Raw genomic sequence first — 57671 nt, 5'->3', positions numbered from 1 at the left:
ACGGCGGCTCGCTCGTCGTCGGCACCACCGACCGCGTGACGTCGATCGATCCCGCGGGCTCGTACGACAACGGATCGTTCATGGTGATGAACCAGGTCTATCCGTTCCTCCTGAACTACGCGCCGGGCAGCGACGAACTCGAACCGGACGCCGCCGAGCGTTGCGAGTTCACGTCGGATGTCGTGTACCGCTGCACACTCCGCGACGGCGTCACCTTCGAGAACGGCAACCCGCTCGACGCCGAGACCGTCAAGTACTCGTTCGATCGGGTCGTCGCGATCGACGACCCCAACGGCCCGGCGTCGCTGCTCGCCAATCTCGCCTCCGTGGCGGCCCCGGACGCCACGACCGTCGAGTTCACGCTGAAGGCGCCGAACGATCAGACCTTCCCGCAGGTGCTGGCGAGCCCGGCAGGCCCGATCGTCGACAAGGAGGTGTTCCCCGCCGACGCGGTGCTCGACGACAACGCGGTCGTGGACGGGGCGCCGTTCGCGGGTCCGTACACGATCGGAAGCCACGAGAAGAACCAGCTGATCTCGTTCTCCGGGCGCGACGGCTACGACGGCATTCTCGGTGAACCGCAGTCGAACTCGGTCTCGCTCCGGTACTACGCGAGCTCGGACAATCTCAAGCTCGACATCCAGAACAAGGCGATCGACGTCGCGTGGCGCGCGCTCACACCGACGGACGTGGAGTCGCTCGAACAGGTCGACGGCATCGAGGTCCATCACGGTCCCGGCGGCGAACTGCGCTACATGGTGTTCAACCTGAACACGATGCCGGGTGACACACCCGAGCAGAAGCTCGCCGTGCGCAAGGCGATCGCGTCGCTCGTGGACCGAAACGCGCTCTCGGAGGGGGTCTACAAGGGCACCTACAGCCCCGCGTACTCGAACATCCCGAGCGGCGTCGACGGTTCCGTCCCGGCGTTCGAGGAGGTCTACGGCGGCGCCCCGAATCCCGAAGCCGCAGCACAGTTCCTGCAGGAGGCCGGCGTCGCGACACCGGTTCCTCTCAACCTTCAGTACAGCCCGGACCACTACGGGCCGAGTTCGTCGGAGGAGTACGCCGCTGTCGAGGCGCAGCTCGAGGCGACCGGGCTCTTCGCCGTCGACCTGCAGTCGACGGAGTGGACGACCTACAGCGACGAGCGCACGTCCGACGTCTATCCGGCCTACCAGCTCGGGTGGTACCCGGACTTCCCGGACGCCGACAACTACCTGACGCCGTTCTTCATGCCGGACAACTTCCTGGGCAACCACTTCGAGAATCCCGAGATCACCGAACTGATCGACCGTCAGCGCAGTGAGACCGATCCCGCGACTCGTGACGAGATCATCGCGGAGATCCAGCAGAAGATGGCGTCCGGCCACATCTCGACGCTGCCGCTGCTCGAAGGGCAGCAGGTCGCGATCGCGACGTCGGAGGTGAGCGGCGTGGAGACGACGCTCGACGCGTCGTTCAAGTTCCGGTTCACCCCGATCTCGAAGGGCTGAGGATGAGCACCGCCACGGACGTGCTCGTCGACTCCGATGGGGGTGGCGGCGGGCGGGGTGCGCAGAGCAGATACAGTGCCCTCGCCCGCTACCTCGGTGTGCGCCTGCTGCTCATCGTGCCCACCGCCTGGATTCTCGTCACCGTCGTGTTCTTCCTCATGCGGGTGGTCGGTGATCCGATCACCGCGGCACTCGGCGGCAGGCTCCCGCCCGACCAGCTCGCCGAGCGCAGAGCCCAGGCGGGCTACGACCGGCCGTTGCTCGTGCAGTACTGGGAGTACCTGACCGGGCTGCTGCGCGGTGATTTCGGTCGCGGCGCCACCGACAACCGGGATATCGCGGACGTCGTCCTCACGAGCGGTGCTGCGACACTGGAACTCTCGTTCTGGGCGTTGCTCGTCGCGTTCGTGGTGGGCGTACCACTCGGCATCTACGCTGCGACCCACCGCGACCGTGCGTCCGACGTCGGGCTGCGGCTCCTCGCGATCCTGTTCTACGCCGCGCCGGTGTTCTTCGTCGGCATGCTGCTCAAGCTCGTCTTCGCAGTGCAGCTGGGCTGGCTGCCCGTCGCGGGCCGGGCGTCGATCGACACCCAGCTCGCGTTGCAGAACGTCTCGCCGAAGACGAACATCCTGGTGATCGACGCGATCCTCTACGGCGACACCGGATATCTTCTCGACGTCCTGTCACACGCCGTGCTTCCCGCGCTCGCACTCGGCCTGCTCACCGCGGGCGTGTTCCTGCGGCTCGTGCGGGTCAACCTGCTCCAGTCGTTGCAGGCCGGCTACGTCGACGCAGCGAAGGCGCGAGGTGTTCCGGACCGCGTCGTCACGTGGCGGCATGCGTTGCGCAACTCCATGATTCCCGTCGTCACCGTCGTCGGGCTGCAGATTGCGATGCTGCTCGGCGGGGCGATCCTCACGGAGACGACCTTCGAGTGGCAGGGACTCGGCTTCGAGCTCTCCCGCTATCTGCAGGCCCGTGACTTCGTCGCGGTCCAGGGCATCGTGACGGCGATCGCGCTCGTCGTCGCCGTCGTCAGTTTCGTGACCGACGCGATCGTCGCGATCGTCGATCCCCGAGTGAGGTTCTGATGGCAGTCGAAACCGCTCTTCCCGACGCGGGCGCACTCTCGTCGGGGCCGTCGCGGCGGCCGGCGCCGCTGCGCGCCCTCGCGGCGACGTCCGGTCTGCAGCGCTGGACCCTCGTCGCCGGACTGATCCTCATCGGTGGGTTCGTCCTCGTCGCGCTGCTCGCTCCGGTGCTCGCGCCCTACGGTTTCTCGCAGACGTCGGCCGGTGGAGTCGAGTTCGCGCGGCAGGCGGCGCCCAGCGCGGATCACCTGCTGGGCACCTCGGTACGCGGCGAGGACGTGCTCTCCCGCGTGCTCTACGGAGCCAGGACGGCGCTGCTCGTCATCACGATCTCGCTCGTGGTGTCGCTCGCGATCGGGCTTCCGCTGGGCCTGATCTCGGGATACGTCGGCCGCTGGCCCGACCGGGTTCTCGTGCTCGTGATGGACGCGCTGTACGGGTTCCCGACGCTGCTGCTCGCGATCGTCGTGTCGATCGTCGTCGCGGGTGGGCAGTCGTCGAGCTTCGGTGGTGTGCTGTCGGCGGCGATCGCGATCACCGCGATCTTCGTGCCGCAGTACTTCCGCGTCGTCCGCAATGCGACGCTCGCGGTGAAGACGGAACCGTACGTCGACGCCGCGCGGGTGTCGGGCGCGTCGACGGGCCGGATTCTGCGGCGGCACATCTTCTCCAACGTGACGTCGTCGCTTCCGGTGATCGTGACGCTCAACGGGGCCGAGGCGATCCTCACCCTCGCGGGGCTGGGGTTCCTCGGCTTCGGCATCGAACCGACGTCGGCGGCCGAGTGGGGCTACGACCTCAACAAGGCGCTGCCCGACATCTCCAACGGCATCTGGTGGACGTCGGTGTTCCCGGGGCTCGCGATCGTGCTCGTCGTGCTCGGGATGACGCTCGTCGGAGAGTCGTTGAGCGAGAGCATGAATCCGTTGTTGCGCACGCGCCGTCGAACGAAGAGGGAATCATGACGACGACAACTCCCGAGACCGATGCGGCAGCGGCGAACGCGCTCGACGTCGAATCGCTGACCGTCTCGTTCGACACCGACGCCGGGCCGCTCGACGCCGTACGGGGAGTGACGATCCGGGTGCGACCCGGCGAGGTGCTCGCCGTCGTCGGCGAATCCGGGTCCGGCAAATCGGTGACGGCGCGCACCGCGATCGGCCTGCTCCCGCCGACGGCCCACGTGAGCGGGCGCGTCGTACTCGGTGGAACCGACGTCTCGCACCTGTCGGACAAGCAGTGGACGGCGCTGCGCGGCAAGGACGTCGCGATGGTGTTCCAGGAGCCCGGCGCGGCGCTCGATCCGCTGTGCACCGTCGGCTCGCAGCTCGTCGAGGCGCTCCGCGCGCACCCGGCCGCGGGCGGGCGCCGCCGCACCAGGGCGGAGGCGCGCGAGCGTGCCGTCGAACTCCTCGACGCCGTGGGGATCCCGGAACCCGAGCGCAGGTGGAAGTTCTATCCGCACGAGCTGTCGGGCGGGCAGAAGCAGCGGGTGATGATCGCGATCGCGATCGCGAACGATCCCGAGGTGATCCTCGCCGACGAGCCGACGACGGCCCTCGACGTGACGGTGCAGGCCGAGATCCTGCGGCTGCTGCTCGATCTCCGCGACCGCCTGGGCTGCGCGATCGTGCTCGTCACGCACAACATGGGTGTCGTCCGGGACGTCGCCGATCGGGTCGTGGTGATGCGCGACGGCGTCGTCGTGGAGGAGGCACCCGTCGACGAGCTGTTCCGTTCCCCGGCAGCGGAGTACACGCGGGCGCTGCTCGACGCGGTGCCGGCGCTCGCGCCCGCCGAGTCGTTGCGGCCCGTCGACAGAACGGGGCCGCCGGTGCTCGACGTCGATCGTCTCGTCGTCGAGTTCCCGGGTGCCGGGCGTCACCGGTTCCGGGCGGTCGACGACGTCTCGTTCCGGGTGCATCGCGGCGAGACGATCGGGCTCGTCGGCGAGTCGGGTTCGGGGAAGTCGACGATCGGGCGCTGCGTCGCAGCGCTGCAGCGGCCGACGTCGGGCACGGTGACGATCGACGGCGAGGACCTGTTCGCACTGTCGCGGCGGCAGTTGCGGGACGTGCGGCGCCGGATCGGCTTCGTCTTCCAGGATCCGGCGACGGCGCTGAACCCGAGGCTCACCGTCGGGGACTGCGTCGCCGAGCCGCTCGTCGTCCACGGCAGTACCCGCGGCGCAGCGGTGCGCCGGTCGGTCGAGGACGTCCTCGACTCGGTGCACCTGCCGAAGGGCGTCGTGGACCGATATCCGCACGAGTTGTCCGGAGGTCAGCGCCAGCGTGCGAATCTCGCGCGGGCGCTCGTCCTCGGGCCCGAACTGCTCGTCGCCGACGAGCCGACGAGTGCGCTCGACGTGTCGGTGCAGGCTGCCGTCCTCGATCTGTTCGAGGAACTGCAGCGGCGCCATGCGTTCGCGTGCCTGTTCATCAGTCACGATCTCGCCGTGATCGACCGGCTGTCGCACCGCGTCGTGGTGCTCGGGTCGGGCGGTGTGGTCGAGGAGGGGACGCCGTGGCAGATCCTCCGCGAACCCGAGCAGGAGTACACGCGGACGCTCGTCGCGTCGATCCCGGGACAGCGCGAACTGTGAGCCGGTGCGAGCCGTGGGTCAGTGCGCGTGTGCGTGGCCGTGGCCGGTGGTCACGCGCCCCGCACTGCGTCGGCGGCTGCGGCCGAAGATGCGGCACAGCACGTAGATCGCGAACGAGATCGCCGTGACGAAGCTCGAGACCGGGACGCCGGGGGCGAGCGAGAGCAGGATGCCGCCGACCGCGGCGATCTCCGCGAACACGACCGCGAGGATCGTCGTGGTGAGCGGATTGGCCGTCACGTAGCTCGCCGCCGCCGCGGGCGTGATGAGCAGCGCCATCACGAGCAGTGCGCCGACGACCTGGACGCCGAGCGCGGCGGTGACGCCGAGGACGACCGCGAACACGATCGACAGCGCGCGCACCGGGACGCCGCGTGCGCGGGCCACCTCGGCGTCGGTGCTCGCGAAGAGCAGCGGCCGGTAGATGACGGCGAGGACGAGCACGACGAACACCGCGCACACGGTGAGCAGCGCGAGGCCCTGCCCGCCCGGCGCGACGATCTGCCCGATGAGCAGCGAGAAACTCGTGCCGGTGCGGCCGTCGTAGGACCAGATGAACAGCACCGACAGGCCGAGACCGAACGACATGATCACGCCGATCACCGAGTCGCGGTCGCGTGCTTTCGCGCCGAGCAGGCCGAAGAGCACGGCAGCGACGACCGAGCCGATGATCGCGCCCGTCCCGACCCCGATTCCCACGAGCAGCGCGGCGGACGCGCCCGTGAGCGAGAGTTCGCTCGTGCCGTGCACGGCGAACGACATCTGCCGGCTGATGATGAGCGGGCCGATGATGCCCGCGAGCAATCCCAGGATCGCACCCGCGACGAGCGCCTGCTGCACGAAGTCGTACCGCAGCAGATCTCCGGTGATGGAGAACTCGAACATGCGCGACATCGCGTCGGTGAAGCGGTCGCTCATCAGTGATCTCCGTCGTGGTGGTGGACTCCTTCGCCGGGACGCAGCCCGCCCGCGCTTCCGAGCGCGTCGATCGCGTCGCCGGTGCCGACGACGACGAGGCGGCCGCGCACGTGCAGCACCTCGACGTCCGTCCCGTACAGCTCCGAGAGCACCTCGGACGTCATGACCTCCGTCGGTGTGCCGATGCGGAACTGCCCGTCCACGAGATAGAGGACGCGATCGACGAGCGGGAGGATCGGGTTGATCTCGTGCGTCACGAACAGCACGGCGGTGTCGTGTTCGTGACGCCTGCGGTCGATGAGCGAGGAGACGAGATCCTGGTTCGCGAGGTCGAGGCTCAGCAGCGGTTCGTCGCACAGCAGCACCGACGGATCGCCGACGAGTGCCTGCGCGATGCGCAGCCGTTGCTGCTCACCGCCCGACATCAGGCCGACGGGGGCGTCGGCGAACGCCTCGGCGCCGACCTTGCGGATCGCGTCGTCGACGATCTGCATCCGGCGGCGACGGCGCAGCAGTCCGGTACCCCACATGTGGCCGTCGACACCGAGGCCGACGAGATCGCGCCCGCGCAGCGGCAGGCCCTCGTCCATCGACTTCTGCTGCGGGACGTAGCCGACGTTCCGATTCGCCCGCTGGGCAGGGATTCCCGCGATCTCGGCGCTTCCCGACACGAGATCGAGCTCGCCGAGGAGCACCCGCAGCAGCGACGTCTTGCCCGAGCCGTTCGGCCCGAGGATCGCGACGAACTCGCCGGGCGCGATCGACAGGTCGAGGCCCTGCCACAGCACGCGATCACCGAACGAGAGTTCGGCTCCCCTCAGCTCCACTGCGGCGGAGCGACTCTCGGGGTCGGGTGCGGACGGATTCGGTGGCATGGGTGGTGCGGACTCCAGGAGAGCGGGGACTGATCGGGGGCGGCCGATCAGCGGGTGGCGGCGACTCAGCGATCGAGCGCGGTGGCGAGCGACTGGGCCGCCTCGGTCTGCCACCGAATGTAGTCCACGCCCTCGGGCAGGGTCTCCGTAACCTCGACGACCGGAACGCCCGCCTGCTCGGCGACGGCACGGAGGTCCTGCGTCACGCGGTCCTCGGTCTGGATGTTGTAGACCAGCGCTTCGACGGAGCCGTCGCCGATGAGCCCGCGTGCCGCGGCGATCGACGTCGGCGACGGGTCGGTGCCGTTCTCGATGGCGTTCTGGAACTCCTCGGGTGTCGCGTCGGTGAGCTGCGCGCCCTCGATGAGGTACTGCGCGATCGGCTCGGTCTGTGCGACGCGGGCACCGGGGTGGTTCTGTGCGATCTCGCCGGTGATGTCGGTGACGGCGGCCATCCCGCTCTCGAACGACATCGCGTTCCGCTCGTAGGCTTCCGCGTTGGCGGGGTCGAGGGCCGCGAGGTTGTCGGCGACGGCGTGCGCGACGGCGATCGCGGTCGCGGGGTCGTACCAGACGTGCTCGTTGACGGCGCCGTGGCTGTGACCGTGATCGTGATCGTGATCGTCGGTGCCGTGATCGTGATCGTCGGTGCCGTGATCGTGCGATTCGCCGGCGTGCGCGCCGTCCTCGAAGAGGTCGAATGCGGCGACGCTGCGCTGATCGGTGTCGCCCGCGACGACGTCGTCGACGAAGTGGTCGTAGCCGCCGCCGTTGTAGACGACGAGCGACGCGTCGATCAGTGCCGCGGCGTCGGCCGGGCTCGCCTCGTACGAGTGCGGGTCGGCGCTCGGGTCCTCGATGATGGACTCGACCTGGACGAAGTCTCCCGCGACGGCCTGTGCGACGCTGCCCCACACGTTCGTCGAGGCCACGACGGTCAGCTCGTCGTCACCGGTCGGCGACGAGCCGCAGGCCGTGAGGGCTGCGGCACCGAGCACGAGGCCGGTCGCGGCGGCAGCGGTTCGGAGAATCGGCGTCACGCGCACGGGGTACGTCCTGTCTTATCGCAATTGGGAACCATTACCATAAGACTGTAGCGGATATCGGTGGAACGAGACCAATCGCCGACGCTCCCCGATTCGCGCTCACGCTGACCCTGGTGAGGGAGCGCGACCACGAATCGGGGAGCGTCGGGGTTCGGACGGCGTCGTTCAGGCGAGGAGCTGTGCGCACCGCAGCAGGCCGATGTGGCTGTACGCCTGCGGGTGATTGCCCAGCGACCGCTCGGCGACGGGGTCGTACTCCTCGCTGAGCAGGCCGGTCGGGCCCGCTGCCGAGACGAGTTGCGCGAACAGTGCTTCCGCCTGCGAGCGCGCGCCGACGAGCAGGTACGCCTCGACGAGCCATGCAGCACACAGGTGGAAGCCGCCCTCCGTGCCGGGGAGGCCGTCGTCGTGGTGATAGCGGTAGACCGTCGAACCGCTGCGCAGTTCCGCTTCGGTCGCGAGGACGGTGAGCCGGAACCGTTCGTCCTGCGGATCGATCAGGCCCGACAGCCCGATGTGCAGGGTCGCGGCGTCGAGGTCGGTGCCGTCGTACGCGGCGGTGTACGAACGGACGTCGTCGTTCCAGCCCTTCTCCAGCACCTCCGCGGCGATCTCGTCGCGCAGCGCCTTCCAGTTCGTGCCTGCGGGCCGTCCGAAGTGCTGGGCGAGCGTGAGCGCCCGATCGACCGTCACCCAGCCCATGACCTTCGAGTACACGTGGTGACGCGGGTTGTCGCGGATCTCCCAGATACCGTGGTCGGGCTCGAACCACCGGCGCTCGACGGCCTCGACCATCGCCTGCACGAGTTCCCAGTCGCGATCGGCGAGCGCGACGCCGGGCCGGAGCCCCTTCTTCTCGCGCGCGTGTGCGAGGTGCGAGACGAGTTCGACGATCGGGCCGAAGACGTCGAGCTGCACCTGCTGGTTGGCGGCGTTGCCCACGCGCACCGGCCGCGACCCGGCGTACCCGGGCAGCGAGTCGATCACGGCCTCGGGCGGCAGCGCCGTGCCCCACAGCGTGTAGAGCGGATGGAGGCGTTCGGGGCCGGGCAGGCTCTCGAGCACCGTGTGCACCCAGTCGAGGTAGTCCTCGGCCTCGCCGAGCGAGCCGAGCGAGACCAGCGCCGACGCCGTGAGCGCGGCGTCGCGAAGCCAGCAGTAGCGGTAGTCCCAGTTTCGGACACCGCCGATCTCCTCGGGCAGCGACGTCGTGGCCGCCGCCATGATCGACCCGGAATCCGCGTGCACGAGGCCGCGCAGCGTGAGTGCCGAGCGCTTCATGAGATCGGGCTTCACGCCGGGCAGTTCGAGGTCGCCGACCCAGTCGCGCCAGTACGACTCGGCGAGCGCGCGGCGCTCGTTCTCCGTCATCACCGACGGCCCGATGTCCTCTGTGCCGCATCGTAGTTCGAGCACCACGTCGCCTGCCGACGGATCGATCGTCGCGTGTGCCGTCTCCTGATTGCCGTCCGTCGTGACGTGCCACTCGACGCCGGGGGAGCGCAGCACGTACGGATCGTTCGTGCCGTGCACGCGCAGGCCGTCGGGCACGATCTCGAACGAGACCTGCGACTGGCCGAACTCGGGGCGCGGCGCGAACGTCACGACGGCGGGCACGCGGCCGCTGACGACGCGCGTGAAGTCGGTGCGTCCCGGTCCCACGTCGTGCGGCAGGTAGTCGGTGACGGACAGGCTCGCCCAGCGCGTCTGCACCGTCATCGTGCCGTCGACGTAGCGCTGGCTGAGCGGCAGGCCGTGCCGTTGCGGGCCGACCGTGAAGTGACCGGCCGCCGTGCCGCCGAGCAGGTGCGCGAACACCGCGGCCGAATCGGGTTCCGGGTGACACAGCCACGTGAGCGTGGCGTCGGGCGTCACGAGCGCCACGGTGCGGGGGTTCGCGAGCATCGAGAGCCGCTCGATCGGCGACGCGTCGGCACCCGAGAGCCACGTGCGGCGTTCGTCGAGCAGGAACGCGAGCGTCGTCGCGACCTGCTCGGGGCTCTCGATCCGGTACTCGGCGAGGGTGTCGCCGTCGCCGACCTTGATGCCGACGTCGGGGCCCTGCAACCGGCGGAACGCCTTCTCGTCGGTCACGTCGTCGCCGATGAACACGGCCGCCGATGCACCCTCCTGATGACGGAGGATGTCGAGTGCCTGTCCCTTGTCGGTCGCGATGACCGCGAACTCGATGACGGCCTTGCCCTCGGTGACCTGGACACCGGGCCACGACGGCAGTTCGGCGCGGGCCTCGTTCAGCGCGTACTGGGCGGCGGCGGGTTCGGCGTTGCGGACGTGCAGGGCGACGCTCGCGGGCTTGGCCTCGACGGCGGTGCCGGCGTGACGCGCCGCGATCTCCTCGAGCGTGCGCGTGATCTGTTCGAGCCGGTCGCGGGCCTCGGCGTCGATCGCGTGGATGAACCCGGCGTCGAACTCCGACCCGTGGCTGCCGACGAGTTGCACCTCGGCCGGCAGGCGCGAGAGCACCGCGAGGTCCTTGAGCGCGCGGCCCGACACGACGGCGGCCGCCGTGCCGGGGAGATTCGCGATCGAGCGCAGCGCCCGTACGGCCTCCGGCAGCGGAAACGCCTTCTCGGGATCGGAGACGATGGGCGCCATCGTGCCGTCGTAGTCCGACGCCACGAGCAGGCGTGGCGTGCGGGCGACGGTGACGAGTGCTCGCCGGAGCGGGGCGGGGAGGTCTTGTGCGCTCACATGTCGAATCTAGGCGATCACAGGTGCCGGAGTGAACGGCAGCGGCGGACTGCGCACCTGCAACTCCTGGTCACCGGGAGGAGTGGGTCCCGTCACATCCGCGGCGCGACAGGGTGTGAGTCGACAGCGCCTCGCCGAAGTGCGCACATGCGCGGCGTCGGTCGGCGACGATCGAGTGGAGGGCAAGGAGAGCCGATGGAGCACGCTTTCGACGGGCAGGTGGCACTCGTGACGGGCGGTGCACGAGGGCAGGGGCGCGCGCATGCGCTCGCATTCGCGGAGCGGGGGGCCGACGTCGTGCTGTGCGACCGGCTCGACGGCTCACCCCACGTCGACTATCCGCTCGCGACCGAGGAGGACCTCGCCGAGACGGTGCGGATGGTCGAGGCGACCGGGCGCCGCGTCCTGGCCCTGCGCGCCGACACGGCAGACCGAGGGGCGATGGAGCACGTCGTCACGAGCGCGGAGGCGGAGTTCGGCCGCATCGACATCGCCGTCGCCAACGCGGGCGTCTCGATCCCGTCGCCCGTCCAGTCGATGTCGAGCGGACGGTGGGACGAGGCGATCGGCACGAACCTGACGGGCGTGTTCAACACGATCGCGACCGTCGCCCCCGGGATGATCGCGCGCGGGTACGGGCGCATCGTCACGGTGTCGTCGATGCTGGGCCGCAGCGGTGGTCCCAACATGGCCGCGTACGCGGCGTCGAAATGGGGCGTCATCGGGCTCACCAAGAGTTCGGCGCTCGACCTCGCCGATCACGGCATCACCGTCAACGCCGTCGCGCCCGGCAACATCTCGACGCCGATGATCCACAACCACGCGCTGTACTCGCACCTGCGTCCCGACCTCGACAATCCGACTCCCGAGGACGTCGCCCCCGTCTTCGAGTCGTTGCACGCACAGCCCGTCCCGTGGCTCGAACCGTTCGAGGTCAGCCGCGTCGTGCTCTTCCTCGCGAGCCGAGACAGCGCCCACATCTCGGGCATCGTCGTTCCGATCGACGCCGGAACGGCGGCACGCGTGACCGGCTGAGGGTCACCGCGGGCGCGGGCGGGGCGGCTCGGGGGAGTTGGCGAGTACGGCGAGAGCGACGCGATCGCGGCACCCGAGTTTCGCCAGAAGGCTGCTGACGTGGGACTTCACGGTGGTCTCCGCGATGAAGAGTCGATGCGCGATCTCAGGGTTCGTCAGGCCCTCGCCCACGAGCACCAGGACGTCGCGTTCGCGCGGCGTCACGTCGGTGCGGATCGTGCTCGGGGCTCGTGGGGCGGACCGCAGTGCCTCGGCCACGTGTCCTGCGGCTTCGGCTGCCAGGACGGTTCGGCCCGCATGCACCGTGCGTACCGCGTCGAGGAACTCGGCGGTATCGGCGTCCTTGAGGAGGAATCCGTGTGCACCGTTGCGGAGCGCCTCGATCACGTAGTCGGCGACATCGAACGTCGTCAGCATGAGGATGCGCGGGGCGTCGGGCATACCGGCGACGATGCGGGCGGCGTCGAGCCCGCTCGTACCGGGCATCTTCACGTCCAGCAGGAGTACGTCGAGCTGTCGCGTGGTGGCCAGGTCGATCGCGTCGTCGCCGTCGTGTCCGGTGGCAACCGCTCTCATGTCCGGGGCGGTGTCGACGAGTGCCGCGAATGCCGAGACGAGGAGCGGCTGGTCGTCGACGATTCCGACTCTGATCACCGAACTCTCCCCGCCCGGTTCACGTCGAGGGGCAGCTGGACCTGCAGCCGGAAGACGTGGGCGTCGAGGCCCGCACCGAGGTGCCCGCCCACGGCCTCGACGCGTCGTCGGAGGGTCGAGAGCCCCGTGCCGGGCGGTCGGAGCCGCTCGGCCTCGACGTCCGAGGGCTTGTTTCGGATCACCAACTCCAGGTTGCCGGAGTGGCGCGACAGTTCCACGTCGACGTGGCCGGAGGCGTCGCCGTGGCGTAGCGCATTGGTGAGACCTTCTCGAAGACACCGAACGATCACGTGTCTCGTATCGGCGTTCACTTCGGCGTCCCAGGTCGACAGCGCTGCGGGATCGGGCACCGATGTTCGCAGATCGACACCGGCTGTCCGTGATGCCGCCAGCAGACCGGGAATCTCGCGAAGTCCCTCGTGTGTCGCATCGGACGGGGCACTCGTCGCTCCCACCAGGAATCGCAGGTCGCGTATCGATGCTTTCGCGATCGACCTGATCGTGCGGAGTGAATCGGTGGTCTCGGTGCTCGCATCGGCATCGGCATCGGCATCGGCATGGGCCAGCCGGGCGTTCGCGTGGGCATGGATGACGGTGAGGCCGTGGCCGAGGATGTCGTGCAGCTCCGACGCGAGCCGGTCGCGCTCGTCCGCTCGCGCGAGGGCGGCCCTTGATTCGATCTCCTTCCGGCGGAAGGCTCGCTCCTTCCGTCGCCACCGCGCCCGGAGATGGACGATCAGGAGAACGGCGAGGTGAGCGCTGTACGCCCACAGCGGTGCAGCGGAGTTCTGCACGATCGGGCTGGCAGCGCTTCCGATCGCCGCTGCGATCAGCGCGACGAGCCCGGCGGTCGTAGCCGGAGCTCGGTAGGTGATCGCGCTCAGCGCCAACGGCGCGGCGACGAGCAGCGGCGACACGCTCACCGGGGTGGGGCCGACCAGACCGACCGCGGCCATCGCACCGCACAGCAGCGCCGTGACGGAAGCGGCAGAAATCGGAAAGGCCGAGCGGAACAGGAGACAGCAGACCAGGCCGGTATTCGACAGTGCCAGAGCAAGATCCGAGGCACCGGCGCCGGGAGACGAGGCCGCGACCCAGTAGAGCGCGGCAACGGCGGATCCCGCTGCTGCGAGCACTCGATCGACGCCGTGCGTCCGTGCGAACACGGACGTCGCCGTCCGGCCGACCGTCGGCCCGGGCCCGGTGGGTTGCCGAGGGTGTTTCGTCGTCGAGTCGCTCGACAGCATTCGCGACAGTCCCCCGGGCACGGACGGATTCTTGCCGGGAGCGCCACGACCGCACCAGGTCGGTTGTGCCCTGGATCTTCCGCCATGGGGCCCGGCGGAAGGTCATCTCCTACGACAGGAGGAGACGACCGGTTCGTTCCGTCGGCGGATGTGCCGCCGCGGCGTCGAATGCGAGCGTGTTCGCATGATCGTCGAGATGACGCAGGTGTGGCGACGGCGAGGCCGTCGGCAGGTGTTGCGCGGAGTGGATCTGCAGGTGAAGCCCGGGTCGGTGACCGGACTGCTCGGCCCGAACGGAGCCGGGAAGTCCACGACCCTGCGAGTGCTCCTGGGACTGTTGCCGCCGCAGTCCGGGAGCGTACGGCTCTTCGGCGAGCCGTGGACGCGGTCGTCGCTCGCGAGGGTCGGTGCGTCGGTCGACGGCCCGAGCTTCTACGGCCACCTCAGCGCGCGAAGGAATCTCGCCGTTCATGCATCGCTGATCGGAGTGGACGGCGGTGCCGTCGACCGTGCTCTGACGATCGCAGGACTGACCGACGTCCAGCATCGTCGCGCTCGCACGTTCTCGACGGGCATGCGTAGCCGCCTGGCGACCGCGATCGCGTTGCTCGGCGATCCCGAACTCGTCATCCTCGACGAACCGCAGAACGGGCTCGATCCCGAAGGTGTCAGGGAGATCCGCGAACTCGTACGCAGGCTGAGAAGCTCGGGGAAGGCCGTGCTCTTCTCCTCCCACGTTCTCGGCGAGGTCGCCGCCGTCGCCGACGACGTCACGTGCATCGTTGCGGGACGGACGGCGTATTCGGGGTCCCTGTCCGGTTTCGCACCCGACGGTGATCTCGAAGCGGCGTACTTCGCGGTGACGACGGCGGCGCAGGGATGATCGTGCGAAGCGATGCGGTGCCGTCGGCTGCTCGGGGCAGCGGTCGTGTGCGTGGATCCGCCGTCCTCGCCGGGCTCCGGGTCTGGGTGCCGTCACCGATCCTGCTGGCCGTGCCGGTCGTATGCCTCGTGTCGCTGGCGTCCGTGGTTCTGCTGGTGGCGTCGGGTCCGGCGACCTGGGAACGTGTTCTCGCACATCAGAACATGTGGATCGTCGCCGTCGGTCCGGGATTCGTCGGAGCCGTGGCGGCATACATCGCGGTCACGGAACGACGTGCCGGTCCTGCCGTGAACGTGCGATCCGTCGCTCCTTGGCGCAGAACCCTCGCCGGTTCGTGCGTTCTGGGTTGGTGGATGCTCGTCTTCTGTTCGACGCATGTCGGGACCGCCTTTCTCGCCTACGCGGTGATCGGTGAACGGACGGCGGGTCTCGGCGAGGCGTTCCGGGACACGGCGACGCTGGCGTGGGTCTGTGTGCTCGGGGGAACGGCCTTCGTCGTTCTCGTGCGACTGGTCGGCGAGGCAACGGGATTCGGTGGCGCGCTCGTCGCCACCCTGCTCCTCGTCGTCGCAGGGGCGACGACGGCCGAGACCCGTCTCTGGCCGTTCGTCCCGTCGGCGTGGCAGATCCGGCCCACCCTGAGTCTGATCGGAACACATGCGAACGGTGAAGCGCTGAACGGGGTCGTGATCTCCGGTTCGGTTGTAGCCGTGGCACTCTCGCTGATCAGCGGTACCGCGCTCGTCCTCGCGCGAGCCGGAGTGTCGGCCCGGTCGGACAGCAGAATGCGGCGGATGCCGAGCGGCGGGCGAGTAGTCGAGACCTCACTCGGCGCTGCCGCTTCCGGGGGGCCGACCGCGCGGCCGCGACGCGGATCCCTCGGGATTCTCGATCGCATGCCGGCTGCTGCGCTCCGCGGATCCGGGCTCCTCGTCCTGACGGCGCTGGCGATCGTGACGGTCGGCTGGCTGCGCCGGTACCTGGAGCCCGGCGAGACCGCGACGGTCTTCGCGCTTCTCGTTCTTCCGCTCGGGTGCTCCGTTCTGCCCCTGATCGCGGTGTCGCGGTGGCGACGCGGTGCTCGCGGGATCGCGATCCGTCCTGTCTCCGTTCGGAAACATGCTCGTCGGCTGATCGCGGCGGAGAGTCTCGTTCTCACGTCTGCTGTGGCCGGTTCGGTGTTCGTCATCGGGCCCGGGTTCGTCGTGGGGCTTCGGATCGGTGTGGTGTTCGTGGTCTTCGGGATGATGCTGCTGGCGTTCGGTACGTTCCTGACCTCGTCCGTCGGACTTCTCCCGACCTTGCTGGTCGCGGTCGCCGGCACGATCGCCGGTGTGCTCGTCGGCGGCAACGACGGGCTTCGGTCGGCGTTCGGGATGTACGTCCCGTGGGCCTGGGCGGGAAACCTGGACACGGGTGCCCTGATCGTCACGATCCCGGTCGCCCTGACTGCTGCCGCAGTCTTCACCGCGCTGTCCGTGCGGTCTCTCGCATCGAGCACCTCGGCGATGAAGTAGTGCTGCGATGAAGTAGTGCTGCGTTCCGATGACTTCTGTCGGTGCCCGGGGTCACACTTGACGAGTTGTGGTCGAGGGAATGGGTACACCGGCAGGAGATCGGTATGGACGGCACGATCACAGGCGACACGATCACAGACGGCACGAGCACGGACGACGCGATCGTCATCGAAGGTCTGGTCAAACGGTACGGCGACCTCGATGCGCTTGCCGGCATCGATCTGCGGGTTCCGAGCGGCACCGTCATGGCGCTGCTCGGCCCCAACGGTGCGGGCAAGACGACGGCCGTCCGGGTCCTGACGACGCTGATCACTCCCACCGAGGGCAGTGCGCGCGTTCTCGGGCTCGACGTCGTCGCGGAGGCCGACGACCTGCGCGCACGCATCGGTGCGTCCGGCCAGTACGCGGCGGTCGACGAGTACCTGACGGGCTTCGAGAACCTCGAGATGGTCGGACGGCTCTATCACCTGGGTACGCGCGCCGCACGCAGTCGAGCGCGCGAACTGCTCGATCGGTTCGACCTCGCGGAGGCCGGCGACCGGCCCGTCAAGGGCTATTCGGGCGGGATGCGGCGCCGGCTCGATCTCGCGGGCGCACTCGTCGCCGAGCCCGAGGTGCTCTTCCTCGACGAACCGACGACGGGCCTCGATCCCCGCGCACGCCTCTCGCTGTGGGACGTCATCGACGACCTCGTCTCGCGCGGGACGACGCTCCTGCTCACGACGCAGTACATGGACGAGGCGGAACGGCTCGCCGACGACGTCGCCGTGATCGACCGCGGCCGCGTCATCGCGCGCGGAACCGCCGACGCACTCAAGGAGCGCATCGGCGGCGAACGGATCGAGCTCAGCGTCGAGAACGGCACCGACCTGGACCGGATCCGCTCCGTCCTCGGCGACGTGTCGGCCGGCGACATCGACGTCAACGTCAAGGCACGCAGAGTGACGTTTCCGGTGGACGCAGGCGCCGACTCGCTCGTCGACGCACTGACCAGGCTCTCGCGGGCCGACATCGAGGTGTTCGACGTCGGGCTGCGCCGTCCGACGATGGACGAGGTCTTCCTGACCCTCACCGGACGCGAGGTCGACGGCGACGACGGCGCAGCGAAGGAGAAGGACCGATGAGCACGATCGGGTACGCGCTCGGCGACGGCATCACGATCGCGAAGCGCAACGTCATCAAGATCAAGCGCGTTCCGGATCTGCTCGTGTTCACGATCCTGTCGCCGATCATGTTCGTCCTGCTGTTCGCGTACGTGTTCGGGAACGCGATCGACATCCCCGGACTGTCCTACCGCGAGTTCCTCATCGCCGGAATCTTCGCGCAGACCGTCATCTTCGGCTCGACCTGGACGGGCCTCGGCATGGCCGAGGATCTGCAGAAGGGCATCATCGACCGCTTCCGGTCGCTGCCGATGTCGTCGTCCGCGGTGCTCGTGGGCCGCACGACGTCCGACGTCCTCATCAACGTCGTGAGCCTCGCGGTGATGTCGCTGACGGGACTCGTCGTCGGCTGGCGCATCCACACCGACCCACTGCGGGCGCTCGCCGCCTACCTGCTCCTGCTGCTGTTCGCGTACTCGCTGTCGTGGGTGATGGCCGTCGTCGGCATGTGGATCAGGACGCCGGAAGTGTTCAACAATGCAAGTTTCATCGTCATCTTTCCGCTGTCGTTCATCGCGAACACCTTCGTCGATCCGTCGTCGCTACCCGGCCCGCTGCGCGTGATCGCCGAATGGAATCCGGTCTCGGCCGTGACGCAGGCGGCGCGCGATCTCTTCGGCAACACGAATCCGGCCGTCCCGCCGCCCGACGTGTGGCCGCTGCGTCACGCCGAACTCGCGTCGGTGCTGTGGTCGGTCGCGATCCTCGTCGTATTCGTGCCGTTCGCGATCCACCGCTACAAGAAGGCGGTCAGCCGCTAGCGCCTCACGCCCCGACGTACTGGGCGAGATGGCGTCCTGTGAGGGTCGACCGATCCGCGACGAGGTCGGCGGGGGTTCCCTCGAACACGATCTGCCCACCGTCGTGGCCCGCGCCGGGCCCGAGGTCGACGATCCAGTCGGCGTGCGCCATGACGGCCTGATGATGCTCGATGACGATCACCGACTTGCCCGAGTCGACGAGCCGGTCCAGCAGCGCCAGGAGCTGCTCGACGTCCGCGAGGTGCAGGCCCGTCGTCGGCTCGTCGAGCACGTACACCTCGCCCTTCTCACCCATGTGAGACGCGAGCTTGAGGCGCTGCCGTTCGCCGCCCGACAGTGTCGTGAGCGGCTGGCCGAGCTTCACGTATCCGAGCCCGACGTCGACGAGTCGACGCAGGATCTTGTGCGCAGCAGGGAGTTTCGCGTCGCCGCCGGCGAAGAACTCCTCGGCCTGCGCGCTCGACATTCCCAGGACCTCGCTGATGTCCTTGCCGCCGAAGGTGTACTCGAGGACCTCGGCCATGAAGCGCTTGCCCTCGCACACCTCGCACGTCGTCGCGACGCCGGCCATCATCGCCAGGTCGGAGTACACCACTCCGGCGCCGTTGCAGTTCGGGCACGCGCCCTCGGAGTTCGCGCTGAACAGGGCGGGCTTGACGCCGTTGGCCTTCGCGAACGCCTTGCGGATCGGGTCGAGCAGGCCCGTGTAGGTTGCGGGATTGCTGCGCCGCGAGCCCTTGATCGCGGCCTGATCGATCGTCACGACGCCGTCGCGGCGCGCGACCGAGCCCGTGATCAGCGAACTCTTGCCCGATCCGGCGACACCCGTGACGACGGTGAGTACGCCGAGCGGAAGGTCGACGTCGACGTCGCGGAGGTTGTGGCTGTTCGCCCCCCGGATCTCGAGGGCACCCGACCGCTCGCGGACGGCGTCCTTGAGCGTCGTGCGATCGTCGAGGTGGCGGCCCGTGAGTGTGTCCGCCTCGCGCAGTTCGGCGACCGTCCCCTCGAACACGATCCGCCCGCCGTCGGTACCGGCACCGGGACCGATGTCGACGACGTGATCGGCGATCGCGATCGCCTCCGGCTTGTGTTCGACGACGAGCACCGTGTTGCCCTTGTCGCGCAGTTGCAGGAGCAGCGTGTTCATCCGGTCGATGTCGTGCGGGTGCAACCCGATCGTCGGCTCGTCGAACACGTACGTGACGTCGGTCAACGACGACCCGAGATGACGAATCAGCTTGGTGCGCTGCGCCTCACCACCCGACAGCGTGCCCGCGGGGCGGTCGAGCGACAGGTAGCCGAGCCCGATCTCGACGAACGAGTCGAGCGTGTCGCGCAGGGCGTCGAGCAGCGGCGCGACCGACGGCTCGTCGAGCCCGCGGACCCACTCCGCGAGGTCGCTGATCTGCATCGCACACACGTCGGCGATGCTCTTGCCCTCGATCGTCGACGACCGCGCCTCGGGGCTCAGGCGTGTGCCGCCGCACTCGGGACACGTCTGGAAGGTGATCGCGCGGTCGACGAACGCCCGGATGTGCGGCTGCATCGCCTCACGATCCTTCGACAGCATCGACTTCTGGATCTTCGGGATCAGTCCCTCGTACGTGACGTTGATGCCGTCGACCTTGATCTTCGTGGGCTCCTTGTAGAGCAGATCGTCGAGCTGCCGCTTCGTGAAGGTCGCGATCGGCTTGTCGGGATCGAAGAACCCGGCACCCCGGAAGATGCGGCCGTACCAGCCGTCCATCGAGTAACCGGGGATCGTGAGGGCGCCCTCGTTCAGCGACTTCGTGTCGTCGTAGAGCGCGGTGAGATCGAAGTCGGAGACCGTGCCCATGCCCTCGCACCGGGGACACATGCCGCCGGTGACGCTGAAGGCGCGCCGCTCCTTGACGGTGCGGCCCGCCTTCTCGACGGTGACGGCGCCGGCCCCGCTGATCGACGCCACGTTGAAGGAGAACGCCTGCGGCGAGCCGATGTGCGGCTGCCCGAGCCGGCTGAACAGGATGCGCAGCATCGCGTTGGCGTCCGTCGCGGTGCCGACGGTCGAGCGCGGGTTGGCGCCCATGCGTTCCTGGTCGACGATGATCGCGGTCGTCAGGCCCTCGAGGACGTCGACGTCGGGACGCGCGAGCGACGGCATGAACCCCTGCACGAACGCGCTGTACGTCTCGTTGATGAGCCGCTGCGACTCGGCCGCGACCGTCCCGAACACGAGCGAACTCTTGCCCGACCCGGACACGCCGGTGAAGACGGTGAGGCGACGTTTCGGCAAGTCGAGGCTCACGTCCTGGAGGTTGTTCACCCGTGCGCCGTGTACCCGGATGCGGTCGTGGGCGTCGGCGGCGTGAGACGAGGTCATGGCGAGAAGACTAGGCGGTGAACCCGCATCGAGTCTTCTCGTTTCGTCGGCCCGGCGCGGTCACCCGTCCTGCGTGTCGCGCATCGCCGCCCAGATCCGGGCCGGCGTCATCGGTAGTGTCCGGAGCCGGACGCCGACGGCGTCCGCGATCGCGTTGGACAGTGCCGGTGCGACCGGGTTGTACGGCGACTCGCTCATCGACTTCGCCCCGTGCGGGCCGACCTCGTCGTACGTGTCGGCGAAGTACACCTCGGTCTCGGGAACGTCCGAGAGCTGCGGGATGTGATAGCCGCGCAGCGTGGGATTCGTGACGCGGCCGTTCTCGAGCAGCATCTCCTCGAACAGAGCGGAGCCGATCGCCTGCGCGACGCCGCCCTCGACCTGGCCCCGGCACTGGTTGGGGTTGAGGATCGTCCCGGCGTCGCCCGCCTGCACCGATTGCAGGATCTTCACCTGACCGGTCGTCTCGTTCACCGCGACGCGGAAGCCCTGCACGTTGAACACGAGCGAGCGCGGGCTGCCGCCGTTGTTGCCGTCGGCGGTGATCGGACCGCCCCGCACGAGGTCGCCGTACGGGACGAGGGCGTCGTCGATCGCGACGCCGTCGTTCGTGAGCCAGGCGTCGCCGGTGCCGCCGCTCACGGCGCGTGCCGTCGCGATCAGGGTGTCGGCGAGGCGGCGCGCGGCGTCGCGCACGGCGGTGCCCGCGACGACGCTGCCCGCGGAACCGTATGCGCCTGTGTCGTGTTCGGTGATGTCGGTGTCCGACTGGAACAGGGTGATCCGGTCGGCGGTCGTGCCGAGCGCCGACGCCGCGATCTGGGTGTGGACGGTGGACGTGCCGTTGCCGAATTCGGCTGTGCCGGCACGCACCTCGAAGCGGCCGTCCACGGTGAGCGTGCACGACGCCGTCGCGAAGTGGCCGCGCGGCGGTACCGTCGCGATCATCGACGCCGCCATCCCCTCACCGGTCCTCCAGCCGTCGGGTGCACTCGCGCCATTGCCGCGGCGCATCGCGTCCTCGACGAGGTCGAGACACTGATCGAGTCCGTAGCTGCCGAACGTCAGATCGTCGCGCTGCACCTCGGCGTCGACCAGATCGTCGCCGGGCACGACGACGTTGCGGCGGCGGAGTTCGAAGGGGTCGATGCCGAGTTCGGCCGCGAGTTCGTCGAGCGCGCACTCGATCGCATGGATCACCTGGCCCAGGCCGTATCCACGGAAGGCGCCCGACGGGAGATTGTTGGTGTAGACGGCGTGCGCGTCGACCTTCTTGTTCGGGCTGCGGTACAGCGCCGTCGACTCGCTGCAGGCATGGAACATGACGCCGACCGAATGATTGCCGTACGCACCGCATCCGACAGGACGTCGATCGCGAGCGCGGTGAGCACGCCGTCGCCACCCGCGCCGACCCGGACCTTCACGCGCATCGGATGACGGCACGGTGCGACGGTGAACTGATCCTCGCGCGTGAACTCGAACTGCACCGGCCTGCCCGTCTTCAGGACGGCGAGCGCGACGAGATCCTCGAGCAGCATCTCCTGCTTCGCGCCGAAGCCGCCGCCGACGCGGGCCGCGAGCACGCGCACCCGGCTGCGGTCCAGGCCGAAGATGTGGGCGATCTCGTCGCGGACGAGGAACGGGACCTGCGTGCTCGACCGGATCGTCAACCGGCCGTCGTCGTCGAGCCAGCCGATCGCGCCGTGCGTCTCGAGATGGACGTGCTGGACGCGCGCCGTCTGCCACGTGTTCTCGACGACGGCGCCGGTGCTGCGCGCCTCGGCGAGCCCGGCTTCGACGTCCCCGACGTGACCGTGCAACTCGGCGACGAGATTGCGTGCGGGATCGGCGATCCGGGACTCGTGCGACTTGTCGCCGTGCAGGCGCGGGGCGTCCGGGGCGCTCGCGGCGTCCGGGTCGTGGACGGCCGGCAACTCGTCGTACTCGACCGTGATCAGCGCGGCGGCGCGGCGTGCGGCGTCCACCGACTCGGCGACCACGGCGGCGACGCGCTGGCCGACGAACCGCACGACGGTGTCGAACACGAGGGTGTCGTCGGGATCGTCGGCACGGTTCTCGTGGCGCGCCGTCGAGAAGTACACGTCGGGCGAATCACGGTGCGTCAGAACGGCATGCACGCCGTCCAGGCTCTCGGCGGCGCTCGTGTCGATGGATACGATGCGGGCGTGCGCGACGGGGCTGCCGAGCACGGCGATGTGTGCGACCCCGGGCATCGTGGTGTCGAGCGTGAAGGGCTCGCGACCCGACACGACGCGCTCGGCGGCGGGTGGACGCACCGACCGCCCGAACGAGTCGCCCGGTTCGTCGTTCTCGACGGCCTTCACGCCGGCGACGGCGTCGCAGATCGAGCGATATCCCGTGCAGCGGCACAGATTTCCCTTCAGTGCGCTCGGCAGGTCCGCGCGCTGAGCGTCGTCGAGGGCCGACGCTGTCACGACCATGCCGGCGGTGCAGAAACCGCACTGGAAGCCGGTCGCATCGGCGAAGTTCTGTTGCGTCGTGTGCAGATCGCCCGGCTCGCCGAGTCCCGCGGCCGTCGTCACCTCGGCGCCGTCGGCGCGATGCGCGGGGACGACGCACGAGTGCACGGGCGCGCCGTCGAGAAGCACACTGCACGCACCGCAGTCGCCGGCGTCGCAGCCCTTCTTGACGGCGAACGTCGCGTTCTCGCGGAGCAGCGTGCGCAGGCACTGGCCGGGGCGTGGGGCCGTGTCGATGTCGCGTCCGTCGACGGTGATTCTCATCGGGCGTCTCCCGCCAGTTCGGTACGGATCTCCTCGGCGAGCACGGCCGTGACGTGAGCCCGCCACGCCGGTTCGCCGTGCGGATCGTCGAGCCAATCGGTCTCGGGGATCGCGTCGATCGCGGCGGCGACCTCGGCCGCGGTCGGGACGCCCTGCCAGTGCACGACGGACGGCCGCACCGTCGCCGCCGTCACGGTGAGCGTGACGCCGTCGTCGCCGCGCCTGCCGACGAGCAGCGCGCCCGACCGTCCGAGCGCCGTGTACGCGACCTTGCGCACCGCGACGTTCCCGCGCAGTGCTGTCTCGCCGATCCGGATCGAGCGGACGATCTCACCCGGCGCGAGCGTGTTGCGTCCTTCACCGACGACGAACGTCGAGGCCGCTTCGGTCCGTGCCCCGCCGTCCGGCGTCCACACGGTGAGTTCGCCGCCGAGCGCGCACATCGCCGTCGTCATGGCGCCGGCGGGCAGGCTCAGTGCGAGGTTGCCGCCGATCGTCGCGGTCCGCCAGATCTTCCACGACGCGACGAGCGACTCGGCACACCGCCGGAAGAGTGGTACGGCCGTCCAGTGTTCGGGGAACTCCGCATGCGCGAGCGAGTCGATCGTGCACGTCGCGGCGATCTCGAGTGCGTCGTCGTGGACCGTGAGTGCGGGCCAGCCGAGCGTCGTGAGGTCGACGACGCGCGTGACGTCGGGCTGCTGCTGGGAGTAGAGCCACGTCCCGCCGGCGAGAAAGGCCGTGCCGGGGGAGGGCGGAGGGAGGTCGTCGCGACTGCGGGGAAGGACGACCTCGTCGACGAACGAGAGATCCATGACGTGTCCTGCGAGATCGAGCTGCGCGATCGGGCGCGCAGCAGGGGCGGGCGAGGCTCGGGTCCTCGCCTATCGTCCGTGTGCGATGCACCCCTGGGGCCACGCGTGGTGCGCGGCGTGCTCCCGATCGTCCATGGCCGCCAGTCTCCCACGGCCACTCACTCAGCGCCCACTCCGCACGTTCCGGCCCCGCCGTTCTGCACCCCGAATCGCATTCTGCACCCCGTTCGGGCAGCTGAACGGGGTGCAGAATGCGAAAAGGGGTGCAGAACCGCCGGACGGAGGGGGCGGGGTCAGCCGGCTCCGGCGACGAGGGCGTCGTGGGCCCGCGCCACCTCCCGCGCCACCGACTCCTCGTCGACGGTCACGGTCCGGCCGGACTCCACCACGACACGGCCGTCGACGAACAGGCGCTCGAGGGGCGGCGTCGCACCCAGCACCAGCGCCGCGACCGGGTCGGTGATCCCGGCATGCCCGAGGGCGTCGACGCGCCACAACGCGAGGTCGGCGAGCTTGCCCGGCTCGATCGAGCCGAGGTCGCCGTCACGCCCGAGCACGCGCGCCCCGCCGATCGTCGCGAGCTCGAGCGCCGTTCGCACCGACATGGCATCGGGGCCGCCGCGCGCCCGCGCGAACAGCGTCGCGTGCCGCGCCTCCTCGATCATCGAGCACGCCTCGTTGCTCGCGGCGCCGTCGACGCCGAGCCCCAGCCGGACACCCGCCGCGTGCAGGTCCGCGGCCCGCGCGATGCCCGCACCGAGACGCGCGTTCGACGTCGGGCAGTGCGCCGCCCCGGTGCCGGTGCTCGCCATCGTCTCGACGGCGGCGTCGTCGAGATGGACGGCGTGCGCGAACCACACGTCGTCGCCGAGCCACCCCACCTCGCGCATGTACTCGACGGGCGTGCAACCGAACCGGTCGAGGCAGAACTGCTCCTCGTCCAGCGTCTCCGCGAGATGGGTGTGCAGCAGCACGCCCGATTCGCGCGCCAGCGCGGCGGATTCGCGGAGCAGTTCCGTCGTCACCGAGAACGGCGAGCACGGTGCGACGCCGATCCGCAGCATCGAGTCGGGCGAGTCGTCGTGCCACCGCGCGATGGCGTCCGCCGTTCCCGTGAGCGCGCCGTCCAAGGTCTCGACGACCGAATCCGGTGGCAGCCCGCCACTGCTGCGCCCGAGGTCCATCGAGCCGCGCGTCGGATGGAACCGCAGCCCGACGACGCGCGCGGCGTCGATCTCCGCCGCGAACACGTCGCCACCGTCGCGTGGCACGACGTAGTGGTGATCGGTCGTCAGCGTGCAGCCGTGCTTCGCGAGCCACGCGAGCCCGCCCGTCGCCGCCGTCCGCACCGAGTCCTCGTCGATGCCCGCCCACACGGGGTAGAGCGTCTGCAGCCACTCGAACAGCGTCGAGTCGGCCGCGAGCCCTCGCGTGATCCATTGGTAGAGATGGTGATGCGTGTTGACGAGGCCCGGCGTGAGCAGACACCCGCGGCCGTCGATCACCTCGGCACCCTCGACGTCCGGGGCAGGGCCCGCGCCCACGGCGGTGATGCGATTGCCGTGCACCACGACGTGCCCGGTGGTGTGCTCGGTGCGCGCCGCATCGACCGTCGCGACGTAGGCGCCCTCGATCACGATCGGACCGGACCCGATCACGATCGGGCGGGACTCGCTCACGCGAGCCAGCCTGCGTAGCCGTCCCACGCGGGTCCCGCGGCAGGAGCGCCCTCACGCGAGACGGCGGCCTGGATCAGCCCGTACGGCCGGTCGTCGGCATGGAAGACCTCGTTCGCGTTCGCGACGCCGAACCGGCCGAGGTCGTACTCGAAGTGATGCTTGTTCGGCGCCGACAGTCGCACCTCCGCGACGAACGGGTAGCGCTCCAGGATGTTCTTGCCGATCTGGTAGAGCGTCTGCTGCAGCGCGAGCGAGTGCACCGTCGCGAACGTCGACGTCACGACGTCGCGAATGCCGAGATAGGTCTCGTTCCAGTCGATGTCGGTCCGCGTGAACCGCCACTGTGCGACGAGCGAGGTCGCCATGACGCGGTCGTTCGTCGGCGCGAGCGTCGTGTACTCGTCCTCGAGGAAGCCGTGGAACTCGCTGCCCGTGGACTTGAGCAGGACCAGATCCTTCAGCCCGCCGACGACCCACGTGCCGTCCGCGTCCACGGTGATCGCGGCCGTCCGTGTCTCCTGGCCCGACCGCACCCACGTGTGATCGTGCTCGGCGCCGTCCACGTACACGCGCGACCACGCGTACTCCTCGACCTCGATGCGCGCGCCCGAGACGGGAGCGACCGAGTCGACGAAATGCCGTGCGAGCGCGAGTCCGTACTGCTCGATCGACTCGGTGCCCACCTCCTTCGCGTACGAGAACGCGGTGTTCTTCTGCGTGTCGGTCGGCAGCACCTTGCTCTGATCGCCGCTGAGATACGCCTCGGCGAAATCGCCACGCAGGCAGGTCGACACGTTCATGTCGCGAATCTCGTGCCGCGGGGAGTCGCGCACGATGCGCACCACCCGATTCTCGGCCTTGCCGTACTGATGGCCGCTCAGCACGATCTTTCCACTCGGCTCGGTCATGTCGTACTCCGTTCGTGAGTCGGCTCAGCTGCCGCGATAGGTGGAATAGGCGAAGGGCGACAACAGGATCGGGACGTGGTACCCGCGTCCACTGCCGTCGGAACGGAACGTCACGATCACCTCGGGATAGAAGTGGTCGGTCCCGCTCCGCTCGAAGTACTCGCCCGAATCGAACACGATCCGGTACGTCCCGGCGGGGAGCGGGGCGTCGGCGAGCGTGGCGATTCGCCCGTCGTCGTCGGTCCGCCCCGATGCCACGACGGCGCCGCCGGACTCGACGCGCACCGCGACGTCCACCGCGGGATCGCCACTCACTGCGTCGAGTACGTGCGTGCTCAGGGTCTTGCTCATCAGCGCTCCTCGGTGGTGTCGGCGTCGTCGGTGAAGGCGCGTGCGATCCGCAGCCGGTTGATCGCGGCCAGCTCGTCGCGCAGGATCGCGCGCTCGGATTCGGGGTCGTTGCCGAGGCGCGCCTCGAGGATCGCGAGCAACTCCTCGGCCGAACGGCCTGACGCGCACACGAGGTACACGTGGCCGAAGCGGCGCTCGTACTCGGCGTTGCCCTCGCGCAGCCGCGCGCGCACGTCGTCGCCGGCCGTCGTCACGGCGGCCTGCTCGCGCGCCGACGACGCGTTGTCGGCGCGGTCGCCGATCCTCGGATGGCCGGCGAGTGCGTCGTCGATCTCGCTCTCGCTCAGCTCGCGCAGCGTCCGTTCCGCGACGGCCTGGAGCGTCTCCAGCGTCCGGAACGGCCGCCGCTGGGTGATGCGCTCGGCCCAGGCGGGCGAACTGCAGATTGCCTCGAGCTCCGAGCGCGCCTGCGCGGCGAGCTCGGCGTCGAATGCAGCGACGCTCCGTCCGCTGTCCTCGTGCGGGGTGTTCACGCGTGTCCTCCGATCGCGGGGTCGGTCAGCCGTGCGACGAGTTCGGCGTCGTCGATCCGGGTCGAGTGCCCGTCCTCGACGACGATCTCGCCGCCCACCAGAACCGTATCGACAGTCCGGCTGCTGCCGGTGGTGAGCATCGTCGCGCCGGGGTCGTGCACGGGAAGCGCACCGAAGTCGCGATCGAACCGCACGAGGGTGAGATCGGCGGGCGCGCCCACCGTGACGCCGCCGACGTGCGGCACGTGCCCGAGTGCGCCGGCCGCGCCGCCCGTCGCGAGATCGAGCATCTCCGCGAACGGGAACAGGTCGGCGCGCGCGTGCACCGCACGCTGGACGTAGGCCCCGATCCGCATCGTCTCGAGCATGTCCTGGGTGTCGTTGCTCGCGGCGCCGTCGACACCGAGCCCGACGTCGATCCCGGCGCGCAGCCACTCGCCCAGCGGTGCGACGCCCGACCCGAGCCGCATGTTGCTCAGCGGGTTGTACGAGACGGCGACGCCGTGCTCGGCGAGGGCGCTGCGACCGTCGCCGTCGAGCCGGACGCAGTGCGCCGCGATCAGCCGGTCCCACAGGAAGTCGTTGTCGCCCAGGTACTCGACGGCGGAGCGGCCGGTGTGCTCCCGGCAGCGGTCGTCGTCGGTCGTCGTCTCGAGGAGGTGGATCGACACCGTCGCGCCGCGGGTGTCGGAGTACTCGCGGATCGCGGCCATCCCGTCCGGCGTCACGCACCGGGGATTCGGCACGGCGAGCCCGATCCGGATACGACTGCCCGCGGTCCGCGCCGCGAGCCGATCCGCGTGATCGAACACCTCACCCAGCGGTTGCAGCACGCGCGGATCCATTCCCCACACGCGCGTCGCGTCGGCGCGATCGGCGCAGCCGCGGCCGAGCAGCGCGCGTACCCCGGTGTCCTCCAGCGCGCGGACGACGGCGTCGTGGACCTCGTCGGACGGATGCGGCCACATGTGCTCGACGAGCGTCGTGGTGCCGCTGCGCAGTCCGTCGAGGCACGCGGCGACGGCCGCGAGGTACGCCCGCTCGGGAGTGATCGCCGCGGTGTGATCACCGATCTCGATCAGCCAGTCGAGCAGCGGACGGCCCTCGCCGAGCCCGCGCATGAGGGACTGCTGCAGGTGGGTGTGGGTGTTGACGAATCCCGGGACGACATGGGCACCGGCGGCATCGAGTGTTGCAGTGGCGTCGAGTGTTCCGGTGGCGTCGAGAGCGCCGGGCGCGGAACGGGAATCGTGTTCGGTGATCGCCGTGACGACGCCGTCGGCGATGTGGACGTCGGTGTGGGTGAGCCACCGGCCGCCGGTGTACACGGTGGCGTCGGACACGAGCGAGACGGCGGGACGGGCGTCGGCGACGGCGAGCGGATCCATCTGCATCCTCCAGGGGAGTCACGGGTGCAGCTGGTTCGCGAGCGTGCGATGCCGGTCTCGCCCGCTGCCCGTTACAGCCATGAGCAGCGTGCCGAGAACTCTAGACGACGGCGTGTCCCGCTGCGGCCCGGGCGGGCGGCTGTGGCACGCTGCGTCGGTGACGCCGACCCTCGCGCGCCGCCGGTTTTTCGCGCTCGCCCCGCTCGCTCTCGTCGCGGCGTGCTCGCCGCGTCCGCCCGCAGATCCCGCACCCGGAGCTCCGGCGGCGCCCGCGACTCCCGCCCCGACCCCGCCTGTCACGACCGTGCCCGTCGCCGCCGATCTCGCGGCACCCGGACGCACGCCCGTCGCGTGGGGGACGCACCTGCCCGGAATCCGCGACGTCGTCGACGGCGGGGTCGCGCTCACCTTCGACGCGTGCGGCGGTCCGTCCGGGAGCGGTGTCGACCACGCTCTGCTCGACCTGCTGCGCGCCGAGGCGATACCGGCGACGCTGTTCCTCAACGAGCGCTGGGTCCGCGCGCACGAACAGCTCACGGCGGAGCTCGCGGCCGACCCGCTGTTCCAGATCGAGAACCACGGGTCGCGGCACCTCCCGCTGTCGGTCGACGGCCGCGCCGCGTACGGCATCGCCGGGACCACGTCGTACGCCGACGCGCGCGCGGAGATCGAGTCGAACCAACGCACCCTCACCGACGTCGCGGGACGAACCCCGCGATGGTTCCGTGCGGGAACGGCGCACTACGACGACGTCGCCGTCGATCTCCTCACCGACCTCGGTCTCGGCGTCGCGGGGTTCGCCGTCAACGGCGACGCCGGCGCGACCGCGAATCCCGCGGCGGTCGAGCACGCGCTCGCCGGTGCGCGGGACGGTGCGATCGTGCTCGCGCACATGAATCAGCCGCACGGCGGGACCGCGTCGGGCCTTGCCCGAGCGCTCCCCGCGCTGCGTGCGGCGGGGACGACGTTCCGGCTGCTCGGCGAGCCGTGACGGCTCAGTTCGTCGTCGCGTGGTGGACGGGGCACCCGCCACCGGCGCCGTCGCGGCGCACGTAGTTGGGGCGCACGTCCATGTCGGGGGCGTCGTAGTAACGGTGGAACGTCGGCGTGACGCCCGACGACATCGGCGGATTGATCCACGTCCAATCGGTCGGGCACTCCCGTCCGGCGCGCTCCTCGCGTTCGACGAAGTCGACGAACTGCTTCGCGACGGTGTGGTGGTCGACCATGTACGCCCCCGCCGCGCGGTAGCTGTGGATGACGGCACGGTTGAGTTCGACGAGCGCGCGGTCCTTCCAGAGCGTGCGATCGGTGCTGCGGTCCAGGCCCAGCCGGTCGGCGACGGGCGCGAGCATGTCGTACCGGTCGGTGTCCGCGAAGTTGCGCGCACCGACCTCGGTGCTGACGTACCACCCGTTGAACGGTGCGCACGGATACACGAGCCCGCCGACCTCGAGGTTCATGTCCGCGACGACGGGGACCGCGTGCCACTTGAGCCCGAGTTCGGCGAACCACTCGTGCTCGGGATGCTCGATGTCGACCTCGAGCACGAGATCGGAGGGGACGTCGAACAGGCGCAGCCCCTCGGTCGGCGTCGACACCATGAGCGGCAGGACGTCGAACGCCGTGTGCGCGCCCTTCCAGCCGCGCTCCTGCGCGATGCGGGTGAGCTCGAGATGGGCCGGATCGCCGGTCACTGTGCCGTCCGGCTCGCGGTAGCCCGCGTACCGGATGAGCTGCGGGCTGACGATGCTGTAGTCCTCGCGCCCAGCGACGCGGGGCGGCCCGACGCTGATCACCGACCGCAGCGCGCCGCCGTTCGTCGCGCGGCGAAGGTGATCCCAGCACATCTGCGCGAGGTCCTCGGCGGTCTCGGCATCGCGCCGGTCGATGAGTTCGAGCGTCCGCCAGTGCTTGCGCCCGACGCAGCGCGCATGATTGCGCCACGCGATCTTCGCGCCGACGAGAAGCTCCTCCGCCGTGTGGGTGTAGGTCCCCGTCGTCGCGAACTCCTCGAGGGCCTCGCGTGCACGTGAGGCGGGGAGGTGTGCCAGCTCTGGCAGCGCGAAGAACTCCGAACACTCACGGAGACGTTGCGCGGGCACCCCGGCCCGATGCGGAGACAAGCCGTTCTTCTCGTCGTCGTTCGTGCCCTCGACCACGGTGATCACTGGTCACCCTTCCTCTGCTGTAGTTCTCGCCCCGCCGCGAACTCCCGGCGGGCGGTGCCGCCGGTGCGTCGACTACAGTGCCATGCATCCGGCGGGGGCGCGCTACGTGGCCGAATGCGGAGCCCACCGGTCCGGGAACGACAGGGAGGATCCGAAGTGGATCAACGGGCCATTTCTCTGGTACGCAGCCACTTCAAAGCGGTGGCTGCGGAAGAAGGCGGCGCCGGTCGCCTCTCCGCGTCGTTCTACTCGATCCTGTTCGCAGAGAACCCGACCGTACGCGAGCTGTTCCCCGCCGCGATGGATGTTCAGCGAGATCGGCTCGTCGCGGCGATCGGATACGTCGTCGACCACCTCGACACGGTCGACGACGTCCTGCCCTTCGTCACCCAGCTCGGGCGCGATCACCGCAAGTACGGGATCGACGAGTCGCACTATCGGGCCGTCGGGTCCGCACTGCTGACGGCGCTCGGCCGCTTCGAGTGCACTGAACCGTGGACCGACGACACCGAGGCCGCGTGGAGCGACGCGATCGCTCTCCTCGCGGGCACGATGATCGACGCCGCCGACGCCGAAGCGGGTCCGGCCACGACCGGCGCGACCGTGATCGAACGCCGTGAGGTGCTCGCCGATCTCGTCGTCGTCCGGCTGCGCACCGACGCCGCGTTCGACTACACGCCGGGCCAGTACGTGAGCGTGCAGATCCCGTCGCGTCCCCGGATGTGGCGCTACCTGTCGATGGCGACGCCGCCGAACGACGAGAACATCGTCGAGTTCCACGTCCGGCGCGTGTCGGGCGGCTGGGTCTCGCCGGCGATCGTCGGCCGCACCGAGGTCGGGGAGCGGTGGCAGCTGTCGTCGCCGATCGGCGATCTCGGCGTCCCGGCCGCCGGTGGCGACGACATGCTCATGGTCGGTGCCGGGACAGGTGTCGCTCCCCTCCGGGCGCAGATCCTCGACATGGCGCAGCGGCGCGACAACCCCCGCGTGCACCTCTTCGTGACGGGCGTCCATCCGAGCGACCTGTACTGCTACGACGAACTCGCACAGATCGAACTCGCGAACCCGTGGCTCACCGTCACGCCCGTGTCGGAGCGCGACGACGATCCGTGGTGGGTCACCGAGCCGATGCTCTCGCCGCAGGGCATGCGCCGCAGGATCACGGGTCAGGCGGGCAAGATCATCGCCGACTATCGCTCGTGGACCGGGCACGACATCCAGGTCAGCGGTTCACCGGGCATGGTGAACTCGACGTTGTTCCGGCTGCGCGCGGCGGGAATCGACAACCGCATCAGGCACGATCCGCTGTTGTGACGCCCGCGTAGCGCTTCGGTGGCGGCGCCGCGAACTCGCCCCGCGCACCCGTGCGCAGTCCCTGCACGAGCAGCGACTGCACCGTGAGCGTCGCGGCGGCGACGCCGTCGACGACCGGAACTCCCGTCTCCTCCTCGACCCGAGCGCGTAGGCCCGCCATGCCCGCGCACCCCAGGACGAGAGCGTCGGGTTCGTCCTCGGCCACCACCTGCGCGCACAGGCGCGCCACCGCGTCGTGTGCCGCCGGATCGTCGAGTGCGAGCACCGGAACGTCGCACGCGTGCACACCGAGACAGAACCGCGTCATGCCGTACTGCTCCGCCAGATCTCACGCACGCCCGCGCGTGCGGGCGAGGGTCGTCACGACGCTGAAGCCGCGCCCGAGCATCGACGCCGTGTGCATCGCGGCCTCGGCGATCCCGACGACCGGGCCCGACGCGAGTTCGCGCGCGGCCTGCAGACCCGGATCGCCGAAACACGCGACGACGTAGCCGCCGACCCCCGCTGCCTCGCCGCGCGCGATCTCGGCGAGCAGACCGGGAACGGCGAGCGCTTCGTCGTAGTGACTCTCGATCGACTCGGGACCGGTCGCCGGGCACACCGCGTCGACCCGGAATCCCGGGGCCGCGACGGCCGCGGCGATCTCTCCGATCGCCGCGGTCATCGCGACCGACGTGTTGGGATTGACCACCAGGATCCGGGTCGGATCGGGAGCGGGACCGTGAGGAAGCTCAGGACGCATCTGTGCTCGGGACCTCGTGTGCGCGCCGGAGCCGGCCCGACGCGGCGGTGTAGACGACGCCCGCGACCGCGACGCCGATGAACCACGAGTACTGCGCAGCACCCGCCATTCCCCACATGTCGATGCCGAACGGCTTGCCCTGCAACACGACCGGGACGACGGCGAAGAAGGCGCCGGCGATCGTCGCGGCCACCGCGATCGGATTCGTGCCGCGCCGGTACCAGTACGAGCCGGACGGCGACATCGTGAACAGTTCGTCGACGATCACCCGCTGCTTGCGGACGAGGTAGTAGTCGGCGATGAGAACACCGAACAGCGGCCCGATGAACGCGCCGAGCGTTTCGAGCGTGTAGTGGATGACCTCGGGATTGTTGTAGAGATTCCACGGCGTGATGAGGACCGAGCCGATCGCCGCGATCATGCCGCCCATCCGCCAGCTGATCTTCTGCGGTGAGACGTGCGAGAAGTCGAAGGCGGGCGAGACGAAGTTGGCGACGATGTTGATGCCGATCGTCGCGACGATGAACGTGAGTAGACCCAGCGCGACGGCGAACACCGAATCCATCTGCGCGACGGTCTCGACGGGGTCGGTGATGAGCTCGCCGTACACGGGCAGCGTCGCCGACGCCGTCACGACGGTGAGGATCGAGAAGAACAGGAAGTTGAGCGGCAGACCCAGGAAGTTGCCGCGCTTGACGGCCGCGTAACTGCGTCCGTAGCGGGAGAAGTCGCCGAAGTTGAGCATCGGGCCCGAGAAGTACGAGACGACGAGGGCGATAGCACCGAGGATCACGGGAACCGCTGCCAGACCGGTGTGTTCGACACCGCCGAGGCTCAACCCGATATTCGACCAGCCGGCTTCGCTCACGAGGTAGATCGCGAGCATGAGCATCACGACGTAGACCGCGGGACCGCAGAAGTCGATGAACTTGCGGATCGATTCCATGCCACGCCAGAACACGAGTGCCTGCAGCACCCACATTGCCAGGAACCCGGCCCAGCCGAGATACGACAGCCCCAGCAGCCCGTGCTGATCGACGTCGGCGTAGGGCGCGAGCGACGGCCAGAGCTTCAGTCCCAGAACGACGAACGCGTGGGACGCGAGATACGTCTGGATGCCGTACCACGCGACGGCGATCAGGCCGCGGATCACCGCCGGAACGTTCGCGCCGAGCACGCCGAACGACGCGCGGCAGATCACCGGGTACGGAACGCCCGTGATCTGGCTGGGTTTCGCGACGAGGTTCGCGAACACGTTGACGATCACGATGCCGACGACGAGGGCGACGAGCACCTGCCAGCTCGTGAGCCCCAGTGCGAACAGGCTCCCCGCGGTCACGTAGCCGCCGACGCTGTGCACGTCGGACATCCAGAACGCGAAGATGTTGTACCAGGACCACTTCTGGTTCTTCAGCGGTGCGAGGTCCTCGTTCGTGAGGCGCGGGTGGTAGTCGTCCTTGACGATCGCCGCGCCGGCGAGAGCGGCGCCGCCCGTGGTGGCGGGGCCGGGCGGTGGAGGCTCGATCCGCGTCATGTTCTCGCTCCTGTTCGTTCCGCTGACGGTGATGTCACGGGGAATCGGTGTCGTCACGGGAATCGGTGACGTCAGGGAATCTAGGGATCGAGTGTTGCGGGTGTGTGAGTGAGCATTTCCGCGCGATGACGGGAAGGATATATCTTGCGGCGCACCGGCATCGGTGTCCGAAACGTCCGTTTCAATCCTGCGGTTCGTCGCGGAAGATCCCCGTGTCGGTCGGCAGCGCCGCGATGACGACGTCGAGCCGGCCGTGATGGCGCTGCGTCGCGGCGCGCAGCGCGGCGCCGTCGCGAGCGACGAACGCGTCGAGCATCGCGCGATGATCCCGATGCAGTTGCAGTCGTTCGGGAGTCGCGACCTGCGACATCGTCTGCACCGGTTCGGTGACGTTCCACGCCGACTCGAACATGTGGAGCAGCCGTGGCATCCCGCACGGCGCCACCAGGGCGACGTGGAAGTTGCGGCTCTCGCGGTGGTAGGCGACGGGATCGTCCTCGGCGAGCGAACGATCCAGGGCCGCGTAGGCCGCGCGGGCCGCGTCGTCGTCCGCCTCGCTCGCCGCGGTGACGGCGATCGCGTGAGCGGCCGACTCCAGCACTCCCCGAACGAGATACAGCTCCTCGAGCTCGCCGATCGTCAGCTGCGCGACGCAGTACCCGAAGTTCGCGCGGTGATCGACGAGCCCTTCGCCGATGAGGGTCTTCAGTGCCTCGCGCACGGGGATGCGGCTGATGCCGAAGTGCTCGGCGACCTCGTCGACGGGGATCGCCGAACCGGGGCGGGCCGCCCCGCCGAGGATCACGCGCCGCAACTCCTCCAGCACGACGTCCTGCCTGCTGCCGGGCCGCCCCGCGCCGAGATGATCGACGAGATCGGTTCGGCGGCGAGGCGGCACGGAGCAGAGTCTGTCAGGACGCGGGGTGAACCGCACGCCAGTGGCGCGCGATGTCGATTCGCCGGGTGATCCACACGTCCTCGTGCGACTGCACGTGATCGAGGAACCGTTCGAGCGACGCAGTCCGTGACGGCCGCCCCACGATCCGGCAGTGCAGCCCGACCGACAGCATCTTGGGCGCACCCGCGGTGCCCTCGGCGTAGAGCGTGTCGAAGGCGTCGCGAAGGAACGCGAAGAACTGATCGCCGCTCGGGAACCCCGCGGGCGACGCGAACCGCATGTCGTTGGTGTCGAGCGTGTACGGCACCACGAGATGATCGACGCTCTCCTCGCCGCCGTCCGCGCCGATGCGCGGCACCGTCAGCCAGTAGGGGAGATCGTCGGCGTAGCTGTCGGAGTCGTACTCGAATCCGCCCTGCTGCACGAGCAGCGACCGGGTCTGCGGCGAGTCGCGTCCGGTGTACCACCCGAGCGGAGCGGCGCCCGTGAGATCGGTGAGGATCTCCACCGCGCGGCTCATGTGCTCGCGTTCGACGTCCGGATCGACGAGTTGATAGTTGTGCCAACGGTATCCGTGGCATGCGATCTCGTGACCGAACTCGGTGAACGCGGCGACCGCCTCGGGATTGCGCTGCATCGCCTGCGCGACGGCGAAGATCGTGAGCGGAAGCCCACGGCGCTCGAACACCCGGAGCACCCGCCACAGCCCTGCACGCGAGCCGTACTCGTACAGCGACTCCATGCTCATGTGCCGGTTGGGAAACGCCGTCGCGGGCGTCATCTCGGACAGGAACACCTCGGACGCCGGATCGCCGTCGAGGACGTTGTCCTCCGCACCCTCCTCGTAGTTGAGGACGAACTGCACCGCGATCTTCGCGCCGCCCGGCCACTGCGGGTCGGGCGGGGTGCGGCCGTAGCCGACCATGTCGCGCGGGTAGTCGAGGTCGAACCCGAGCCGCGGCGCGCGGTGGACCCCGGCCTGCTCGGTCACTCCGTCTCGTCCAGCGCAGCGAGGGCGTCGCCGGTCAGCGAACCCCACAGCCGGAAGCGGGCCATGCCGCCGTCGGGATGGATGTCGAGCCGCGCCTCGGTGACGGGAGCGGTCTCGTCCAGGACGAAGCGGTGACGCGTGTCGGGCTGCAGCCGCGTCCGGGGGAGCAGTTCGAACCAGTCGCCGTCGCCGTCGCGGCCGAGGACACTCGCGGAGCCGGGGGCGTTGCCGAGGAAGTACGACGTGTCGAGTTCCGCGATCGCCACCGTGCCGCGGCCCGCGAGCGAGACCTCGACCCAGTCGTTGCCGTCGTCGCGGCGCCGCGAGGTCTCCCAGCCGTCGCCCATGACCCGCGCCGTTCCCGGCAGCAGCATGTTCGCGGGCGAGCCGTAGAACATGTTGGAGCAGCCCGTGACGTGCGCGCCGTTCTCGATCGCGGCCAGATCCACCGGGCCCGCCGCCAGCAGGCGCGGATCGGGCCTGCCGAGGCCGTGCACGCGAAGCCGCGCGACACCGCCGTCGGGATACATCGTGAGCTTGACGTGCGTGAACCGCTCGCGGGAGTCGACGGTGAAGGGGTTCTCGGTGTCGCCCTGCACCGCGGCGCGCGGCACGATCGTCGTCCAGTCCGCGGACTTCGCGAGCTCGTCGGGCGACGGGTAGCCGTCGACCGAGGTCGCTTCGATCGAGATCTCGGGCGGGTAGTTGCCCTTGAACCACGCCGTGTCGACGACGACGCCGTGGATCACTCCGGGAACACCCAGGCGCACGATCGCCTCGTCGACACCGGCTTCGCGTCGTCGCCGCGTCTCCCAGCCGTCGTAGATCTGACCCTTGTGCCCGAACGTCGCGGCCTGATAGCCGGGGGCGGTCGGCCGGATGAGATTCTCGCGCTCGGCGAAGAGCTCGTCGTTGGCCCAGACGACCGCGCCGCCGAGCGTGCGCAGTGCGAGATCGGGAAGATGACGGAAGCCGCGCGTGGGCGCGGTGTTCTGCGGATCGGACACGGGTGGATCTACCTCCTTGCAGCTGCCGGAAAGTCTAGAGCGCGCGTGTTACGCGGAGATGTTCGGCGCGATCGACCTGGTCAGGAGGTCGGTGAGGGTGTCCTCCGTGCACGCGGGGGCGAGCGCGAGGACGTCGTCGGCGGTGAAGGCGCCGGCCGCGAGTCCCCGGAGCACGACCGCCGCGAGGGCCTGTGCTGTCGCGGGTTCGTCCATCACGGCGCCACCCTGCCGGTCGAGATAGGCCTGCAGACGCGGCGCCGCGGCGGAGAGGGCGTCGCGGAAGAACACGAAGTTGGCGAGATACCGGGTCGCGAGGTGGCCGGGATGCATGTCCCAGCCCTGGTAGTAGCCGCGTTCGAGCGAGCGGGTCACGAGGCGGAAGTGCCGGTCGATCGCACGGCGGATCTCGTCGTCGGTGCCCTGCGGGGTGACCTGGGTCGATCCGTCGGACACCCACACGCCGGTCTGCGCGGCGGCGACCAGCATGACCGCCTTCGCGTGATCGGCGACGGGGTGATCGAGCGATTGGAACTTCGACGCGATGCCGCACGCGGCGCTGTAGTCGTACGTTCCGTAGTGCAGCCCGGTGGCGCGGCCGTCGGCGAGGTGGATCGCCTTCGCGACGGTGACGGTGCCGTCGGCGGCGATCACCGCCTGCGGGCTCTCGATCTGCAACTCGAAACGCAGCGACCGCTCGGGGAGTCCGTGGGCCTGCTCCAGCGCCTCGCACAGCGCGACGACCGCGGGAACCTGTTCGGGTGCACGGAGTTTCGGGACGGTGAACACGAAGCCCGCGGGCACACCGCCCGCGCCGTCGAGGACCAGTTCGAGCGTCCGGATGCCGCGCGCTCGCTCGTGTGGCGCGAGTCCCTTGGCGCGGATGCCGAGCGAACGGGGGCCCGCCGGGTCCGCGGCCAGCGTCGCGAGGGTGGCGCCGGCTGCGCGTGCCGCGTCGTCTTCGACGGCGTTGCCGCGCCACCCGTAGCCGTCCTCGAAGTCGATGCGCAGATCGGCGACGGGACGGCGCGTCAGCGTCTCCCGTACGAGGTCCACGACGGCGTCGTCGCTCAGGGCGGTGAGTGCCGAGGTCGTGCGTTCGACGAGGTCGAGCGCCTGCGTGCCCCACTCGCGGGGTGTGTCGGGCGACGCGTCGGCGGCGCTCACGTAGACGGTGTGCAGCGGCTGGCCCTGCGGATCGTCGCCGGGATAGTCGCGTGCGAGTGCCGTGTCGACGGGCTCCAACAGCGCGTCGATCCGGCTGAGCGCGTCGTCGGACAGGTGTGTGCGCGGCGGCTGGGAAGTCACCGCCCGATCTTGTCACCGATCGCCCGTCACGCGACGATCGGTGGTGGCGGACCCGGTGGTCGGGAGCTGGATGGTTCGCCAGGTGGTTCGAAGCGGGGTCGCCCTCGCGGTGTCGGGACGATCCGCCAGGTGCTGTGGTGAACATGCCGGTGGTGCTTGCCGCACAACAGAACTGTGTTGTCGAGGTCGGTTGCTCCGCCGTCGGCCCAGTGTTCGATGTGGTGTGCTTCGCACCAACTCGCGGGTGCTGTGCAGTTCGGGAACGCGCAGCCACGGTCGCGGACGGTGAGTGCGCGGCGTTGCGCCGGGGTGACGAGGCGGGTGGTCCGGCCCATCGAGAGCGGAACACCGTGATCGTCGATGATCACCGGGGTCACGTGCGCATCGCACGCCACGGCCCGTGCGGTCTCGGGTGTGAGGGTGCCGCCCCACGGCATCCACGGCAGACCGATGCCGTCGAGTAGTGCCGTCACCGAAACGCTGACGCGGTCACCCTTGTCTGCGGGCGGTTTTTCGAGGTCTCGCTGGTGGATGAGGACGGTGACGTGCGGCTTCTCGGCGGCTTCGAACCCACTGTCGCCGGTGTCGAGGTGACGTCGGCAGATCTCGATCAGCCCGTCCGCGCGGCGTTGCCCGGCCGAGCGCGGATCACGGGTCCCGTCCGCTGATGGGCGCGGTGCCGACGACTTCGACAGGGCAGTCGACAGGATCTCACCCGAGAGGGCGTCGAAGTCGCCGTGCAGCACCACTCGCCCGTTGAGGGTGTTCGAAACGGTCAGCGTGTTGAGGTCTTCGCGTTCGCGGGTCGTCGGCCCCTCGGTGTCGATGTCGAGGCGTGCCCGCAGCGTTTCGATCGCGGTGCGCACCGACTTCGTCGCGGTCTCCGGGCCCGGCACTGCGGCCGCCAACAGCGCATCGCGGCATGCGGCGATCACTGCCGCGTGCTCGTCCGGATCGTTCTCCGCCAGCGCTGCGAGCAGCGACGGCGGCGTGTCGAAGAATCCACACAGCATCGCCGCGTGCCGCGGCGAGATGCGCTGTTCGGCGACAGCGGCAGCGATCTCCGGCTCGGTCCGCAGGCTCGTTCCCAGCGCTGCGACGTCGCGTGCCTCACCGATCTCGAGCATCGTGTGTGCGGCGAGCCAGGCTCCGGCATCCCGGTAGCCCGCTGCGGTCGCGAGACCACGGTCGGCGAGCTCACCCATCAGCGTGATCCGCCGGGCCTGCAACACCTCGATCTGCCGCGACACGTCCAGCACCGCCGTGGACAACTCGGGATCGCCGAGCTGCCACGGCTCGACGCATGCGGCGTCTACGCCGTGTGCTGTGTGTGAATCCCCCGACCCCATGCGACGAATCTATCTCGCACACCCGTTCGACACAAGACCCATTTTCCCAGTTGGGGACAACCGCGGAGCTGTGGACAACCTGCGTTGCAGCGTGATTCAGAATCCCGGCGGTGAACTGGTGATGAGGAAGCGTGCGGGCTGGTCGGTGTCGTTGAACCATGCGTGCGGGACGGTCGCGGGGTAGTAGAGCGTGTCGCCGGCGTGCAGGACGTGATCGGGTTCGCCCTCGAGTGTCATCCGAACGGTGCCGGCGACGACGTAGACGAACTCTTCGCCGGCGTGGCTCGTCGTGCCGTCGGTGTGGGAGTGAGGGCCTGCGGTGACCTCGTTGGGTTCCATGATGCGGTGCCCGTCGACGAGGAAGCGCACCGTGGCGTCGCTCGTGTACTCGACGGTGCGCCCTTCTCCGGCGCGGACGAGGGAGGTGCTGCTGCGGGTGCCGCGTTCGAGCAGTGCGTGCGCGGTGGTGCCGAGGGCCTGGGCGATGCGGTGGAGGTTGACGACGCTCGGCATCGCGTTGCCGTTCTCGGTCTGGCTGAGGAACGGCTGGGAGAGTCCCGACCGCTGTGCGAGTGTCGCCAGGGTCAGGCCCGCTTCTTTCCGAATGGCGCGGATCGTGGCGCCCAGTGACCGCGCGAGGGCCTGGGATTCGTCGCTGCTCACGCGGGTGACGCTAGCAACCACAGGCATGTGACCTGGCATCCGTCCGACGCCGTCGCCGCGTGTAACACCCCGTAACACGATTGACTCAGATTAGAAAAGTTTGATCAGAAGAATATTCGGTGCAGGTTTCCCCAGTATCGGAGGTTCGTATGAGCTCGAGAGTCGAGGTCCCCGGCTTCGAAGTCCCGATCGTCGACATCGCACCCTACGTCGCCGGTGGCGGTGCCGAGGCGCGTGCCGAGGTCGCACGGCAGATGGACGAGGCGTGCCGCACCGTCGGCTTCGTCCAGATCCTCGGCCACGGCGTTCCCGAGAACGTGACCGACGGCCTCGCGAGCGCCGTCGACGACTTCTTCGGCCTCCCGCTCGACACCAAGAAGGACTACCGCGTCGACGGCGCGAACCGCGGGTACAGCCCGCCCAAGAGCGAATCGCTGAGCCTGAGTCTCGGTGTCGAGTCGGCCAGCCGGATGAACGACTTCTTCGAGGCCTACAACGTCGGCGTCGAGGCGCGATCGTTCACGGCCCTGGACCTCGACGAACGCGACTACGGGATCAACCTGTGGCCGGACGTCGACGGCTTCCGCGAGCGCGTCGAGGCCTACTTCGGGCACGCGTCCCGGGTCGCGCGGACGCTCACGACGGTCTTCGCCGACGCGCTCGGCCGGGACGCAGACTTCTTCGACGCTCTCACCGATCACTCGATCGACGTCCTGCGGATGAACAACTACGCGCTCCCCGAAGGCACCGTGAGCCTCGACGGCGATCTCACGGGCATGGGCGAGCACACGGATTTCGGCCTCGTCACGGTGCTGTGGGCGGACCGCGTCGCGGGCCTGCAGGTCCTCGGCGGCGACGGGATCTGGCACGACGTCGCGCCCGCCGAGGGTGCACTGCTCGTCAACCTCGGCGACCTCACGGCGAGGCTCACCAACGACCGCTGGCTCTCGACGCTGCATCGCGTCAAGCCGCCGATCGTCGACGGCAGCATCGTGCGCCGCCGCTCGGTCGCGTTCTTCCACGACGGCAACGTCGACGCCGTCGTCGAGACGCTGCCGAGCCATCTCGATGCCGACGACGGACTCGCGTACGAGCCGATCACGGTGCGCGATCACATCGCCGCGAAGCTCGCGGGATCGCGGCAGGGCAAGGCGAACACCGCAGCGGTGCGCGAGGCGGCGCGCGTTCTCGCGGCGGCGGAGCGGGCCGGATCGTGACGGAGGCACCCGCGGTCGTTCTCGTTCACGGCGCCTGGGCCGGACCGTGGGTGTGGGACACGATCACCGGCCCGCTCGCGGACGCGGGGCTGCGCCCGATACCGGTGACGCTTCCGGGCGTCGGCTCCGATCTGCCCGAGGACGACGTGACGCTCGACGACGTCGTCGAGGCTGTGCTCGACCGGATCGCGGACGTCGACGGGCCGCTCGTGATCGTCGGGCACTCCGGCGGAGGTGTCGTCGCGACGGACGTCGCCGAGCGCATCGCCGAGCGTGTCGTGGGTGTCGCCTACGTCGCGGGGATGATGCTGCCGCCGGGCTGGTCGTACGGCACGCTGTGCGAGGACGTCGGACTCGCTCCGCCGGTCGGTATCTCGGCGTTCCTCGAACCCGCCGCGGGTGGCCGTGCGACGGTGGTCCCGCCCGAGGCCGGGGCTTCCGTCTTCTTCCACGACGCGCCACCCGCGGACGCCGTGGCGGCGGCACGCCGGCTCGTTCCCCAGCTCGAATCGGCGCGGCTCGTCGCACCGACCTGGACGCCCGACCGGTTCGGGTCGCTGCCGCGGCTCTACGTCGAGGCGACGCGCGACCGCTCGCTGCCGGTCGCGACGCAGCGCCGCATGCGTGAGCTGGTGCCCGGCGCCGAGGTGTGCTCGCTCGACTGCGATCACGCACCCCAGCTGTCGGCGCCCGGCGAACTCGCCGCGGCCCTGTCACGTTTCGTCCACTCGCTCGTTCCCGCATACTCGTCGGAGATCCGTCCGGTTCACTGACGCGGGCGGCGGAAGGGGCGAGAGGTGACGAGTGCTGCAGTTCGCCGCGACGCAGAGCGCGGCGCCACCGGGGACGACGCCGCCCCCGGCCGACTCGAGGACTCGGCTCCGTTCGACGTGTTCGCACACGATCGTGGCTGCACCGTCGCGGCCGACGACGGCGTCGCGCTCGCCGTCCGCGAGGTCGGGCCCCACGACGCGCCGCTGACGGTCGTGTTCGTGCACGGCTTCTGCAATCGGATGGACGGCTGGGCGCTGCAGCGGCTGCATCTCGAACGCGAGTGGGGCGCCCGGATCCGGATGGTCTTCTACGGCCACCGCGGTCACGGGCGCTCCGACGTCGCCCCGAGGGAGACGTGCACGATCGGCCATCTCGCCCACGATCTCGATTCCGTTCTGCGCGCGATGGTCCCGTCGGGACCGATCGTTCTCGTCGGGCATTCGATGGGCGGGATGACGGTGCTCGCGTACGCGGGCATGTTCCCGGAGGTCGTCGCGGAGCGCGTAGTGGGCGTGGGGCTCGTCTCGACGTCGGCGGGCGCGTTGTCACGCTCGGGCGTCGCCCGCACTCTCAACACGCCGATCGTGTCGGCGTTCCGGATGGCGGCGGCGCGGGCACCGCGTGTCGTGCAGGGCGGTCGCGACGCGGCGAAGCGGGTCATCGCCCCGATCGTGAAGTCGGCGTCGTTCGGTGATCGCCGGGTCGATCCCGTCGTCGCGCGATTCTCGGACCGGATGATCAACGAGACGTCGCTGCGCACGCTCACCGATTTCCTGCCGACGTTCGAGCTGCACGACGAGACGGCGTCGGTCGGCGTTCTCGCGCTCGTGCCGACGGTCGTCGCGTGCGGGACGAAGGACATGCTGACCCCGCTCGGCAACTCGAAGTTCATCGCTCGCGCGCTGCCGGACGCCGAGTTCGTGCAGGTGCCCGGTGCCGGTCACATGCTGCAACTCGAATGCCCGGATCTCGTCGGCGGTCTGCTCGACGATCTCGTGACCCGCGCCGTCGAGCAGGTTCCGGTCGAGCCGGCGTGGCCCGACGTCGCCGGTGCGCTCCGGGGCCTGGTCCGCGCGGGACGCGAGTGGACGGTGCGGGTGGGTCAGAAGCGGCGAATGTCGTAGACGTGGAAGTTCGACAGCGGCGTCAGGCCGACGGGGACACCGAGGCCGTACGCGTTGAACACCTGCCCGAAGCCCGCGTAGATCCCGATGTGCGACGCGTCGCGGTGGAGGACGACGATGTCGCCCGGCGCGATCGCCCACAGCGGGATGCTCGTACCGACTTCGGCCTGCTCCCACGTGGTGCGCGGCAGGTCGACGCCGACCTGCCGAAACGCCCATTGGACGAGTCCGGAGCAGTCCCAGGCGTGGGGTCCGACACCGCCCCAGAGGTAGGGCTTCCCGGTCTGGGTCGCGGCGGCGGCGAGGGCCGCGAGCCCGGTCGGGGTGGGGATCGGCATCGGCACGAACGCCGAACCCGAGGAACTGCCGGATGTGCTGCCCGATCCCGCGGCGGGAGTCGGTTCGGCGTGCGCGACGGACGGCGCGACCAGGGCCGCGGCGCAGGCTGCTGTGGCGGCCCACAGGGCGACGCGGTGGTGTCGGTGCACGGCGTGACCTCGCTTCGCTACGGAACGACGGCGGGAGACGATGCTGTGATCCGGTGACGGGTGTCACGTCGCGATCACGAATCGAGGGTAGCGAGCCGACATCTTCACCGGACCGAAATCGCACGCCGGGTCAGGCGCTGTAACTCGCGGCCGTCCAGACGTGGAATATCCCGTACGCGCGCAGCGGCGACCACGGCGCGACGACGGCGCGAGCCCTGGCCTCGGTCACGCCGCCGAGCGCTCGGCGCAGCACGAGGTCGCCGGTCGGGGCGGCGTCGCGATCGCCGAGCCGGAGCGCGAGGTACTCCGTCGTCCACGGCCCGATTCCGGCGATGCGGGCTGCGCGCATCGAGTCGCGCAGGCCCGACGCCGTGAGGTCGACGTCGCCGTCGCACACCGCCGCCGCGAGGTCGTGCAGGGTCTGCGCCCTGCCGCGCGGCATGCGGACGACGTCGCGCACCTCGGCCACACCGAGATCGCGCACCTGCCGGGCGGTCGGGAACGGTGCGAGACCGGGCTCGTCGCGCAGCCGGGTGACGAGCCTGCCCACGAGCGTGCGCGCACCGGCGAGCGAGACCTGTTGTCCCAGAACGACCGACGCCGCGGTCTCCCACGGATCGGCGCTGCCGAGGATGCGCAGCCCCGGGCGTTCGCGAACGAGGGGAGCGAGGTCGTCGAACCGCGCCAGCGCACTGCCGACGGCGTCGGGATCGACGTCGAGATCGAGCCAGCCGCGCACACACGTCTCGACGGCGGGGTCGCCGGCGCCCGGCCCCGCGGCGGTGAGCGTGAGGGTGTCGGCACCGGGCTCCGGCCATGCGACGTCGACGTGCGCGGGCCCGGACGGGGTGCGCAGTGTGCGCCGGACGCCGGTGTCGTCGGCCTCCTCGACGCCGGGCACCGCGTGCACCGCCGTCACCCGCCGGAGCGGATCGGCCGCGAACGGCGGGTGCAGCGGCAGGGCGAGGGCGCGGGTGCCGTCGGTCAGGCGTTCTCCCACAGGCCGATCACATTGCCTTCGGTGTCCCGGAACCGCGATGCGAACCCCATGTCGCCCACGGGGGTTCGGTCGTCGAGCTTCGTTCCGCCGAGCCGTTCGATCGTCGCGAGGGCGTCGTCGATGCTGTCCACCTCGACGACGACGGAGGGCCCGGAGCTCTCGCCGCTGCGCGGGAACATCCCGCCGCCGATGTAGCCGGGCTCGGTGGGCATTCCGTTCTCGTCGACGGGGCCCGTCCCGACGAAGGTGTAGTCGAGCCCGGGTGGGGACTCGGTCGTCCACCCGAACGCCTCGCCGTAGAAGGCGCGGGCGCGATCGCCGTCGTCGTAGGGAATCTCGAAATGGGTGATCCTGCCCGACATCGCCGTCTCCTCGCTCGCTGACCCGGTCCTCTCGACGATAGGACGGGAAGCGGCAGGTCTGCGGGCTGTCGAGACAACTGGACTCACTCGGGAATCGGCGTCACGACGGTGTGCGCTCGAACCGCCTGCCGGTGATCTCGCGAGGCGTGATCTCGACGTAGTTGTACTTCTCGGTCGGCTCCCACGCCTGCAACCCGAGGCTGTCGACCTCGTTGATCTCGCCGAACGCGGTGAGGGTGCGGGCCGTGCCGTGCACGACGACGCTCCACGCCACCGAGTCGTCGGCGTGGTCGGTCTCGAAGGCGACCTCGGGGCTCAGTGTGAGCCCGGCGAGCTTGCTGCCTTCGGCGGTGCGGAAGAACAGCTTTCCGCCGCGCGCGGCGTAGTTGATCGGGAAGATCTCGGGCTTGCCGTCCGCGACGATCACGATGCGGCCCAGCCCGGTGTCGCCCATCGCCTCCCAGCACTGGGGTTCGGTCAGGTGCTCGCCGCCGTGTTCCGTGACGTTCTCGTAGTCGCTCATCGGTGTTCCTTCCCGGCGGCCGTTCCGCTGTGCTGCGGCAGATCTTCTCCATTCTCCCGCGCGGGGATCGGGCGTGGCGGAGATTCCGGCGTGATCCGCACTGCGCGCCACAGCTGGTGTTCTGTCCCGACGCCCGATCGGGTACAACCAGTGCACGCAGTGACGAATCGGACATCCGGTTCGTGATCGACCCACCCGTGCCGAGCAGGAGGCGTCATGACGACAACGGACCGTCCCATCACGAGGAGGGTCCCCGAGCTGGGCATCGCGGCCCGCGTCCAGCGCTCGGTGCTGCAGGGCTTCGCCAAGCTGCCGCAGCGCGTCCTTGACACGCTCGACGTCCGGCCGACGACGAACGCCGACGGCGAGCGGCTGGCCTCGGAGATCCGGATCGCGCTGCTGGCACTGGATGCCCTTCCGGGTGAGGACTTCGTCGATCTCCCCGTCGACCAGGGACGGGATCACCTCGACCTCGAGGCCGCGCTCTTCGCCGAGGACTTCGCGCCGTTCGCGTTCGAGGAGGACCTCGCGATCGCGGGCCCGGGCGGGACGATCCCCGCGACCAGGTACCGCGCGACGGCGGGGACGCCGCGCGGCCTCGTCGTGTACTTCCACGGCGGCGGCTGGGTCCTCGGCAACAGGTTCAGTACGCAGTCGCCGGTCCGCTTCCTCGCGCTGCATGCGGGAGTGGACGTGCTGAGCATCGACTACCGCCTCGCGCCCGAGAATCCGTTCCCGGCGGCGATCGAGGACGCCCACGCCGCATGGGAGTTCGCGGTGGCGAACGCGCGCGGGTGGGGGATCGACCCGTCGCGGATCGTGGTGGCCGGAGACAGCGCCGGCGGCAACATCAGCGCCGTGCTGTCGAACGGGCTGCGCGGCGCGGCGGTCACGCCCGCGTTGCAGGCGCTGATCTTCCCGGCGACCGACCTCGCGGGCGAATCGGCCTCGTACCACGAGTTCGGTGAGGGTTTCTTCCTCACGCGCACGCACATGGAGTGGTACAAGGATCGCTACGTCCCCGACCGCGCCCAGCGGACCGACCCCCGGGTCTCGCCGCTGCACACCCCCGACCTGTCGGGGACGGCGCCCGCGTTCGTCGCTGTCGCAGGCTTCGATCCGTTGCGCGACGAGGGCATCGCGTACGCCCGCCGGCTCGAGGAGGCGGGCGTGCCCGTGACGCTCGATCGCGCACCCGGGCTGATCCACGCGTACATCAACGTCACGGGCGTGAGCCGGACGGCACGCACCGCGACGCTGCGCATCGCCGACGCGATCGTGCGCGCCCTGGGCTGACGCGCGCCGCACCGGCGATCCGGGCCGGGCCGCCGGTAGTATCCGGGCCGTCGGAAAGTGGGGCGGTCGAGGTGTTCGGGCCGTCGGGAAGGGGCGGGATGCTGCGGCTGCACCGGGCACTGCGTGCGGACGCACTCGCCACCGGTCTCGCGGAGGTTCTCGCCGCACCGTTGCCGGATCCGTTCGCGCCCGAGGTCGTCGCGGTGCCCGCGAAGGGCGTCGAGCGGTGGCTCTCGCAGGTCCTCGCCACCGAGTCGGGTGGCGCATCGCGTGACGGCGTCGCCGCGAACATCGCGTTCCCGCACCCGTCGCGGCTCGTACGCGACGTACTCGCGCAGGCCACCGGGCGCGATCCCGAGCGCGATCCGTGGTCGCAGGAGCGGCTGGTCTGGACGGTGCTGAGCGTCGTCGACGACGCCGAGGGCCTGCCGTGGGCGCGGGTGCTCGATCGCCATCTCGGGCGCGGAGACACCGGTCCGTCCGGCTCCGACCGCTCGGGCCGCAGACTCGCGACGGCCGCCCACCTCGCCGATCTGCTGCGAAGCTACGGCGCCTCGCGCCCCGCGATGCTCGCGGACTGGGGGCGCGGCGGCGTCTCGGACGGCGCCGGTGGAACCGTTCCGGACGACCTCCGCTGGCAGATCGAGGTGTACCGCGGTGTCCGGGACCGGGTGGGCGGCGCACCCGCCGAGACGCTCGACGAGGACTGCCGCCGGATTCGCGACGATCCCGACGCGATCGACCTGCCCGCCCGGCTCTCGCTGTTCGGCCCGACCAGGCTCACGACCGAGGAACTCACCGTCCTCGCGGCGCTCGCGGACCGGCGCGACGTCCACGTCTGGCTGCCGCACCCGAGCCCCGCGATGTGGGAACGCCTGCGGGAGTATTCGATTCCCGAGAATCGAGCTGCCGACCGGTCCGCGCTCGCCGTCGCGCACCCGCTGCTCGCCGACCTCGCCCGCGACGTCCGTGAGCTCGAGTTCCGCGCCCGCACGACGGGAGGGGAGAGCGACACCGTCGGTCCCGGGGAGCCCGCCGGGACATCGCTGCTCGCCCGCCTGCAGGCCGACATCGCGAACGACCGCGAGCCGGAGCGGAGCGCGTCCGCAGCCGACGGCTCGTTCGAGGTGCATGCGTGCCACGGCGCGCCGCGGCAGGTCGAGGTGCTGCGCGAGGTACTGCTCCACGCGTTCGAGGACGACCCGGATCTCGAGCCGCGCGACGTCGTCGTGATGTGCCCCGACGTCGAGACCTACGCCCCGCTCGTGCGTGCGGCGTTCGGGCAGCTCGATCCCGGCGGCGCGGGAGATGCGCACCCCGGGCACAGGTTGCGGGTCCGGATGGCCGATCGTTCACTGCGGCAGACGAATCCGATTCTCGCCGTCGTCGCACGCGTACTGGACCTCGCGAGCGGCCGCGTCACGGCGACCGAACTGCTCGATCTCGCCGCCGCCGGCCCCGTGCGCACCCGCTTCGGCTGGGACGACGACGAACTCGAGCGCCTCCGCGACTGGGTCACGGCCTCGGGCGCGCGCTGGGGTATCGACGCAGCGCAGCGCAGCGACTACGGGCTCGGCTCGTTCGCGCAGAACACGATCGGCGTCGGGCTCGACCGCATCCTGCTCGGGGTGTGCGCCGACGCGTCCGACGGCTGGCTCGATCTCGTCGCACCGCTCGACGACGTCGATTCGTCGGACATCGATCTCGCGGGGCGCTTCGCCGAGTTCGTCGATCGGCTCTCGCGCGTCCTCGGCTCGCTGCGGGGCGACGCGCCCGTGGCGGCGTGGGTCCAGGCGCTGACGTCCGCGATCGACCTGCTCACCGCCACCGTTCCCGCCGATGCGTGGCAGATCGCGCTCGCCCGCCGGGAACTCGCCGCCGCCACCGAGCACGGCGAAGCGGCGACCGTGGGGCTCGCCGACGTGCGTTCGCTGCTCGCACGCACGCTCGCGGGCCGTCCGACCCGCGCCAACTTCCGGACCGGGGAGCTCACGGTGTGCACGATGGTGCCGATGCGCTCGGTGCCGCACCGCGTCGTCATCCTGCTCGGGCTCGACGACGACGTCTTTCCCCGCACGCTCGACGTCGACGGCGACGACGTGCTCGCCCGCAATCCGCTCGCGGGGGAACGTGATCCGCGCAGCGAGGACAGGCAGTTGCTGCTCGACGCCGTGATGTCGGCGACGGAGCGACTCGTCGTGCTGTACACCGGATTCGACCCCGTCACCGGTACGCGCAAGCCGCCCGCGGTGCCCGTCGGCGGGCTGATCGACGTCGCCGTCGCGATGACGGGTGAGGACGACCGCACACGGGTCGTGCGCGAACATCCGTTGCAGCCCTTCGACGCCCGCAACTTCCGCCGGATCGAGGGCGTGCGCGAGCGCCCGTTCTCGTTCGACACCGTCGCACTCGCGGGGGCACGTGCAGCCGCGGCGCCGCAGCGGGCGCGGCGCGAACTCGCCCACGTCGATCTCGGTCCCGCCGAACCGGGCGACGTGGACCTCGCCGATCTGGTCGCGTTCGCGCAGCACCCGGTCCAAGGGTTCGTGCGGCAGCGACTGGGGGTACGTGTCCCCGAGGACGACGACGAGATCGTCGACTCGCTCGACACCACCCTCGATCCGCTCGCGAAATGGGATCTGGGAGAACGGATGCTGGCGTCGCGCATCGCAGGGCACGACGCCGCCGAGTTCCGTGCCTCGGAGTGGCGGAGGGGGACGCTGCCGCCGTTCGCACTGGGTGCGCACGGGCTCGCGGAGGTCGAGTACACCGTCGATCGGCTGGCGGACGCGTGCCGGCCGCTGTACGCCGCACCGGCGACGGTCGTCGACGTCGCGATCGATCTCGGTGGCGGCCGCACCCTCACCGGTACCGTCACGGGTCTCCACGACGGCGTACTCGTCCGGTCGTCCTTCTCCCGCCTCGCCCCGAAACATCGCATTGCGGCGTGGATCCAGCTGCTCGCGGCGGCGTGTGTGTCGTCGACGACGCGCGCGGTGTGCACGGGACGCGGCAGGGGATCGCGCCCGACGTGGCGATCGACGTTCACGGCACCGGACGATCCGCATGCGATCCTGCGGTCGCTCGTCGCTCTGCGCGACTCGGGTCTGGCGCGGCCGTTGCCGGCCGGTCCGACGGCGAGCGCCGCGTACGCGGAGCGGCGCGCGCGCGGCGAGGGCGAGGACGAGGCGCTCGCCGCGGCGTCGGCCAGATGGGCCGATCGATTCGGTGACGCGACGGACCGCACGATCGAGTACGTGTACGGCCCGCAGTCGCCGTTCGAGGAGATCGCGTCCGCGCGTACCGATCACGCGACCGAGTCGACGCTGTTCGGGGCGACCGCGTGCATCCTGTGGGGCGGGCTCTTCGCGCACGAGACGGAGGGGCAGCCGTGACGTTCGATCTGTTCGGGCCGCTGCCTACCGGCACGACGGTCCTCGAGGCCAGTGCGGGAACCGGAAAGACCTACACCATCGTGGGACTCGCGACGCGCTACGTCGCCGAGGGTGTCGCGAGCATCTCGGATCTGCTGCTGGTGACCTTCAGTCGCGCGGCGACACTGGAACTGCGCGAACGCACGCGCGAGCGGTTCACCGCGACGGCGACCGCGCTCGCCGATCCCGCCGGCGCGCGGGAGCATCCGGACGGCGTGGTGCGTCATCTCGCGACGGGAACCGACGAGGACGTCCGTGAACGCCGCGAACGTCTCGTGTCGGCGCTCGCGGACTTCGACGCCGGCACGATCGTGACGACGCACAGCTTCTGTCAGCGCATGCTCGACGGGCTCGGCGTCGCGGGCGATCGTGCTCCGGACGTCCAGTTCGTCGAGACCGTCGACGATCTGGTCGCGGAGGTCGTCGGCGACATCTACCTGCGGGCCTACGCGAAGTCCGACGTCGTGCCGTTCTCGGAGAAGGATGCACTCGCGCTCGCCCGCGACGCCGTCGGCGACGCCGAGTCGATCCTCGAACCGGAGCCCGACCGGGAGACCGAGTGGGGCCAGCGGGTGCTGTTCGCCGACGCGGTGCGACGCGAGGTCTCGGCGCGCAAGCAGCGGGGCGGGATCCGGGACTTCGACGACCTGCTGGTGCTGCTGCACGCCGTCGTGTCGGACCCCGAGTCCGGTGAGTCCGCATGCCGCCGGATCCGGGAGCGCTACCGCGTCGTGCTCATCGACGAGTTCCAGGACACCGACCCGCTGCAGTGGGACATCCTTCGCCGTGCGTTCCACGAGCACACGACGCTCGTTCTCGTCGGCGACCCGAAGCAGGCGATCTACGCCTTCCGGGGCGCGGAGGTGCTCAGCTATCTCGACGCCGTCCGCCATGCCGGGACGCACGCCGAGCTGACCGCGAACTGGCGTACCGACGCACCGCTCGTCGGCGCGCTCGAGCACGTGTACGGCGGCGCCGCGCTCGGGCATCCCGAGATCGTGGTGCGTCCGGTGTTGGCGGTGCGCACCGAGTCTGCGTGCCCCGGGGGCGCGCCGTTGCAGATCCGCGTACTGCCTCGTTCGGCTGCCCGGGCGCGTCCGGCGCCGAACGGATTTCCGCCCGTCGCGGCGATGCGCTCGGCGGTGGCGTCCGACGTCGCGTCGGCGATGCTCGCGTTCCTGCGCAGCGGTGCAACGATCGAGCGGAACGGGGTGGCGAGGTCCGTGGAGCCGGGCGACATCGCCGTCCTCGTGCGGACACGCAACCAGATCGACCTGGTGCGCGATGCGCTCGACGAGGTCGGCATCCCCTCGGTCCTCGCCGGGGGCACGAGCGTCTTCGCGACCCGCAGCGCGCGCGAGTGGTCGTGGGTGCTGCGGGCGCTCGAGCAGCCGTACCGCGCCGACCGCGTTCGCCTCGCCGCGCTCACCCCGCTGTTCGGGTGGAGTGCAGCGGATCTCGACGAGCATCGCGACGACGCGCTCGCGCTGATCGGGTCGGAACTGCGCGAGCTCGCGGCACTCTTCGAATCCACCGGATTCGCCGCGGTCTTCGAGACGCTGTCCGCGCGCTCGAGGCTGGACGAGCGGATGCTGGCCGAGGTCGCGGGGGAGCGTGCTCTCACCGACCTACGGCACATCGCGCAGGTGCTGGGCCGCGTCGCGCTCGAGAACGACTACGGCGTCGCGGAGCTCGCGCGATGGCTCGGCGAACGGATCGACGAACCGACGATGGGGACGACGGGCGACCGCAGCCGGCGGCTCGACAGCGACGCGGCGGCCGTCCAGATCGCGACCGTCCACGCGAGCAAGGGGCTCGAGTTCCCCATCGTGTACGTCCCGTTCGCGTGGGACGCCGCGCGCCATCCCAAACCCGCGACGTTGCTGTTGCATTCGGAGGACGGGCGTCGCGTGCTCGACGTCGGCGGACCCACGGCACCCGGCTATCGCGAGCGGCGCTCCCGCGCGGAGGCCGAGGAGTCCGGTGAGGAACTGCGGCTCCTGTACGTCGCGCTGACCCGCGCGAAGAGCAGGGTCGTCGCGTGGTGGGCGCCGGTGTCGGCGACGTCGCGGTCGGCGCTGCAGCGTGTGCTGTTCGGCCGCGCCGCCGGAGCTCCGGACGTCGAAGCGAGTGCGCCCGTCCCCGACGATCGTGCCGTCGCACAGCTTTTCGCGGCGCGGGTCGCCGATGCCCACGGCGCGATCGAGGTCGTGGCCGGTGGTGCGCCGCGCGACGACGACGCGCGATGGTCGAGCGGAGGCACGGGCGACGACGCGCTGACGGCGGCCGTGTTCACGCGGACGCTCGACACCGCATGGCGGCGGACGTCCTATTCGGCGCTCACGGCGGCCGCGCACGACGCACCGGTGAGCGAGCCGGAGGTTCCGCAGAAGACGGACGAGCCGGAGGAGGCCGACGAGCTCGCGCCCCGTGTGGACGCGGACGACGTGGTGGACGCGATTCCCTCGCCCCTGAACGACTTCCCGGGCGGCACCGCCTTCGGCACGCTGGTCCACGAGATCCTCGAATACGTCGACACGTCGGCGGCGGATCTCGCGACCGAACTGACGACGCACTGCCGCGAGGCGGTGGCCGCGCACCTCGCGCCGGTCGACCCGGACGCGCTGGCGACGGGGCTGCTGCCCGTGCTCCACACTCCGCTCGGTCTGTCGTGGGCGCCCGGGATCGCGCTCGCCGACGTGGCGCCCCGGGATCGGCTCGCCGAGCTCGACTTCGAGCTTCCGCTCGCGGGCGGCCTGGTGCCGACCCACGGCGTCGTCGATCTGGGCGCTGTCGCGGCGACGCTGCGGCGCCGCCTGCCGGGCACCGATGTACTGGCGCACTACGCGGACGCGCTCGACGCGCTGGACACCGCTCCGATCCGCGGTTTCCTCACGGGCAGCATCGACGCCGTCCTGCGCGTCGGTGGACGGTTCGTCGTCGTCGACTACAAGACGAATCGTCTCGCGCCCGACGAGCTCACCACGGCGCACTACACGCGCGACCGGATGACCGAGGCGATGGTGCACTCGCACTATCCGCTGCAGGCGCTGATATATTCGGTTGCGCTGCACCGGTATCTGCGGCAGCGGCTCCCGGGGTACCTCCCGGAGGAGCATCTCGGGGGCTGCGCGTATCTCTTCGTTCGCGGCATGGCGGGGCCGCAGACGCCGCCCGAGTGCGGTGTGTACGGCTGGACGCCGCCGGCCGCCCTGGTCACCGAGCTGTCCGACGTTCTCGCGGGGAAGGTGCACTGATGGAGGCCCTCGTTCCGGTGGCCGCGAGCGGACTCGTCGGTGCCTTCGCGGAGGCGGGTGTGCTCACCGCAGCCGACGTGCACGTCGCGCACCGTCTCGGCCGCCTCGGCGGCGAGGCCTCGGAGCGGGTGCTGCTCGCCGCGGCACTCGCCGTGCGCGCCGTCCGATCCGGCTCGGTGTGCCTCGACGTCCGGCGGCTGAGCGAGGTCACGGTCGACGAACTCTCCGACGACGACATCGCGGCGCTCCCGTGGCCCGATCCCGTCGAGGTCGTCGCGGAGTTGCGGAAGAGCCCGCTCGTGATCGGCGGTGCGGGCGGGCCACTCGTCCCGTTGCGGCTCGTCGATTCCGACGAGGGCGAACTGCTCTATCTCGCACGCTACTTCGCGCAGGAACAGCAGATCCGCACGCTGCTCGACGTGCGCGCCGAGGACGTTCCCCGGGTGCGGCCGAGCGAGGTCCGCGCCGCGCTCGACGCGCTGTTCGTCGCCGCCGACGGCAGCCCTGCCCGCGCACCCGATCGGCAGCGCATCGCGGCGGCGCTCGCGGCGTGCCGGTGGACGACGGTGATCGCCGGCGGCCCCGGTACCGGCAAGACCCATACGGTCGCACGTATTCTCGCGTTGCTCGTCCGCGCCTCGCCGCGGCCATTGCGTATCGGGCTCGCCGCTCCGACGGGCAAAGCCGCTGCGCGCCTGCAGGAATCGATCGACGAACAGAGTGGGGTGCTCGGTCTCCCGCCGGGACCGAAGGCGATGACGCTGCACCGGCTGCTCGGCTGGCGCCGCGGCGGCGGGTCACGGTTCCGGTGGAACGCCGACAACCGGCTCCCGTACGACGTCGTCGTCGTGGACGAGACGTCGATGGTGTCGCTGACGCTCATGTGCCGGGTGCTCGAAGCGATGCGTCCCGATGCGCGGCTGATCCTCGTCGGCGACCCCGATCAGCTGACGTCGGTCGACGCGGGTGCCGTGCTCGCCGACCTCGTGGCGCGTCCCGTCCACGGCGAGATCGATGTCGCCGTACGTGAACTCGTCTCGTCCGATCTCGACGCGGCGTCGGACCCCGACGAGGCCGCGCTCTCGGCGGGCGAGCACCGCCGGCTCGCGTCCGGAATCGTCCGGCTGAGCCGAGGCCGCCGGTTCGGCGGCGACATCGCCGCGCTCGCCGTCGCGATCCGGGACGGCGACGACGACCGCGTCGTCGAGGTCCTCTCGTCGGGCTCGGACGCCGTCTCGTGGCGGGGGAGCGACGACATCGCGGAACTGCGCGACGACGTCGTGCGGTCCTCGGCGAACGTCACGCGCGCGGCACTCGCCGGTGACGCCGACGGCGCCCTCGCGCGGCTCGAAGAGCATCGGCTGCTGTGTGCGCATCGCGAAGGGCCGTACGGGGTTCGGCAGTGGGCGCGGCACGCGATGGAGTGGGTCGCCGCCGATACGGGACGGGCGCTCGATCCCGGCGGGTGGTGTCCGGGCCAGCCGCTGCTCGTGGCGGCGAACGATCACGAACTGCAGATCTACAACGGCGACACGGGCGTCGTCGTCCAGCTTCCGGACGGCTCGCTCGGCGCGGCCTTCGCGCGGGGACACGAGGCGATGGTGATCCCGCCGAGCAGGCTCGCGGACACGCACACGGTGTACGCGATGACGATCCACCGCAGCCAGGGCAGTCAGTACGACGTCGTCAGCGTCGTCCTGCCGGAGGAGTCGTCGTCGCTGCTGACGCGAGAGTTGTTGTACACGGCCGTGACGCGCGCACGCCGGCACGTCCGGATCCTCGGGAGCGAGGAGGCCGTCCGTGCCGGCGTGCGGCGCCGGGTGCTGCGCGCGAGCGGGCTCAGGCGCGAGATCCGTCCGTATCCGCGCTGACGTCGAGCGCGGTGTCGTCGACGAACCGGACGGCGGCCGCAGGGGCCGTGTCGACGTGCAGCGAGAACAGGTCAGGCCTGGCGTAGTGGCCCGTGACGTCGAAATCGAGGCTCTGCCGAACGATCTCGGACAGATCGACGTCGGCGTACAGGATGGCTTCCTCGTCGAACAGCGGGCCCGCGAGCACCTCGCCGCGGGGTGAGACGATCGCGCTGCCGCCGCGCATCACGACGTCGTCGGGCTCGGTCGCGAAGGTCGCGGCGTAGTCGTCCGGGTAGTCGCTGCGGCGCATCACCTGACACGCGGTGAGCACGTAGCAGCGGCCCTCGAGCGCGATGTGCTGCATCGACGGAAGCCACGTGTCGCGGTCGTCGGCGGTGGGCGCGCAGTAGATCTCGACGCCCTGCGCGTACATGGCGGTACGCAGCAGCGGCATGTAGTTCTCCCAGCACACCACCGACCCCAGCTTGCCCGCGGGCGAGTCGACCACCGGCAGTGTCGATCCGTCGCCGAACCCCCAGATGAGCCGCTCCGATCCGGTGGGCATCACCTTGCGGTGCGCGCCGACGACCGCGCCGGACTCGTCGATCATGACGATGGTGCAGTACATCGTTCGGCCCGCACGCTCGATGATGCCGGTGACGACGAAGACGTCGTGGGCGCGGGCGGCGTCGGCGAGGCGGCCGATCTCGGGGCCGTCGATCTCCACTGCCGCGCGCCAGGAACGGAGGAACTCGTCACGGCCCTCCTCGGTGCGGCGTCCCACCGGGCTGCCGAACGACAGCGCTTTGGGGTAGGTCCCGACGAACGCCTCGGGGAAGACGACGACCCGCGCGCCCGCGGCCGCCGCCTCCGCGATGTGGGCGACGGCCTTGTCCACCGTGGCGTCGGCATCGAACGTGACCGAACCGACCTGGGCGACTGCGACGACCGTCATGACGAGGTACCTCCTGAGGTGATGTCCGCCGGGGACAGTTCTGCCGGCGCGAGTGCTGCGGGGAGTTCTGTGGGGGAGTGCGAACGCCCGCGCGCGGTGACGGTGCGGGCGAGTTCGCCGAGGGTGCGCACCATCCACACGGTGCGCGGATCGCTGCCGCTGGTGCGATGCCAGAGTGCGGCGAGCGAGAAGGTCGGCATGGCGATCGGGGGATCGCACACCTCGAGGTCAGCGTGACCGGCGAACACCTCGGCGGCGTGACGCGGCATCGTCGCGACGCCCGCGACCTGGCGCAGCAGCAGCGGCACCATCGCGAAGTGCGCGGTGGACGCGACACGGCGACGGGAGAGCCCGTCGGCCTCGAGGACGTCGTCGACGATGCCGCGGGTCCCGTCCGCCGAGATCATGACGTGCGGCAGTGCGAGGTATTCGTCGAGCGTGAGCGCTCCCGTGTGCCCGATCGACGCCGGGTCGTAGAGGCACGCGTATCTCGACTCGAACAGCACTGTGCTGCGGATGTCCGGCCCCCACGGAGCCGAGGCGGCGACGCCGATCGTCGCCTTGCCCGACTCGAGCAGCGACGACATCGAGGCCCGATTGGCCTGAC

General features: G+C 70.2%; 45 protein-coding genes and 2 pseudogenes (1 of these 47 running past the window's edge). 18 read left to right on the top strand and 29 right to left on the bottom strand.

Annotation, left to right across the window (positions count from 1 at the left end; genetic code table 11):
• The 4 genes in view from RR1_RS15745 to RR1_RS15730 are tightly spaced (at most 2 nt apart) and all read left to right on the top strand, a layout consistent with a single transcriptional unit that may run on beyond the window.
• Positions 1–1496, top strand: the 3' portion of a protein-coding gene (locus tag RR1_RS15745; protein WP_010839475.1) for an ABC transporter substrate-binding protein. It extends 166 nt beyond the left edge of the window; the window shows 1496 of its 1662 coding nt (coding positions 167–1662); its start codon lies beyond the left edge, outside the window; it ends in the stop codon at positions 1494–1496.
• Positions 1497–1498: 2 nt separating this feature from the next.
• The gene (locus tag RR1_RS15740; RefSeq protein WP_010839474.1) at positions 1499–2590 is read left to right on the top strand and encodes an ABC transporter permease; all 1092 of its coding nucleotides are present in this window, start codon (positions 1499–1501) and stop codon (positions 2588–2590) included.
• Positions 2590–3555: an ABC transporter permease gene (locus RR1_RS15735; protein WP_010839473.1), complete on the top strand. Its 966-nt coding sequence runs from the start codon at positions 2590–2592 to the stop codon at positions 3553–3555. Before RR1_RS15740 ends, RR1_RS15735 begins: the two co-directional genes overlap by 1 nt.
• On the top strand, positions 3552–5192 hold the full coding sequence (locus RR1_RS15730; protein ID WP_010839472.1) for a dipeptide ABC transporter ATP-binding protein: 1641 nt from the start codon (positions 3552–3554) through the stop codon (positions 5190–5192). Before RR1_RS15735 ends, RR1_RS15730 begins: the two co-directional genes overlap by 4 nt.
• An 18-nt stretch (positions 5193–5210) precedes the next feature.
• Here RR1_RS15730 and RR1_RS15725 read toward each other — a convergent pair whose 3' ends face one another.
• The 4 genes from RR1_RS15725 to otsB all read right to left on the bottom strand — a co-directional run bounded on the left by RR1_RS15725 (position 5211) and on the right by otsB (position 10743).
• Positions 5211–6110 carry a metal ABC transporter permease gene (locus RR1_RS15725; protein WP_010839471.1) on the bottom strand — a complete coding sequence of 300 codons (900 nt, stop codon included), beginning with the start codon at positions 6108–6110 and terminating at the stop codon, positions 5211–5213.
• Positions 6110–6985: a metal ABC transporter ATP-binding protein gene (locus RR1_RS15720; RefSeq protein WP_010839470.1), complete on the bottom strand. Its 876-nt coding sequence runs from the start codon at positions 6983–6985 to the stop codon at positions 6110–6112. The genes RR1_RS15725 and RR1_RS15720 overlap by 1 nt, the downstream gene beginning before the upstream one ends.
• A gap of 65 nt (positions 6986–7050) precedes the next feature.
• Positions 7051–8031 (bottom strand): metal ABC transporter solute-binding protein, Zn/Mn family, encoded by a 981-nt coding sequence (locus RR1_RS15715; RefSeq protein ID WP_040774573.1) that lies wholly within the window; start codon positions 8029–8031, stop codon positions 7051–7053.
• Positions 8032–8196: 165 nt separating this feature from the next.
• A complete protein-coding gene (gene otsB, locus RR1_RS15710; RefSeq protein ID WP_010839467.1) occupies positions 8197–10743 on the bottom strand; it encodes a trehalose-phosphatase in 2547 nt (848 codons plus the stop codon).
• A 195-nt stretch (positions 10744–10938) separates the two neighbouring features.
• Here otsB and RR1_RS15705 point away from each other — a divergent pair, with 195 nt between their 5' ends.
• Positions 10939–11778: a mycofactocin-coupled SDR family oxidoreductase gene (locus RR1_RS15705; protein WP_010839466.1), complete on the top strand. Its 840-nt coding sequence runs from the start codon at positions 10939–10941 to the stop codon at positions 11776–11778.
• A 3-nt stretch (positions 11779–11781) separates the two neighbouring features.
• Here RR1_RS15705 and RR1_RS15700 read toward each other — a convergent pair whose 3' ends face one another.
• Complete coding sequence (locus RR1_RS15700; protein WP_010839465.1) at positions 11782–12432, bottom strand: response regulator; 651 nt, start codon at positions 12430–12432, stop codon at positions 11782–11784.
• Positions 12429–13700, bottom strand: a complete 1272-nt coding sequence (locus RR1_RS15695) for a sensor histidine kinase (RefSeq protein ID WP_143153867.1) — start codon at positions 13698–13700, stop codon at positions 12429–12431. The genes RR1_RS15700 and RR1_RS15695 overlap by 4 nt, the downstream gene beginning before the upstream one ends.
• A 163-nt stretch (positions 13701–13863) precedes the next feature.
• Between RR1_RS15695 and RR1_RS15690 the strand changes: the two genes are divergently transcribed.
• From RR1_RS15690 to RR1_RS15675, 4 genes are all read left to right on the top strand, one after another.
• On the top strand, positions 13864–14562 hold the full coding sequence (locus RR1_RS15690; protein ID WP_010839463.1) for an ABC transporter ATP-binding protein: 699 nt from the start codon (positions 13864–13866) through the stop codon (positions 14560–14562).
• A gap of 47 nt (positions 14563–14609) precedes the next feature.
• The gene (locus tag RR1_RS15685; RefSeq protein ID WP_143153866.1) at positions 14610–16079 is read left to right on the top strand and encodes an ABC-2 family transporter permease; all 1470 of its coding nucleotides are present in this window, start codon (positions 14610–14612) and stop codon (positions 16077–16079) included.
• A 104-nt stretch (positions 16080–16183) separates the two neighbouring features.
• Complete coding sequence (locus RR1_RS15680; protein ID WP_010839461.1) at positions 16184–17203, top strand: ATP-binding cassette domain-containing protein; 1020 nt, start codon at positions 16184–16186, stop codon at positions 17201–17203.
• Positions 17200–18003: an ABC transporter permease gene (locus RR1_RS15675; RefSeq protein ID WP_010839460.1), complete on the top strand. Its 804-nt coding sequence runs from the start codon at positions 17200–17202 to the stop codon at positions 18001–18003. The genes RR1_RS15680 and RR1_RS15675 overlap by 4 nt, the downstream gene beginning before the upstream one ends.
• Positions 18004–18007: 4 nt before the next feature.
• Here RR1_RS15675 and RR1_RS15670 read toward each other — a convergent pair whose 3' ends face one another.
• The 8 genes and pseudogenes from RR1_RS15670 to RR1_RS15635 form a co-directional block, all read right to left on the bottom strand.
• Positions 18008–20368 (bottom strand): ATP-binding cassette domain-containing protein, encoded by a 2361-nt coding sequence (locus RR1_RS15670; RefSeq protein ID WP_010839459.1) that lies wholly within the window; start codon positions 20366–20368, stop codon positions 18008–18010.
• 60 nt (positions 20369–20428) lie between these two features.
• Positions 20429–23133, bottom strand: a pseudogene (locus tag RR1_RS15665) (molybdopterin-dependent oxidoreductase).
• Entirely contained in the window at positions 23130–23948 is an 819-nt protein-coding gene (locus RR1_RS15660) for an FAD binding domain-containing protein (protein WP_010839456.1), read from the bottom strand. Before RR1_RS15660 ends, RR1_RS15665 begins: the two are co-directional and overlap by 4 nt.
• Positions 23949–24241: 293 nt before the next feature.
• Positions 24242–25627, bottom strand: a complete 1386-nt coding sequence (locus RR1_RS15655; RefSeq protein ID WP_072713651.1) for an 8-oxoguanine deaminase — start codon at positions 25625–25627, stop codon at positions 24242–24244.
• Complete coding sequence (gene pucL, locus RR1_RS15650) at positions 25624–26535, bottom strand: factor-independent urate hydroxylase (protein ID WP_010838355.1); 912 nt, start codon at positions 26533–26535, stop codon at positions 25624–25626. The genes RR1_RS15655 and pucL overlap by 4 nt, the downstream gene beginning before the upstream one ends.
• A gap of 24 nt (positions 26536–26559) precedes the next feature.
• Entirely contained in the window at positions 26560–26886 is a 327-nt protein-coding gene (uraH, locus tag RR1_RS15645; RefSeq protein WP_010838354.1) for a hydroxyisourate hydrolase, read from the bottom strand.
• Positions 26886–27419 carry a 2-oxo-4-hydroxy-4-carboxy-5-ureidoimidazoline decarboxylase gene (gene uraD / locus RR1_RS15640; protein ID WP_010838353.1) on the bottom strand — a complete coding sequence of 178 codons (534 nt, stop codon included), beginning with the start codon at positions 27417–27419 and terminating at the stop codon, positions 26886–26888. Before uraD ends, uraH begins: the two co-directional genes overlap by 1 nt.
• Positions 27416–28813, bottom strand: coding sequence for an amidohydrolase family protein (locus RR1_RS15635; protein WP_010838352.1), 1398 nt, complete (start codon positions 28811–28813; stop codon positions 27416–27418). The genes uraD and RR1_RS15635 overlap by 4 nt, the downstream gene beginning before the upstream one ends.
• 151 nt (positions 28814–28964) lie before the next feature.
• Here RR1_RS15635 and RR1_RS15630 point away from each other — a divergent pair, with 151 nt between their 5' ends.
• Complete coding sequence (locus RR1_RS15630; RefSeq protein WP_040773351.1) at positions 28965–29798, top strand: polysaccharide deacetylase family protein; 834 nt, start codon at positions 28965–28967, stop codon at positions 29796–29798.
• A gap of 4 nt (positions 29799–29802) precedes the next feature.
• On the opposite strand, the gene RR1_RS15625 is transcribed toward RR1_RS15630, so the two are convergent.
• Positions 29803–30933: a nitric oxide synthase oxygenase gene (locus tag RR1_RS15625; RefSeq protein ID WP_051111167.1), complete on the bottom strand. Its 1131-nt coding sequence runs from the start codon at positions 30931–30933 to the stop codon at positions 29803–29805.
• 201 nt (positions 30934–31134) lie between these two features.
• Here RR1_RS15625 and RR1_RS15620 point away from each other — a divergent pair, with 201 nt between their 5' ends.
• On the top strand, positions 31135–32292 hold the full coding sequence (locus RR1_RS15620; RefSeq protein ID WP_040772374.1) for a globin domain-containing protein: 1158 nt from the start codon (positions 31135–31137) through the stop codon (positions 32290–32292).
• Here the strand turns inward: RR1_RS15620 and RR1_RS15615 are convergent.
• The 8 genes and pseudogenes from RR1_RS15615 to RR1_RS15580 all read right to left on the bottom strand — a co-directional run bounded on the left by RR1_RS15615 (position 32270) and on the right by RR1_RS15580 (position 40808).
• Positions 32270–33034 (bottom strand): annotated as a pseudogene (locus RR1_RS15615) (aspartate/glutamate racemase family protein). The gene RR1_RS15620 and the pseudogene RR1_RS15615 overlap by 23 nt on opposite strands.
• Positions 33024–34568, bottom strand: a complete 1545-nt coding sequence (locus RR1_RS15610; protein WP_040772376.1) for an NCS1 family nucleobase:cation symporter-1 — start codon at positions 34566–34568, stop codon at positions 33024–33026. The pseudogene RR1_RS15615 and the gene RR1_RS15610 overlap by 11 nt, the downstream one beginning before the upstream one ends.
• Before the next feature lie 181 nt (positions 34569–34749).
• Entirely contained in the window at positions 34750–35466 is a 717-nt protein-coding gene (locus RR1_RS15605) for a GntR family transcriptional regulator (protein WP_010837131.1), read from the bottom strand.
• A 13-nt stretch (positions 35467–35479) separates the two neighbouring features.
• Positions 35480–36391 (bottom strand): allantoinase PuuE, encoded by a 912-nt coding sequence (gene puuE / locus RR1_RS15600; protein ID WP_040772377.1) that lies wholly within the window; start codon positions 36389–36391, stop codon positions 35480–35482.
• Positions 36392–36453: 62 nt separating this feature from the next.
• On the bottom strand, positions 36454–37464 hold the full coding sequence (gene alc / locus RR1_RS15595; RefSeq protein ID WP_010837133.1) for an allantoicase: 1011 nt from the start codon (positions 37462–37464) through the stop codon (positions 36454–36456).
• Positions 37465–37512: 48 nt separating this feature from the next.
• The gene (locus tag RR1_RS15590; RefSeq protein ID WP_010837134.1) at positions 37513–38769 is read right to left on the bottom strand and encodes a DUF6986 family protein; all 1257 of its coding nucleotides are present in this window, start codon (positions 38767–38769) and stop codon (positions 37513–37515) included.
• A gap of 26 nt (positions 38770–38795) precedes the next feature.
• Positions 38796–40118, bottom strand: coding sequence for an HNH endonuclease signature motif containing protein (locus tag RR1_RS15585; protein WP_010837135.1), 1323 nt, complete (start codon positions 40116–40118; stop codon positions 38796–38798).
• Positions 40119–40214: 96 nt separating this feature from the next.
• Complete coding sequence (locus RR1_RS15580) at positions 40215–40808, bottom strand: helix-turn-helix domain-containing protein (protein WP_051111068.1); 594 nt, start codon at positions 40806–40808, stop codon at positions 40215–40217.
• A gap of 122 nt (positions 40809–40930) precedes the next feature.
• Here RR1_RS15580 and RR1_RS15575 point away from each other — a divergent pair, with 122 nt between their 5' ends.
• Genes RR1_RS15575 through RR1_RS15565 form a run of 3 tightly spaced genes read left to right on the top strand, consistent with a single transcriptional unit; the run spans position 40931 to position 43896 of the window.
• A complete protein-coding gene (locus RR1_RS15575) occupies positions 40931–41998 on the top strand; it encodes an isopenicillin N synthase family dioxygenase (RefSeq protein ID WP_010837137.1) in 1068 nt (355 codons plus the stop codon).
• A complete protein-coding gene (locus RR1_RS15570; RefSeq protein ID WP_010837138.1) occupies positions 41995–42771 on the top strand; it encodes an alpha/beta fold hydrolase in 777 nt (258 codons plus the stop codon). The genes RR1_RS15575 and RR1_RS15570 overlap by 4 nt, the downstream gene beginning before the upstream one ends.
• 24 nt (positions 42772–42795) lie before the next feature.
• Complete coding sequence (locus RR1_RS15565; protein WP_010837139.1) at positions 42796–43896, top strand: alpha/beta fold hydrolase; 1101 nt, start codon at positions 42796–42798, stop codon at positions 43894–43896.
• Here RR1_RS15565 and RR1_RS15560 read toward each other — a convergent pair.
• From RR1_RS15560 to RR1_RS15545, 4 genes are all read right to left on the bottom strand, one after another.
• Positions 43875–44384, bottom strand: a complete 510-nt coding sequence (locus RR1_RS15560; protein WP_010837140.1) for an NlpC/P60 family protein — start codon at positions 44382–44384, stop codon at positions 43875–43877. The genes RR1_RS15565 and RR1_RS15560 overlap by 22 nt on opposite strands.
• Before the next feature lie 130 nt (positions 44385–44514).
• Positions 44515–45384, bottom strand: a complete 870-nt coding sequence (locus tag RR1_RS15555; RefSeq protein WP_010837141.1) for a DNA-3-methyladenine glycosylase family protein — start codon at positions 45382–45384, stop codon at positions 44515–44517.
• Positions 45369–45746, bottom strand: a complete 378-nt coding sequence (locus RR1_RS15550) for a VOC family protein (protein ID WP_010837142.1) — start codon at positions 45744–45746, stop codon at positions 45369–45371. Before RR1_RS15550 ends, RR1_RS15555 begins: the two co-directional genes overlap by 16 nt.
• 100 nt (positions 45747–45846) lie before the next feature.
• Entirely contained in the window at positions 45847–46269 is a 423-nt protein-coding gene (locus tag RR1_RS15545) for a pyridoxamine 5'-phosphate oxidase family protein (RefSeq protein ID WP_040772375.1), read from the bottom strand.
• A gap of 216 nt (positions 46270–46485) precedes the next feature.
• On the opposite strand from RR1_RS15545, the gene RR1_RS15540 reads away from it, so the two are divergent.
• From RR1_RS15540 to recD, 4 genes are all read left to right on the top strand, one after another.
• The gene (locus RR1_RS15540) at positions 46486–47565 is read left to right on the top strand and encodes an alpha/beta hydrolase (protein ID WP_010837144.1); all 1080 of its coding nucleotides are present in this window, start codon (positions 46486–46488) and stop codon (positions 47563–47565) included.
• A gap of 98 nt (positions 47566–47663) precedes the next feature.
• The gene (gene recC / locus RR1_RS15535; protein WP_010837145.1) at positions 47664–50960 is read left to right on the top strand and encodes an exodeoxyribonuclease V subunit gamma; all 3297 of its coding nucleotides are present in this window, start codon (positions 47664–47666) and stop codon (positions 50958–50960) included.
• On the top strand, positions 50957–54256 hold the full coding sequence (locus RR1_RS15530; RefSeq protein WP_010837146.1) for a UvrD-helicase domain-containing protein: 3300 nt from the start codon (positions 50957–50959) through the stop codon (positions 54254–54256). Before recC ends, RR1_RS15530 begins: the two co-directional genes overlap by 4 nt.
• The gene (gene recD, locus RR1_RS15525) at positions 54253–56127 is read left to right on the top strand and encodes an exodeoxyribonuclease V subunit alpha (RefSeq protein ID WP_040772382.1); all 1875 of its coding nucleotides are present in this window, start codon (positions 54253–54255) and stop codon (positions 56125–56127) included. Before RR1_RS15530 ends, recD begins: the two co-directional genes overlap by 4 nt.
• On the opposite strand, the gene RR1_RS15520 is transcribed toward recD, so the two are convergent.
• Positions 56096–57064, bottom strand: a complete 969-nt coding sequence (locus RR1_RS15520; RefSeq protein WP_010837148.1) for a carbon-nitrogen hydrolase family protein — start codon at positions 57062–57064, stop codon at positions 56096–56098. The two genes, recD and RR1_RS15520, sit on opposite strands and share 32 nt — an antisense overlap.
• The coding region (locus tag RR1_RS15515) for a LysR substrate-binding domain-containing protein (protein ID WP_202951405.1) at positions 57061–57671 on the bottom strand (611 nt) is incomplete at its 5' end. The genes RR1_RS15515 and RR1_RS15520, both read right to left, overlap by 4 nt.

Origin of the sequence: Rhodococcus rhodnii NBRC 100604 (assembly GCF_001894925.1) — a bacterium.
In the GTDB taxonomy this organism is placed as follows: Bacteria; Actinomycetota; Actinomycetes; order Mycobacteriales; family Mycobacteriaceae; genus Rhodococcus_F; species Rhodococcus_F rhodnii.
This window is presented reverse-complemented; position numbering and strand designations above follow the sequence as displayed.

Bases quoted from the DNA above. Each gene is read 5' to 3' on its own strand.
- RR1_RS15740 (WP_010839474.1), top strand. From the start codon at position 1,499: ATGAGCACCGCCACGGACGTGCTCGTCGACTCCGATGGGGGTGGCGGC.
- RR1_RS15735 (WP_010839473.1), top strand. From the start codon at position 2,590: ATGGCAGTCGAAACCGCTCTTCCCGACGCGGGCGCACTCTCGTCGGGG.
- RR1_RS15730 (WP_010839472.1), top strand. From the start codon at position 3,552: ATGACGACGACAACTCCCGAGACCGATGCGGCAGCGGCGAACGCGCTC.
- RR1_RS15725 (WP_010839471.1), bottom strand. From the start codon at position 6,110: ATGAGCGACCGCTTCACCGACGCGATGTCGCGCATGTTCGAGTTCTCC.
- RR1_RS15720 (WP_010839470.1), bottom strand. From the start codon at position 6,985: ATGCCACCGAATCCGTCCGCACCCGACCCCGAGAGTCGCTCCGCCGCA.
- RR1_RS15705 (WP_010839466.1), top strand. From the start codon at position 10,939: ATGGAGCACGCTTTCGACGGGCAGGTGGCACTCGTGACGGGCGGTGCA.
- RR1_RS15690 (WP_010839463.1), top strand. From the start codon at position 13,864: ATGATCGTCGAGATGACGCAGGTGTGGCGACGGCGAGGCCGTCGGCAG.
- RR1_RS15680 (WP_010839461.1), top strand. From the start codon at position 16,184: ATGGACGGCACGATCACAGGCGACACGATCACAGACGGCACGAGCACG.
- RR1_RS15675 (WP_010839460.1), top strand. From the start codon at position 17,200: ATGAGCACGATCGGGTACGCGCTCGGCGACGGCATCACGATCGCGAAG.
- RR1_RS15670 (WP_010839459.1), bottom strand. From the start codon at position 20,368: ATGACCTCGTCTCACGCCGCCGACGCCCACGACCGCATCCGGGTACAC.
- RR1_RS15660 (WP_010839456.1), bottom strand. From the start codon at position 23,948: ATGGATCTCTCGTTCGTCGACGAGGTCGTCCTTCCCCGCAGTCGCGAC.
- pucL (WP_010838355.1), bottom strand. From the start codon at position 26,535: ATGACCGAGCCGAGTGGAAAGATCGTGCTGAGCGGCCATCAGTACGGC.
- uraH (WP_010838354.1), bottom strand. From the start codon at position 26,886: ATGAGCAAGACCCTGAGCACGCACGTACTCGACGCAGTGAGTGGCGAT.
- RR1_RS15635 (WP_010838352.1), bottom strand. From the start codon at position 28,813: ATGCAGATGGATCCGCTCGCCGTCGCCGACGCCCGTCCCGCCGTCTCG.
- RR1_RS15610 (WP_040772376.1), bottom strand. From the start codon at position 34,568: ATGACGCGGATCGAGCCTCCACCGCCCGGCCCCGCCACCACGGGCGGC.
- puuE (WP_040772377.1), bottom strand. From the start codon at position 36,391: ATGGTCGGCTACGGCCGCACCCCGCCCGACCCGCAGTGGCCGGGCGGC.
- RR1_RS15585 (WP_010837135.1), bottom strand. From the start codon at position 40,118: ATGGGGTCGGGGGATTCACACACAGCACACGGCGTAGACGCCGCATGC.
- RR1_RS15580 (WP_051111068.1), bottom strand. From the start codon at position 40,808: ATGCCTGTGGTTGCTAGCGTCACCCGCGTGAGCAGCGACGAATCCCAG.
- RR1_RS15575 (WP_010837137.1), top strand. From the start codon at position 40,931: ATGAGCTCGAGAGTCGAGGTCCCCGGCTTCGAAGTCCCGATCGTCGAC.
- RR1_RS15550 (WP_010837142.1), bottom strand. From the start codon at position 45,746: ATGTCGGGCAGGATCACCCATTTCGAGATTCCCTACGACGACGGCGAT.
- RR1_RS15545 (WP_040772375.1), bottom strand. From the start codon at position 46,269: ATGAGCGACTACGAGAACGTCACGGAACACGGCGGCGAGCACCTGACC.
- RR1_RS15540 (WP_010837144.1), top strand. From the start codon at position 46,486: ATGACGACAACGGACCGTCCCATCACGAGGAGGGTCCCCGAGCTGGGC.
- recC (WP_010837145.1), top strand. From the start codon at position 47,664: ATGCTGCGGCTGCACCGGGCACTGCGTGCGGACGCACTCGCCACCGGT.
- RR1_RS15520 (WP_010837148.1), bottom strand. From the start codon at position 57,064: ATGACGGTCGTCGCAGTCGCCCAGGTCGGTTCGGTCACGTTCGATGCC.